The sequence below is a fragment of the Salinarimonas sp. NSM genome (assembly GCF_052380005.1).
Taxonomy (GTDB): Bacteria; Pseudomonadota; Alphaproteobacteria; order Rhizobiales; family Beijerinckiaceae; genus Salinarimonas.
In genome coordinates this window covers 1-43767 of the sequence record NZ_JBQTCJ010000044.1, presented here as the reverse complement: position 1 = coordinate 43767, position 43767 = coordinate 1, and the positions used below count along the sequence as shown (strand labels likewise).

At 72.5% G+C, this 43767-nt stretch carries 44 protein-coding genes and 1 tRNA gene; 14 read left to right on the top strand and 31 right to left on the bottom strand.

Going from position 1 to position 43767, the window contains the following annotated elements; translation table 11 throughout:
* Positions 1 to 267 precede the first annotated feature (267 nt).
* From ACTZWW_RS15765 to ACTZWW_RS15745, 5 genes are all read right to left on the bottom strand, one after another.
* Positions 268 to 1290, bottom strand: a complete 1023-nt coding sequence (locus tag ACTZWW_RS15765) for a YcjF family protein (RefSeq protein ID WP_444781921.1) — start codon at positions 1288 to 1290, stop codon at positions 268 to 270.
* Between the two features lie 14 nt (positions 1291 to 1304).
* A complete protein-coding gene (locus tag ACTZWW_RS15760; RefSeq protein WP_444781920.1) occupies positions 1305 to 2753 on the bottom strand; it encodes a YcjX family protein in 1449 nt (482 codons plus the stop codon).
* Between the two features lie 170 nt (positions 2754 to 2923).
* The gene (locus tag ACTZWW_RS15755; RefSeq protein WP_444781919.1) at positions 2924 to 3445 is read right to left on the bottom strand and encodes a SixA phosphatase family protein; all 522 of its coding nucleotides are present in this window, start codon (positions 3443 to 3445) and stop codon (positions 2924 to 2926) included.
* Positions 3446 to 3511: 66 nt separating this feature from the next.
* Positions 3512 to 3901, bottom strand: coding sequence for a YraN family protein (locus tag ACTZWW_RS15750; RefSeq protein ID WP_444781918.1), 390 nt, complete (start codon positions 3899 to 3901; stop codon positions 3512 to 3514).
* A gap of 2 nt (positions 3902 to 3903) precedes the next feature.
* Complete coding sequence (locus ACTZWW_RS15745; RefSeq protein ID WP_444781917.1) at positions 3904 to 4170, bottom strand: hypothetical protein; 267 nt, start codon at positions 4168 to 4170, stop codon at positions 3904 to 3906.
* 173 nt (positions 4171 to 4343) lie between these two features.
* Here ACTZWW_RS15745 and ACTZWW_RS15740 point away from each other — a divergent pair, with 173 nt between their 5' ends.
* The gene (locus ACTZWW_RS15740; protein WP_444781916.1) at positions 4344 to 4799 is read left to right on the top strand and encodes a (2Fe-2S)-binding protein; all 456 of its coding nucleotides are present in this window, start codon (positions 4344 to 4346) and stop codon (positions 4797 to 4799) included.
* Between the two features lie 18 nt (positions 4800 to 4817).
* Here ACTZWW_RS15740 and ACTZWW_RS15735 read toward each other — a convergent pair whose 3' ends face one another.
* Both ACTZWW_RS15735 and ACTZWW_RS15730 read right to left on the bottom strand, forming a co-directional pair.
* A complete protein-coding gene (locus ACTZWW_RS15735) occupies positions 4818 to 5861 on the bottom strand; it encodes a glycosyltransferase family 4 protein (RefSeq protein WP_444781915.1) in 1044 nt (347 codons plus the stop codon).
* Positions 5861 to 6823, bottom strand: coding sequence for a UDP-2,3-diacylglucosamine diphosphatase (locus ACTZWW_RS15730; RefSeq protein ID WP_444781914.1), 963 nt, complete (start codon positions 6821 to 6823; stop codon positions 5861 to 5863). Before ACTZWW_RS15730 ends, ACTZWW_RS15735 begins: the two co-directional genes overlap by 1 nt.
* A gap of 208 nt (positions 6824 to 7031) precedes the next feature.
* Here ACTZWW_RS15730 and ACTZWW_RS15725 point away from each other — a divergent pair, with 208 nt between their 5' ends.
* Together ACTZWW_RS15725 and ACTZWW_RS15720 are read left to right on the top strand one after the other, a co-directional pair.
* On the top strand, positions 7032 to 7949 hold the full coding sequence (locus ACTZWW_RS15725) for a DMT family transporter (RefSeq protein ID WP_444781913.1): 918 nt from the start codon (positions 7032 to 7034) through the stop codon (positions 7947 to 7949).
* A gap of 96 nt (positions 7950 to 8045) precedes the next feature.
* Positions 8046 to 8957: an HAD-IIA family hydrolase gene (locus tag ACTZWW_RS15720; protein ID WP_444781912.1), complete on the top strand. Its 912-nt coding sequence runs from the start codon at positions 8046 to 8048 to the stop codon at positions 8955 to 8957.
* 7 nt (positions 8958 to 8964) lie between these two features.
* Here the strand turns inward: ACTZWW_RS15720 and ACTZWW_RS15715 are convergent, their stop codons facing one another.
* The 6 genes from ACTZWW_RS15715 to ACTZWW_RS15690 all read right to left on the bottom strand — a co-directional run bounded on the left by ACTZWW_RS15715 (position 8965) and on the right by ACTZWW_RS15690 (position 15818).
* Complete coding sequence (locus ACTZWW_RS15715; protein WP_444781911.1) at positions 8965 to 9468, bottom strand: GNAT family N-acetyltransferase; 504 nt, start codon at positions 9466 to 9468, stop codon at positions 8965 to 8967.
* Positions 9469 to 9707: 239 nt separating this feature from the next.
* Positions 9708 to 10190, bottom strand: a complete 483-nt coding sequence (locus ACTZWW_RS15710) for an NUDIX domain-containing protein (protein WP_444781910.1) — start codon at positions 10188 to 10190, stop codon at positions 9708 to 9710.
* A gap of 109 nt (positions 10191 to 10299) precedes the next feature.
* Positions 10300 to 11313 carry a sensor histidine kinase gene (locus ACTZWW_RS15705; RefSeq protein ID WP_444781909.1) on the bottom strand — a complete coding sequence of 338 codons (1014 nt, stop codon included), beginning with the start codon at positions 11311 to 11313 and terminating at the stop codon, positions 10300 to 10302.
* 97 nt (positions 11314 to 11410) lie between these two features.
* The gene (locus ACTZWW_RS15700) at positions 11411 to 14086 is read right to left on the bottom strand and encodes a glycogen/starch/alpha-glucan phosphorylase (protein ID WP_444781908.1); all 2676 of its coding nucleotides are present in this window, start codon (positions 14084 to 14086) and stop codon (positions 11411 to 11413) included.
* Between the two features lie 306 nt (positions 14087 to 14392).
* On the bottom strand, positions 14393 to 15103 hold the full coding sequence (locus ACTZWW_RS15695; RefSeq protein ID WP_444781907.1) for a glutathione S-transferase N-terminal domain-containing protein: 711 nt from the start codon (positions 15101 to 15103) through the stop codon (positions 14393 to 14395).
* A 10-nt stretch (positions 15104 to 15113) separates the two neighbouring features.
* Entirely contained in the window at positions 15114 to 15818 is a 705-nt protein-coding gene (locus ACTZWW_RS15690) for a glutathione binding-like protein (protein ID WP_444781906.1), read from the bottom strand.
* A 169-nt stretch (positions 15819 to 15987) separates the two neighbouring features.
* Here ACTZWW_RS15690 and ACTZWW_RS15685 point away from each other — a divergent pair, with 169 nt between their 5' ends.
* The gene (locus ACTZWW_RS15685; protein ID WP_444781905.1) at positions 15988 to 16266 is read left to right on the top strand and encodes an XRE family transcriptional regulator; all 279 of its coding nucleotides are present in this window, start codon (positions 15988 to 15990) and stop codon (positions 16264 to 16266) included.
* 7 nt (positions 16267 to 16273) lie between these two features.
* Here the strand turns inward: ACTZWW_RS15685 and glgA are convergent, their stop codons facing one another.
* Complete coding sequence (glgA, locus tag ACTZWW_RS15680; protein ID WP_444781904.1) at positions 16274 to 17788, bottom strand: glycogen synthase GlgA; 1515 nt, start codon at positions 17786 to 17788, stop codon at positions 16274 to 16276.
* A 481-nt stretch (positions 17789 to 18269) separates the two neighbouring features.
* On the opposite strand from glgA, the gene ACTZWW_RS15675 reads away from it, so the two are divergent.
* On the top strand, positions 18270 to 18485 hold the full coding sequence (locus ACTZWW_RS15675; protein WP_444781903.1) for a hypothetical protein: 216 nt from the start codon (positions 18270 to 18272) through the stop codon (positions 18483 to 18485).
* On the opposite strand, the gene ACTZWW_RS15670 is transcribed toward ACTZWW_RS15675, so the two are convergent.
* From ACTZWW_RS15670 to ACTZWW_RS15630, 9 genes are all read right to left on the bottom strand, one after another.
* Positions 18448 to 19536 carry a phosphotransferase family protein gene (locus ACTZWW_RS15670; protein ID WP_444781902.1) on the bottom strand — a complete coding sequence of 363 codons (1089 nt, stop codon included), beginning with the start codon at positions 19534 to 19536 and terminating at the stop codon, positions 18448 to 18450. The genes ACTZWW_RS15675 and ACTZWW_RS15670 overlap by 38 nt on opposite strands.
* Before the next feature lie 15 nt (positions 19537 to 19551).
* Entirely contained in the window at positions 19552 to 21522 is a 1971-nt protein-coding gene (locus ACTZWW_RS15665) for a heavy metal translocating P-type ATPase (protein WP_444781901.1), read from the bottom strand.
* A gap of 126 nt (positions 21523 to 21648) precedes the next feature.
* The gene (locus ACTZWW_RS15660; protein ID WP_444781900.1) at positions 21649 to 23229 is read right to left on the bottom strand and encodes a DegQ family serine endoprotease; all 1581 of its coding nucleotides are present in this window, start codon (positions 23227 to 23229) and stop codon (positions 21649 to 21651) included.
* Positions 23230 to 23400: 171 nt separating this feature from the next.
* A complete protein-coding gene (locus tag ACTZWW_RS15655) occupies positions 23401 to 23586 on the bottom strand; it encodes a DUF2065 domain-containing protein (protein WP_029029209.1) in 186 nt (61 codons plus the stop codon).
* Positions 23587 to 23648: 62 nt separating this feature from the next.
* Positions 23649 to 24740, bottom strand: coding sequence for a protease modulator HflC (gene hflC / locus ACTZWW_RS15650; RefSeq protein ID WP_444781899.1), 1092 nt, complete (start codon positions 24738 to 24740; stop codon positions 23649 to 23651).
* The gene (gene hflK, locus ACTZWW_RS15645) at positions 24737 to 25879 is read right to left on the bottom strand and encodes an FtsH protease activity modulator HflK (RefSeq protein WP_444781898.1); all 1143 of its coding nucleotides are present in this window, start codon (positions 25877 to 25879) and stop codon (positions 24737 to 24739) included. Before hflK ends, hflC begins: the two co-directional genes overlap by 4 nt.
* Before the next feature lie 145 nt (positions 25880 to 26024).
* The gene (locus tag ACTZWW_RS15640) at positions 26025 to 26549 is read right to left on the bottom strand and encodes a dihydrofolate reductase (protein WP_444781897.1); all 525 of its coding nucleotides are present in this window, start codon (positions 26547 to 26549) and stop codon (positions 26025 to 26027) included.
* Positions 26546 to 27046 carry a GNAT family N-acetyltransferase gene (locus ACTZWW_RS15635; protein ID WP_444781896.1) on the bottom strand — a complete coding sequence of 167 codons (501 nt, stop codon included), beginning with the start codon at positions 27044 to 27046 and terminating at the stop codon, positions 26546 to 26548. The genes ACTZWW_RS15640 and ACTZWW_RS15635 overlap by 4 nt, the downstream gene beginning before the upstream one ends.
* Complete coding sequence (locus ACTZWW_RS15630) at positions 27043 to 27690, bottom strand: NAD(P)-dependent oxidoreductase (protein ID WP_444781895.1); 648 nt, start codon at positions 27688 to 27690, stop codon at positions 27043 to 27045. The genes ACTZWW_RS15635 and ACTZWW_RS15630 overlap by 4 nt, the downstream gene beginning before the upstream one ends.
* Positions 27691 to 27948: 258 nt before the next feature.
* Between ACTZWW_RS15630 and ACTZWW_RS15625 the strand changes: the two genes are divergently transcribed.
* The gene (locus tag ACTZWW_RS15625; RefSeq protein ID WP_444781894.1) at positions 27949 to 29496 is read left to right on the top strand and encodes an FAD-dependent oxidoreductase; all 1548 of its coding nucleotides are present in this window, start codon (positions 27949 to 27951) and stop codon (positions 29494 to 29496) included.
* Between the two features lie 14 nt (positions 29497 to 29510).
* On the opposite strand, the gene ACTZWW_RS15620 is transcribed toward ACTZWW_RS15625, so the two are convergent.
* The 3 genes from ACTZWW_RS15620 to ACTZWW_RS15610 all read right to left on the bottom strand — a co-directional run bounded on the left by ACTZWW_RS15620 (position 29511) and on the right by ACTZWW_RS15610 (position 32660).
* On the bottom strand, positions 29511 to 30314 hold the full coding sequence (locus ACTZWW_RS15620; protein WP_444781893.1) for a DUF6456 domain-containing protein: 804 nt from the start codon (positions 30312 to 30314) through the stop codon (positions 29511 to 29513).
* Between the two features lie 405 nt (positions 30315 to 30719).
* Positions 30720 to 31148, bottom strand: a complete 429-nt coding sequence (locus ACTZWW_RS15615) for a MucR family transcriptional regulator (RefSeq protein ID WP_444781892.1) — start codon at positions 31146 to 31148, stop codon at positions 30720 to 30722.
* Between the two features lie 258 nt (positions 31149 to 31406).
* On the bottom strand, positions 31407 to 32660 hold the full coding sequence (locus tag ACTZWW_RS15610) for a Coenzyme F420 hydrogenase/dehydrogenase, beta subunit C-terminal domain (protein WP_444781922.1): 1254 nt from the start codon (positions 32658 to 32660) through the stop codon (positions 31407 to 31409).
* A gap of 447 nt (positions 32661 to 33107) precedes the next feature.
* On the opposite strand from ACTZWW_RS15610, the gene ACTZWW_RS15605 reads away from it, so the two are divergent.
* From ACTZWW_RS15605 to ACTZWW_RS15595, 3 genes are all read left to right on the top strand, one after another.
* A complete protein-coding gene (locus ACTZWW_RS15605; RefSeq protein ID WP_444781891.1) occupies positions 33108 to 33812 on the top strand; it encodes a Crp/Fnr family transcriptional regulator in 705 nt (234 codons plus the stop codon).
* 268 nt (positions 33813 to 34080) lie between these two features.
* Positions 34081 to 34515, top strand: coding sequence for a BLUF domain-containing protein (locus tag ACTZWW_RS15600; RefSeq protein ID WP_444781890.1), 435 nt, complete (start codon positions 34081 to 34083; stop codon positions 34513 to 34515).
* A gap of 258 nt (positions 34516 to 34773) precedes the next feature.
* A complete protein-coding gene (locus ACTZWW_RS15595; RefSeq protein ID WP_444781889.1) occupies positions 34774 to 34974 on the top strand; it encodes a YgaP family membrane protein in 201 nt (66 codons plus the stop codon).
* Positions 34975 to 35005: 31 nt separating this feature from the next.
* Here the strand turns inward: ACTZWW_RS15595 and ACTZWW_RS15590 are convergent, their stop codons facing one another.
* The 4 genes from ACTZWW_RS15590 to ACTZWW_RS15575 form a co-directional block, all read right to left on the bottom strand.
* Positions 35006 to 35851, bottom strand: a complete 846-nt coding sequence (locus tag ACTZWW_RS15590; protein WP_444781888.1) for a nucleotidyltransferase domain-containing protein — start codon at positions 35849 to 35851, stop codon at positions 35006 to 35008.
* 344 nt (positions 35852 to 36195) lie between these two features.
* Positions 36196 to 36272, bottom strand: a tRNA-Arg gene (locus ACTZWW_RS15585).
* Between the two features lie 146 nt (positions 36273 to 36418).
* Complete coding sequence (locus tag ACTZWW_RS15580) at positions 36419 to 37966, bottom strand: sensor histidine kinase (RefSeq protein ID WP_444781887.1); 1548 nt, start codon at positions 37964 to 37966, stop codon at positions 36419 to 36421.
* A 19-nt stretch (positions 37967 to 37985) separates the two neighbouring features.
* Positions 37986 to 39455: a dihydrolipoyl dehydrogenase family protein gene (locus ACTZWW_RS15575; protein ID WP_444781886.1), complete on the bottom strand. Its 1470-nt coding sequence runs from the start codon at positions 39453 to 39455 to the stop codon at positions 37986 to 37988.
* Positions 39456 to 40247: 792 nt separating this feature from the next.
* On the opposite strand from ACTZWW_RS15575, the gene ACTZWW_RS15570 reads away from it, so the two are divergent.
* Complete coding sequence (locus ACTZWW_RS15570) at positions 40248 to 40643, top strand: helix-turn-helix domain-containing protein (RefSeq protein WP_444781885.1); 396 nt, start codon at positions 40248 to 40250, stop codon at positions 40641 to 40643.
* Positions 40644 to 40745: 102 nt separating this feature from the next.
* Positions 40746 to 41768: a histone deacetylase family protein gene (locus ACTZWW_RS15565; protein ID WP_444781884.1), complete on the top strand. Its 1023-nt coding sequence runs from the start codon at positions 40746 to 40748 to the stop codon at positions 41766 to 41768.
* A gap of 6 nt (positions 41769 to 41774) precedes the next feature.
* Here ACTZWW_RS15565 and cutA read toward each other — a convergent pair whose 3' ends face one another.
* The gene (cutA, locus tag ACTZWW_RS15560; RefSeq protein WP_444781883.1) at positions 41775 to 42092 is read right to left on the bottom strand and encodes a divalent-cation tolerance protein CutA; all 318 of its coding nucleotides are present in this window, start codon (positions 42090 to 42092) and stop codon (positions 41775 to 41777) included.
* Between the two features lie 56 nt (positions 42093 to 42148).
* Here cutA and ACTZWW_RS15555 point away from each other — a divergent pair, with 56 nt between their 5' ends.
* The 3 genes from ACTZWW_RS15555 to ACTZWW_RS15545 all read left to right on the top strand — a co-directional run.
* Positions 42149 to 42919: an NAD kinase gene (locus ACTZWW_RS15555; protein WP_444781882.1), complete on the top strand. Its 771-nt coding sequence runs from the start codon at positions 42149 to 42151 to the stop codon at positions 42917 to 42919.
* Between the two features lie 37 nt (positions 42920 to 42956).
* Positions 42957 to 43430 (top strand): response regulator, encoded by a 474-nt coding sequence (locus tag ACTZWW_RS15550; protein WP_444781881.1) that lies wholly within the window; start codon positions 42957 to 42959, stop codon positions 43428 to 43430.
* A 111-nt stretch (positions 43431 to 43541) separates the two neighbouring features.
* On the top strand, positions 43542 to 43767 hold a 226-nt coding region (locus ACTZWW_RS15545), incomplete at its 3' end, for a hypothetical protein (protein ID WP_444781880.1).

The following is a 43767-nucleotide window of genomic DNA, read 5'->3' as shown; positions in this document are numbered from 1 at the left end:
AACTGTCAACCACTCAACCGGTCCATTCCGTCAGGGATATATCCGGTCCGAACATGCGCACGGACTCCTCCCCTCCGGGGAGGATCGGGGTCGCGGCCGTCACGACCGGTTGATGAAGGCCGCAGACCGCCACCTCCCCGCAGGGGAGGACGGAGGCCGAAGGCCGGAGGGTGGGGAGGGCGGCGGGCCGGCTCGCCGGGACGAGCGAACGGCCCCACCGCCCGCGCTGCGCGCGGACTCCTCCCCTCCGGGGAGGAAGCGAAGCCGCTACGCCTTCGCCTCGTCCACCACGCGCTTGGGGATCAGTTCGCCCGCCACGTCGCCGATCTTCGGGCGCTCCAGCGCGACGAAGGGCAGCGGTCGGCAGACGGCGATGGCGGCCAGCCCGAAACGGGCCGTCATGATGCCGTTGAGCACGCCCTCCCCCAGCCGCGCCGAGATCCGCGCGGCGATGCCGAGCCCCAGCGCCTGCTGCATCAGTCCGTCGCCGACCGCGACGCCGCCGGTCACCGTGAGATGCGTGAGTGCCGCGCGCAACAGGCGCAGGAAGCCGAGCATGCCCGGCCGCGCGCCGTAGATCGCCGAGACCCGCCGCAGCACGCGCGCGGCGTTGAAGATCACGAAGCCGACATCGATCGCCGCACGCGGCGAGAGCGCCGTGACGAGGGAGACCTGCTTGGCGGCGTCCGCCACCGCGCGGGCGGCGCGGTCGTCGAGGTCGGCGAGCAGCTCGCGCTCGGCGATGGCGAGGCGATCCTCCGCGTCGAGGATCTCGTCGGCGACCTCGTGTATGCGCCCGCGGGCGCGCGCCGTCTCCGGCCGGGCGGCGTAGAGCGCGACGACCTCGGCCACGACCCGCTTCGCCGCCTCCCCGTCGCGGGCCTCGCGCGCGGCGAGCGCGCGCTCGCGCAACGCCTCGATCTTCTTCTCCCGCCACAGGCCGACGAGCTCGCGCCCGACGAGCACGGCCAGCGCCACGATCGCGAGCGCCAGCGCGGCGAGCCCCACCCAGCCGAGCCACGGCGCGGCCTCGAACAGGCCGCGCACGAGGCTCTCGGCCGCGAGGCCGAGCGCGAGCGCAACGAGCGCGGAGAGCGCCGAGAGCAGGATGCCGCCCCAGGGCAGCCCCTTCCTGCGGCCCATCGGCACCGGCGTACCGTCGGCGGCGTCGAGGATCTCCTCGGGCTGGACCTCGATGCGCACGCGGGCGGGGCGATCCGCCTCCTCGCCGAGGCGGGTCTCGGCGACGTCGGGGTCGTCCAGACGGAAGGCGCGGGGCTTGCGGGACATCGGGTGCGGTCTCCTCACGCCAGCCGATCGCCGATCAGGAACTCGATCGCCCGGTCGAGCCGGATGTGCGGCAGGCGCGGCGCCCGCCCGCCGGGGTCCGGCTTCGGCTCGGGCGGGCGAAAGCGCGGGAAGCGCAAGCTTCCGGGCGGCACGGCGCCCTCCAGCACCGCCGCCGCGCGCTCGGGCAGCTCGCCGGGGAAGACGGCGGCACGCGTCGCGCCGTCGAAGACCGCGCCGTCGATCGTCTCGCCGGCTTCCGGAACGCCCGCGACCGCCTCGAGCCGCGTGCCGTGCTCGTGGACGAGCGTCTCCTGGGTGGCGCGCACGGAGGCGAGCGCCACGGTGCCGACCTTCGCGCCGGCCGCCTCACCGCGCTTCACCGCACGCTCGACGAGCAGGCGCAGCACCGCCTCGAGCCGCGCATGGCTCGTCTGGTGGACGTGATCGGCCTTCGTCGCCGCGAACAGCACGCGCTCGGCGCGCGGCGCGAACAGGCGCGAGACGAGCGTGTTGCGCCCGGACCGGAAGGCGAGCAGCACGCGGTCGAGCGCGCGCTCGAGCTCCGCCAGCGCGCCGGGGCCGCCGTCGATGGCCGCGAGCACGTCGACCAGCACGATCTGCCGGTCGATTCGCTGGAAATGCTCGCGGAAGAAGGGGCGCACGACGTGGTGGCGATAGGAGTCGAAGCGCCGCTCCATCAGCGCGCCGAGACTCCCGGGCTTCGCGCGCGCGCCGGGGGCGAGGCGCAGGGGGGCGAAGGTGAGCGCCGGCGAGCCCTCCAGGTCGCCGGGCATCAGGAAGCGCCCCGGCGGCGTCGTCGCCACCGCCTCCGGCCCCGCGCGCAGGGCGACGAGATAGTCCTTGAAGGCGCCGGAGAGCCCGGCGATCGCCGGCTCGTCGGGATCGGCGCCGGGGTCGATCGCCGCGAGCGCCGCGAGGAAGGGCGCGGCGAGCGGGGCCCGGTCGGGCCGCGCGGCGCCGTCGAGCACCTCGCGCGACCACTCGCCGAAATCCTGGTCGAGCAGCGCGAGGTCGAGCAGCCATTCGCCGGGATAGTCGACGATGTCGAGGTGCAGCCGCGCCGGCCCCGAGCGCCAGGCGCCGCGTCCGCGCTCGTAGTCGATGTCGACGCGCAGCTCGCTCACCCGCGACGTCGAGGCCGGCCAGCGGCGCTCCTCCGCGAGCATGCGCAGGTTGTCCTCGTAGGCGAAGCGCGGCACCGCGTCGTCCGGCTGCGCCGCGAGCCGCGCGCGGCGGATGCGGCCCTCGTGCGAGGCACGGAAGGCCGGCAGCGGGACGTTCTGGACGAGGTTGTGCACGAGCGCCGTCGTGAACACCGTCTTGCCCGAGCGCGCGAGCCCGGTCACCCCGATGCGCACGCCCGGGTCGACCGTGCGCGACGCGTAGTCCCCGAGGCTCGCGAGGACGTCGAAGGCGCTGGAGGCGAAGGAGGGTACGGGCACGCGCGTGGGACCGGAAAGACGAGAGGACGCTCGCCCTCACTTAGGGACGAAAGGGCGATTTCCCAAGCGCAGCGTCGCAGCCGCCGCAGACCGCCTCCTCCCCCGACCGGCCCCACCGCCCGCGCCGAGGCGCGGACTCCTCCCCGTCGGGGAGGAAGCAGGGCCGCGGATTACGCCCCCGCGTCGGCGAGCCCCTTGGGCGTGACGAACCGGTCGAGTCGGCCCTCACGCGGCACGACGTCGGCCCACCGCTCTGCGTCGAGATCGATCACCGCGATCGCGGCGGTGGGGAACTTCTGCTGCAGGCGCGCGAAGGCGTAGCGGTCGCCGTACCCGACGAGCGTGGACGCGAGGTCCTCCATGCCGGGATTGTGGCCCACCAGCATGAGCGTGCGCACGGCGTCGGGCGTCTCGCGCACGACGCCGAGCAGGCGCTCGGCCGGCGCCTCGTAGATACGGGGCTCCTCGCGCGTCTCGACCGGGCCGATGGCGGCGCCGGCGAGGCCGAAGGTCTCCTGCGTGCGCCTCGCGGACGAGACGAGCACGAGATCCGGCAGCAGCGCCTCCGCGGCGAGGTAGGCGCCCATGCGCGGGGCGTCGGCGCGTCCGCGCGCATCGAGCGGGCGGTCGTGATCGTCGACGCCGTCGGGATAGGCGGACTTGGCGTGGCGGAAGAGGATCAGGCGTCTCATCGCACCGGTGTAGCATGCACGTCGGCGTGCGAGGAGATCCTCGTCGCGCTCGGGCGGCGCGGGGCGTCAGATCTCCATGACGTCCGTCACGTGAACCGGCCACCTCCCCCGCCCCAGGAATACCGCGTCGACCCGGAACGACCAGCCCGTATCCGCCCAGCGATTGCGGCTGCGCCAGGCGCGGATCGCCTTGGCGAGGCGGCGGCGCTTCTGCGGGGTGACCGCCACGCGGGCGTCGTCGAGGGCGGCGCGGGCCTTCACCTCGACGAAGAGGACGACGCGCCCGCGGCGCATCACGAGGTCGATCTCACCGCCGGGCACCCGCCAGCGCCGGGCGAGCGGGCGCCAGCCCTTCAGCATCAGCGCCGCGAGCGCCCGCCATTCGGCGAAGGCGCCGTGCGCGAGCGCGCGGCGGCGGCGCGCGCGACCGACGTCGGCCGGAACCACGGGCGCCATCGTCAATCGCGCCAACGGGGGCGGTGGCCGCCCGCCTGGGCCGACGTGCCGCCGGGCTCGACGGAGATCTTCACCCTGTCGGAGGCCGGCTCCACGGCGATCTCGGTGCCCGCCCCCATGCCGAGGAGCGCGAAGGAGACCCCCATCAGCTCCTCGATCTGCGCGATCATCGCCGTCTCCATCATCGAGCCGAAGGCGAGCGCCTCCGTCTGCAGGCCGGTCTGGACCGGCCGCGGATCGGAGACCATGGTGACGACGGAGAGCGGCATCCTCGAAGCCCCGGCCCTGCGGCGCCGCTATCGAGCGGTACCGGCCCCGCATTGTCAAGCCGGCCGCGGTGCACGTCGCGCGCCCGGCGCCGGCACGCGCCCCTGGCCAAGGGCGACGGCACGCCATACCTATGACGAGGGCTCTCCACGCGGCGAGGCCCCACGGAGGCTCCATGATCCGGCTGATCCTCAACGGGCGCGAGACCACGCTCGACGTCGACCCCGAGATGCCCCTGCTCTGGGCGCTGCGCGACCATGCCGGGCTCACCGGCACGAAGTACGGCTGCGGCATCGCGCAGTGTGGCGCCTGCACGGTCCATCTCGACGGCGCGCCGATCCGCGCCTGCGTGACGCCGGTGTCCGCCGTCGAGGGCGCGGCGATCACCACGATCGAGGGACTCGACGGACCGGTCGCCGAGGCGGTGCGGGCGGCCTGGCGCGATCTCGACGTCGTGCAGTGCGGCTACTGCCAGTCCGGCCAGATCATGGCCGCGGTCGGCCTCCTCGCGCGCACCCCGTCCCCCACCGAGGACGACGTCGCCGCCGCGATGGACGGGAACCTCTGCCGCTGCGGCACGTACCAGCGCATCCGCGCCGCGATCGGCGACGCCGCGACCCGGCTCGGCTGAGGGCGGCCGACTCCGGCGTCAGCGCGCGCCGGCGAGGCGCGCCAGGTCCACCACCGGCTCGTCCCCCGCCGCGGCGCGGATGTTGCCGAAGAACTGCCGGGCGCTCTCGTGCCACGTGAAGGTCTCGCCGTAGGCGCGGCACCGGTCGCGGGGGATCTCGAGGGCGGCGAGGGCCGCCTTGCGCAGGTCGTGATCGAGGACGCCGCAGCCGCTCGTGCCGACGACGTCGAGGGGGCCGGTCACCGGGTATGCGGCGATCGGCAGGCCGGAGGCGAGCGCCTCGAGCAGCACGATGCCGAACGTGTCGGTGAGGCTCGGGAAGACGAAGACGTCGGCGCTGGCATAGACCTCGGCCAGCGCCTCGCCGGTGTGCGCGCCGATGAAGCGTGCGTCGCGATAGCGCCGCTCCAGATCGGGCCGGGCCGGGCCGTCGCCGACGATCACCTTCGTGCCGGGCAGGTCGAGCTTCAGGAAAGCCTCGAGGTTCTTCTCCACGGCGACACGGCCGACGTAGAGGAAGATCGGCCCCGGTGCATCGACCACGCGGCTCGCGCGCGGACGAAACAGCGTCGTGTCGACGCCGCGGCCCCAGCGCAGCACGTTCCTGAAGCCACGCTTGACCAGCTCCGCCTCGAGCGAATCCGTCGCCACCATGATGCCGCGGCCCGCGTTGTGGAACCGGCGGATGGCGCGGTAGACCCAGCGCTCCGGCACCGGCGCGCGGGCGGACACGTATTCGGGAAACCGCGTGTGGTAGCTCGTCGTGTAGGCGAAGTCGTGGGCGAGGCAGATGCGGCGCGTGGCGATGCCGATCGGGCCCTCGGTGGCGATGTGGATGTGCGTCGGCGCGAGCTCGGCGATCTTGCGCGCCACCGCGCGCGGGCGCGCCAGAGCGAGACGGATCTCCGGATAGGTCGGCATCGGCAGGGAGCGGAAGTCGAGCGGCGTCAGCAGCACGATCTCGGCGTCGAAATCCGCGGCGTGCGCGATCATCTGCTCGATCGAGCGCACGACACCGTTGATCTGCGGACGCCAGGCGTCCGTCGCGACGAGGAGACGCATCAGGCGACGGCTCGCGAGCCCGATGCGGACACCGACGCCGGCCCCCTCGCGGCTGCGGCGGCGACAGCGGCGCCGCCGTCCGTGCGCCGCGTGAGACGGGCGGGGCGCACGGGCTCGGGCAGCGGCTGCGGGGGCGCGCCGTCCGCGGCGGCGAGGGCCGCCGCCGTCTCGGCCCAGCGGACGAGCTCCAGCCGGCCGTCGTAGTGCTCGACGATCGCCGTGCAGCTCTCGACCCAGTCGCCGCAATTGAGGTAGCGCACGCCGTCGATCTCGCGCTGGGCCGCGTGGTGGATGTGGCCGCAAACGACGCCGGTGGCGCCGGAGCTGCGGGCCTCCTCCACAAGGAACTCCTCGAACTTGGAGATGAAGTTCACCGCGTTCTTCACCTTGAGCTTGGCCCAGGCCGAGAGCGACCAGTAGGTCAGGCCCAGCCGCCGGCGGATCACGTTGACGTAGGTGTTCGACAGAAGCGCCAGAGAGTAGGCCCAATCGCCGCGATGCGCCAGCCACTTGGCATGCTTGACCACGACGTCGAACTGGTCGCCGTGGATGACGAGCAGCCGCTCGCCCGCGGCGGTCTCGTGCAGGGCGCGCTCGCAGACCTCGATGCCGCCGAAATGGGCGCCGATATAGTCCCGCAGGAACTCGTCGTGGTTGCCCGGCACGTAGATCAGCCGGGTCCCCTTGCGCACCTTGCGGAGCAGCTTCTGCACCACGTCATTGTGGGACTGCGGCCAGAACCAGCCGCCCCGCAGCTTCCAGCCGTCGATGATGTCGCCCACGAGATAGATCACGTCGGCATCGTAGCGCCGCAGGAAGCCGAGCAGCAGGTCGGCCTGGCAGTCCCGCGTCCCCAGATGAAAATCCGAGAGGAACAACGTCCGAACGCGGATCGCTTGATCGTCGTCAGTCACTCTTCGGCTCCGCTCCGGCTGTTTGGGCGACAAGAACCGATTCTCCATTGCACTTTGATGACGCCGGCGGGCTCCGTCGTCCGGCAGCGATGATCCGACGCGGCCGCTGCTGGATCGACACCAGCAGGAGTTGACGGAGTGGGAGGCCTCGGAGGGTTCCATGCGCGGAGCGCGCAGCGGCGGCGTCGTCGACGACGCTTCCCGCCGGCGCTGCGTGCGTGCATAGATGCGGGCTCTTCCCCCGGAGCGGAATGCCGTGAAGCCCGCCCTCGGCGTCAGCCTCAAGATCCTCTCGGCCCTCGCCTTCACCTTGATGGCGGCGACGATCAAGCTCGCCTCCGAGCACTTCCCCACCGGCCAGCTGATCTTCTTCCGCTCCGCCTTCGCGCTGGTGCCGCTCGTCGTCTGGCTCGCGCTGACCGACACCGTGGTCAACGCCGTACGCACGCACAATCTCAAGGGACATCTCCTGCGCAGCATCATCGGCTCGACCGGGATGGTGCTCGGCTTCTCGGCGCTTGCCAACCTGCCGCTCACGGAGGCGGTGGCGATCGGCTACGCCGCGCCGCTCCTCGTCGTCGTGCTCGCCGCGCTCCTCCTGCGCGAGACCGTGCGCGCCTACCGCTGGAGCGCGGTCGCGGTGGGGCTCGTGGGCGTCCTGATCATGCTCTCGCCGCGCCTGGGAAGCGAGGCGTTGACGGAAGGCGCGTCGCTCGGCGCGCTCTTCGGCATCGGCGCCGCCTTCTGCACCGCGGGCGCGACGATCCAGGTCCGCCGCCTCACGGCGACGGAGCGTACCGGTGCGATCGTGTTCTACTTCAGCGCGGTGACGACGCTGATCGGCCTGTCGACGGTGTTCTTCGGCTGGGTGACGCCCACCCTCCCCCAGCTCGCCGTGCTGGTGGCGATCGGCATCCTCGGCGGCATCGGCCAGATCCTGCTCACCGAGAGCTACCGCTGGGCGGACGCGTCCCTCGTCGCGCCCTTCGAGTACACGACGATGATCTGGGCGACGCTGCTCGGCTGGTTCGTGTTCGGGCAGTGGCCGGAGCAGGCCGTGATCGCCGGGGCGGTGCTGGTGACGGCGTCGGGGATCTTCGTCATCTACCGCGAGCGCAAGCTCGGGCTCGAGCGCCGCAAGGAAGTGGAGATGTCCTCGCAGCGGCCCGGCTGAGGTCCGCCTGCGACGCCGCGGCACACGGCCTGGACTCCGCTGCCGCGAGGTGGTGGAAGAGGCGCGCCGCCCCCTCCGCCGAGACGCTCCCCTCGCATGACCGCCCTCCCCTCCACCGACGTCGACACCGCGTTCGCGCGCTACGAGGCCGTCCGCGCGCGCCTGCCGCGGGCGCGGTTCCCCACGGCGAGCCGCGAGGCCGCGACGCTGAGCGACGTCGCCGACGCCTACGACGTCTTCGTCCTCGACGCCTTCGGTGTCCTGAACGTCGGCGAGCGGCCGATCGCCGGCGCGGTGGGACGGGTGGCCGAGCTGCGCGCCCGCGGCAAGCGGCTCGTCGTCCTCACCAACGGCGCCACGCACCGGCGCATCGACGCGCTCGGCAAGTACGGCGCGCTCGGCTTCGATTTCGCCTCCGACGAGGTCGTGTCGAGCCGCGACGTCGCAGCCGCCGCCCTCGCGGCGAGGCCGGCCGGCATGCTCTGGGCCGCCGCAGCGGGTCCCGGCGCGCGCTTCGACGATCTCGGCGCGAGGGTCGCGGATCTCGCGGAGGACCCTGCGCTGCTCGATCGCGCCGACGGCTTCCTGCTGCTCTCCAGCGCCCGCTGGGACGCCGCCGCGCAGGAGCGCCTCGTCGCGGCGCTCGCCGCGCGCCCGCGGCCGGTCGTGGTCGCGAACCCGGACCTCGTCGCGCCGCGGGAGCACGGGCTGAGCCTCGAGCCCGGCTGGTGGGCGCACGACCTCGCCGATCGCACGGGCCTCGCGCCCGCCTTCTACGGCAAGCCCTACCCGGACGCCTTCCGCGCCGTGCGCGCTCTGCATCCCGACGTGCCGCCGGAGCGCGTCGCCATGATCGGCGACACCCTGCACACGGACGTCCTGGGCGGGCGCGCGGCGGGATTCGGTACGGTTCTGATCACTGCCCACGGCCTCTTCGCGGGGCACGACGCGCGCGGCTTCGTGGCCCGCTGCGGCATCGTGCCGGACGTGATCTGCGAGACGACCTGAAGGCGCGTCAGGTCCGCCGGGCTGTGACCGGCCCGCGCGCCTGCGCGAGCGCACCCTCGGAGAGCTCGAGGGCGAGGAAGCGCGCCGGATCGACGGGCCCGGGCATCGCCAGCCGTCCGCGCGGCACGGCGGCGAAGCCGAAGCGGCGGTAGTAGGGCTCGTCGCCGACCAGCAGCACGAGCCCGTGCCCGACGGTGCGCGCGGCGGCGAGCGCGCGGGTCATCAGCGCCGCGCCGATGCCGCGGCTCTCGAAGGCGGGCTCGACGGTGAGCGGCCCGAGGATCAGCGCCGGCACACGCCCCGCCCAGATCGGCGAGAGGCGCACCGAGCCGACGAGCAGCGTCCCCACGTTCGCGGTGAAGGAGAGCGCCGGATCGTGCGCCGCGCCTTCTCGCAGGCGATAGGCCGAGCGGGCGAAGCGTCCGGGCCCGAACGCGCGTTCGTGCAGCCGCTCGATGGCGTCGGTGTCGCCGGGGACTTCCGGCCGGATGGTGAGGGAGAGCTCGGTCATGGGCAAGGATCGCGGATCGGATCGCGGGAAGGGCGCGCGGTCGGGCGGCCAGGAGCGGGACGGATGGCGCAAACGCAAGCGGGGCGCGGCCGCCGCCGCGCGGTCAACGCGCTCGTCGTCGCTCGGCTCCCGCTCTCATCAGAACCTCCCCCACGCGCGGATCGACGCCACGCGCGATCGCTCTACCAGCCTCCCGGACGCGCGTCTACGTCGGCGCGTCTCGGGCGCCGCCCCCCCGCTCACCAGCGCGCGCCGATCTCGGCGCCGTCGGCGAGCTCGGCCAGCCGCCGCTTGGTGCCGGGCGTGACGTCGTCGGGCAGCGCGCGCAGGGCGAAGAAGCGCGCCTCGGCGATCTCGCGGGCACGGCGTTTCGAATCGTCGCGGGTGAAGTCCTCGACGACGTACACGAGCACGTGGTCGCGGTTCGAGACCGCGCTGTTGAAGAAGGCACCGTGCAGCCGCGCGGGGCCGGCGAGCGTGACGCCGGCTTCCTCCTCGAGCTCACGGGCGAGCGACTCGACCGCCGTCTCGCCGGGCTCGATGCCGCCGCCGGGCAGGTGCCAGCCGGGGGTATATGTGTGGCGCACGAGGAGGACCCGCTCGTCGGCGTCGAGCACGATCGCCCGCACGCCCATCGTCATGCCGCGGGTGATGCGCCACAAGACATGGAGCAGCATGCGCGGGACGCGCGGGAGCATGCGGTCGGTGTCGCGCTCGGGCATCATCCCCTCCAGGCCGCCCGTGCGCCCCCAGAACGTCGCCGTACCCGGCATAGCGCGCCGCGGGCTCGCGGGGAACGCCGTCTTCGCACGGTGCAGGGCGCCGCCGCGATCACGGCGTGGGCTCGGCCGCGGGGACCGGCGCCTCGACACGGCAGGCGAACCCCTCCGGCGCGAAGTCGAAGCGCACCGTGGCCTTCAGCTCGTTGCGCAGCACGCCCTCGATCATCCGGAGCCCGAAGCCCTGCCGCTCCGGCGGCGCGACCGCCGGTCCGCCGGTCTCCAGCCAGTCGAGGACGAGGCGCGGCTGCACTCCGTCCTCGATTCGCCAGACGAGGGCGATGCACCCCTCATCCGAGGACAGCGCCCCGTGCTTGCGGGCATTCGTGCACAGCTCATGGAGCGCCATCGTGACGTTGACCGCCTGCTTCGGCTCCAGCCGCAGGTACGGCCCGTCGAGCCGCAGGCGCTCCGGCTCCACCGCGCAGCCGGCCAAGGCCTCCCGCGCGAGCACCGCGAGCGGCGCACCGTCCCAGTTGCGCCGGGTGAGGACGTCGTGCGACGCCGCGAGCGCCCGCAGCCGACCCTCGAACGCGACGAGCCCGGCCCGCGGGTCTCCACCGTAGGCGAAGCTCTGGCGCGCGAGGCTCTGGACGAGGGCGAGCGTGTTCTTGACCCGGTGGTTGAGCTCGTCGACGAGCAGGACACGATGACGCTCGGCGCGTTTGCGCTCGGTGATGTCGGTCGAGATGCTGCCGACGCCGATCAAGGTGCCCTCGTCATCGCGCAAGGGGAACTTGGTGGAGATCGCATGGCGCACCTCCCCGCCCGCCGTGACCGCCTCCTCCTCGAAGGTCATCGGGCGGTTCTCCTGCAGGATACGCAGGTCGTTGGCGCTGTAGGGCTCGCCGCCGCCGAAGCGGTCGCGGTCCGTGAGCCCTATGAGGTCGGCCGGGCGAGCGATGCCGAAGGCGTCGAGGTAATGGCGGTTGGCCAGGATGTAGCGGCCTTCGAGATCCTTTGCGAAGGCGTAGCTGGTCGAGTTGTCGAAGAAGGCGCGCAGCAGCGCCTCCTCCGTCATCCGGCCCAGGACTGCCGCTCCCGCTCGTTCCTCTTCGTCGTCCAAGCGAATCGCCCCCAAGCGGCACATCGCCGCCCGTCCAGACTAGCGCCTCGCGCTCCGGGCCTGAAGCCGCGGCGCGGTCGCGGCACCGCGCAGCCGCTCAGAGCGGCTGCGCGCGCCAGATCTCGGCGGCGTATTCCGAGATCGTCCGGTCCGAGGAGAACCAGCCGATCCGCGCCGTGTTCAGGATCGCCATGCGCCACCAGGTCGGCTGGTCGGCCCAGAGGGCGTCGACCTCGCGCTGGGCCTCGTAGTAGGCGTCGAAGTCCGGCGCGACGAGGAAGTGGTCGTTGCGGTTGAGCGCCTCGATGATGGGGTCGAACCGCGTCGGGTCCTCGGGCGAGAACACGCCGGTCTCGATCTCGTAGAGCACGCGGGTGAGCCGGGTCGAGCGCTCGTCGGGCGAGAAGCCCGCCTTGCGCTTGGCCGTGACCTCGTCGGCCGTGAGGCCGAAGATCACGATGTTCTCCTCGCCCACGTGCTCGCGGATCTCGACGTTCGCCCCGTCGAGCGTGCCGATGGTGAGCGCGCCGTTGAGCGCGAGCTTCATGTTGCCGGTGCCCGAGGCCTCCATGCCCGCCGTCGAGATCTGCTCGGAGAGGTCGGCGGCGGGGATGATCGCCTCGGCGAGCGAGACGTTGTAGTTGGGCAGGAACACGAGCTTGAGCCGGTCGCCGACCACCGGATCGGTGTTGATCACGCGGGCGACGTCGTGGGCGAGCTTGATGATGAGCTTGGCCTGCGTGTAGCTCGCCGCCGCCTTGCCGGCGAAGATCTTCACGCGCTTGGGCCAGGACCGCTCGGGATTGGCCTTGATCGCGTGGTAGAGCGCCACGGTCTCGAGCACGTTGAGCAGCTGGCGCTTGTACTCGTGGATGCGCTTGATCTGCACGTCGAACATCGCGGTCGGATCGACCCGCCAGCCGGTGCGCTGCGCGATGATCTCGGCGAGCGCCTCCTTGTTGGCGTGCTTCACGGCGGCGTAGCGGGCCTGGAAGCCCGGATCGTCGGCATGCGCCTCGAGCCCGCGCAGCGCGCCGGGATCGTCGAGCACGCGCTCGCCCAGCGTCTCGACGAGGAGCGACGTCAGCGCCGGGTTGCACTGCTGCAGCCAGCGCCGGAATGTGACGCCGTTGGTCTTGGAGACGATGCGGTCCGGGAAGAGCGCGTGCAGGTCGGCGAACACCGTCTCGCGCATCAGCTCGGTATGCAGCGCCGAGACACCGTTGACCTTGTTCGAGCCGAGGAAGGCGAGGTGGCCCATGCGCACGCGCCGGCCGTGGGATTCGTCGATCAGCGAGACCGAGCGAATCAGGTCCTGATCCTGCGTCGCGCCACGCGAGACCGCCTCGAGATGGTGCCAGTTGATGCGGTAGATGATCTCCATGTGGCGCGGCAGCAGGCGCTCCATGAGCTGCACCGACCAGGTCTCGAGCGCTTCCGGGAGGAGCGTGTGGTTGGTGTAGTTCAGCGTCTGCCGGGTCAGCCGCCAGGCGTCGTCGTAGGCGAAGCCGTGGACGTCGATGAGCAGCCGCATCAGCTCCGCCACCGCGATCGCCGGGTGGGTGTCGTTGAGCTGGATCGCGGCCTTCTCGCCCAGGTTCTCGAGCGTGCCGAAGGCCTGGACGTGGCGGCGCACGAGGTCCTGCAGCGACGCGGCGGTGAAGAAGTACTCCTGGCGCAGGCGCAGCTCGTACCCGGCCGGCGTCGCGTCCGACGGGTAGAGCACCCGCGAGATCGCCTCGATGCGCGCCCGCTGCGCCATCGCGCCGACATAGTCGCCGTGATTGAAGGCCTCGAGCGCGATCGGGTGCGGCGCCTTGGCCGCCCACAGGCGCAGCGTGTTCACGTGTGCGCCGCGCCAGCCGACGACGGGCGTGTCGTAGGCGGCGGCGAGCACCTTCTCGCCCGGATGCCAGACGCGGCGCACCGAGCCGTCGTCGCGCGGCTCGTCGACGACGTGGCCGCCGAAGCCGATCTCGTAGGCGACCTCGGGCCGCTCGAACTCCCACGGATTGCCGAAGGACAGCCAATCCTCGGGGATCTCGCGCTGCCAGCCGTCCGAGACCGCCTGCTTGAACAGCCCGTAATCGTAGCGGATGCCGTAGCCGTAGGCCGGGAGCTTGAGGCTCGAGAGGCTCTCGATGAAGCAGGCGGCGAGGCGCCCGAGGCCGCCGTTGCCGAGCGCCGCGTCGGGCTCGGCCTGGCGCAGGCGATCGAGATCGACCCCGAGCGGGGCCAGCGCCTCGCGGGCGGTCTCGATGAGCCCGAGATTGCCGAGCGCGTCGAACAGCATGCGCCCGATCAGGAACTCGAGCGAGAGGTAGTAGACCCGCTTCTTGCCGCTGGCGTAGGTCCGTCGCGTCGAATCGATCCAGCGATCGACGATGCCGTCGCGCAGGGCGAGGATCGTCGCCACGAGCCAGTCGTGCTCGCTCGCGCGGCTCGAGTCCTTGCCGACGGCGTAGAGCAGCTTCCGGAGGATGGCCTCCCGAAACACGGCGGGGTCGACGATCGCGTCGATCGCGGGCGCGCCGGCGGGCAGCGGGCCGTGGCCCACGGTGGCGGGCGCGGGAGCGGCGCCGGCTGCGGACGCCGCCGCAGCGGCCGCGCTCGCCGAGGCCGAACCGGACGTCGCCTTCCGCGGCTTGCGGGCGGGTTTCGCGTCGGCACGGGAGGCGGTCGCCACCTCGACCGTCGCCTCGGCTTCGACGCTGGTCACGCCGTCGTGCTTGCGCGTGGGGGAGCGCTTCAGGTTCTGATCGACCACAGACATCGTCCTCTTGCAGGCTCGTGCCGCGCGCCTGCGGGCGCGGATCCGGCTACGGATGCCGCCCTCGAACGCCGCCGCGATGGCGGAATCGGGGCGCGGGGGCGACGCACGTCGTCGCACCGGGCCGGCATGCGCACCGGCCCCTCCCCGTCGGCGCGGAGTGGAACAGCGGCGCGCGCGGATGTCAAACCCGCTCGAGCCGCCGACGCGGCCTTTTGCGCCACGGTGTTGCGGGAATGTCGAACGCGGCCTTGAATCGTTTCGCAAAAATCTCGGCACCAATGCCGAGCATCCGCAATCGCCCTGACGTCAACCGGCGTCCGCGGCGGACCCGACCGCGCGCGGCGCCGTCGCCATCAGACCGTCGTAGAGCCCGCGCATGCGCTCGCGCCAGGCGGGGACCGGGTCGTCGTCGGCGAGCGGGTCGAAGGCGCTGATCGCGTGCGCCCACTGGAAGCTCCCCGCGATCGCGTAGTCGGCGTAGGCGGGACGCTCGCCGGCGAGGAAGGGCGCCTCGCCCAGCGCGGTGCGCAGTGGCGCGAGGCTCGCGCGGAACGCGCCGAGCCGCTCCTCGCGGCCGGCCTGGACGTCCTCGAGCCGCGCGCCGAAGCGCGCCTCGCGGCTCTCGCGGAAGTAGGCGGCGTCCTCCCCGTCGAGCGCGGCCCAGATGTCGGCGACGACCATGCGCGCGAGCCCGGCGTTGAGCACCCCGTCCGCCCAGGCCGCCACGAACCGCGCAGCCGCGACGCCGCCGGGAAACAGCGTCGGCGCGTCCCGGTAGGTCTCGTCCAGGTAGCGGGCGATGGCGAAGCTGTCCGTCACCACCCGCTCGCCGTCGACGAGGACCGGCACCCTGCCCTGCCCGGAAAAGCCCAGCGCCTCGCGCTCGGTGAAGCGCCAGGGCCGCGCCTCGCAGGCGACGCCCTTGTGGGCGAGCGCTAGCTTCACCCGCCAGCAATAGGGGCTGAGCCGCACGGCGGGGTCCGCCGCGCACAGGTCGTAGAGGACGCGTGCCGCCATGCCCGCCGCCTCAGCGCTTGAGGGAAGCGGCCGTCTGCCCGAAGAGGATCTTCTTGTCCTCCTCCGACATCGGCTGGCCGGAGGGGCGGACCTCCTCGCCCTTGGCGTAGGCGCGGATCGTCGCCGGCCGCTCCTTGATGGCGTGGAACCAGCGCTTCAGGTTCGGGAAGTCGTCGAGGTCCTGTCCCTGGCGCTCGTAGGGAACGATCCACGGGTAGGACGCCATGTCGGCGATCGTGTAGGCGTCGCCCGCCATGAACTCACGGTCCGCCAGGCGCCCGTCGAGCACGCCGTAGAGCCGGTTCGTCTCCTTGACGTAGCGATCGATGGCGTAGGGAATCTTCTCGGGCGCGTACTGCTTGAAATGGTGGTTCTGCCCGAGCATCGGCCCGAGCCCGCCCATCTGCCAGAACAGCCATTGCAGCGTCTCGGCCCGCCCGCGGACGTCGGTGGGCAGGAACTTGCCCTCCTTCTCCGCGAGATAGACCAGGATCGCCCCCGATTCGAACACCGACACCGGCGCCCCGCCGCCGGCAGGCGCGTGATCGACGATCGCAGGCATGCGGTTGTTGGGGGCGATCTTCAGGAAGTCCGGGGCGAACTGCGCGCCCTTGCCGATGTCGATCGGCTTGATCGCGTAGGCGAGGCCGGTCTCCTCGAGAAACATCGTGATCTTGTGGCCGTTGGGGGTCGGCCAATAGTACAGGTCGATCATGGGGGATCCTCGGGCGTGGGGAGCGCCGGCGGGGATGACCGCGCGGCGGATTCGTGGGCGGGAGATTAGGGGAGGATGCGGGGCGGGGCAAGGGTCGAGGGGCGCACGATCGGGTGAGGGTCGACGCCTGTACCGTGTGTGGTACACTCCGACCGAGGAGATCCCACCCATGCATCAGCCCATCGGCTCGACCTTCGACTCCTTCCTCGAGGAGGAGGACATCGCCCCGGAGGCGCGGGCGCATGCGATCAAGCGCGTGCTCGCCTGGCAGATCGAGGAGGCGATGCGGGCCGAGGGACTGTCGAAGAGCGCCATGGCGCGGCGGATGAAGACGAGCCGCGCCCAGCTCGACCGGCTGCTCGACCCGGGCAACGACAAGGTCCAGCTCGACACGCTCCAGCGCGCCGCGGCGGCGGTGGGCCGGCGGCTGACGATCGAGCTGTCGTAAGCCCCCCTCACCCAACCCCCACCCGCCGATAAACCCCCTCGTACCCCCGCACCGAACCGTCCCACCCCATCGGGCGGGTCATCGCCGCGCGGCGCATCGACATCAGGCGGGAGCGGGCGCGGAAGGCGTCGAGCGCGCGGCGGATGGCGTCGAGGAAGGCCGGCAGGCTCGGGCGGTCGAAGAGGAAGCCGGTGACGCCGTCGTCGATCGTGTCGGCGAGGCCGCCGGTGCGGGTCGCGATCGGCAGCGAGGCGAAGGCCTGGGCGTACATCTGCGAGAGACCGCAGGGCTCGAAGCGCGAGGGCATCAGCAGGAAGTCCGAGCCCGCGTACATGCGCCGCGCGCGGACCTCCTCGTAGCCGATGTCGACGCCGACCATGCCCGGGTGGCGGCGCGCCAGCGCCCGCAGCTCGCTCTCGAAGCGGCCCTCCCCGCGGCCCGTCACCACGATCTGCCCGCCGTCGGCGACGATCGCCTCCGCCGCGTCGATGGAGAGGTCGACGCCCTTCTGGTGGACGAGCCGCGAGATCACCGCGAAGAGCGGCCCGCCGGTCTCGGAGAGGCCGAAGGCGCGGCGCACGGCGGCGGCGTTCGCCGCCTTGCCGTCCCAGGCGTTGAGCGCGAACGGGCTCTCGAGGTGCGGGTCGGTCGCCGGGTCCCAGCTCGCGTCGATGCCGTTGACGATGCCGGTGAGCCGGCCCTGCTCGGCGCGGAGGCGAAGCAACCCGTCGAGCCCGCAGCCGAGCTCCGGCGTCGTGATCTCATGGGCGTAGGTCGCAGACACGGTGGTGACGTGGTCGGCGTAGGAGAGGCCCGCCTTGAGGAAGGAGAGCTTGCCGTGGAACTCGACGCCGTCGAGCCCGAAGGCGTCCTTGGGCACGCCGAGCCGCTCCATGCGGGCGGGCGAGAACAGGCCCTGGTAGGCGAGGTTGTGGATCGTGATCACCGAGGGCACCCGCACGCCCTCCCAGTGCGCGTAGGCCGCGGCGAAGCCGGTCGGCCAGTCGTTGAGGTGCATCAGGTCGGGTCGCCAGCCCGGCGCGCCGGCGCCGCGTGCGATCTCCACCGCGGCGAGGCCGAGCCGGGCGAAGCGGATGTCGTTGTCGCGCCAGTCCACCCCGTCCGCGTCGCCGTAGGGCGTGCCCTCGCGGTCGAACAGCTCGGGGGCGAGCACCACGTAGATCACGAGCCCGTCGGGCGTGACGAGCTCGCCCAGCGCGCAGGCCGGCACCCCGCGATGGGCCGGCAGCCGCGCGACCACGCGGATCTCGGGATGCGCCGCGACGATCTCGCGATAGCCGGGGATGAGGACGCGCGCGTCGATGACACCGCGCATCGCCCGCGGCAGGGCGGCGGAGACCTCGCCGAGACCGCCGGCCTTGACGAAGCCCGTCATCTCCGGCGTGACGAACAGGACGCGCGTCTGACGGCGGGCACGCGCCTCGGCGCGCGAACGCTTCGCCGCGGCACCCTGCGGCTCGCCCGACCTGTCGGCCGCCATCCGCGCGGGTGCGGTGCTCATCGGTTCACCCCTCGATTTCCGGACGTCACATGAGACGTTAGTGCAACGCGCGAAGCGGCGCCATGGCTTTGGTGCCGCATCGCGCAAACCGCGTGCACGAATGCGAGGCTCGCATCGGTATCTCTCCCGAGTGTGGATAACGAGCATAACCGGGAGAGCCGATCGTATCCGCCCGTGGCGGCGCGCGCCCGCGCTATGGTCCGCACGAGCTCGGCGTTCCAGGAGGTGCGTTTTCCCCCCGGTGGCGTATTCGCCAGTGGCGTATCACCCAGTGTCGTATCACCCAGTGTCGTATCCCCCAATGGCCTTTTCCCAAGTGGCCTTTTGCCAAGTGGCCTTTTGCCCAGTGGCGTTCGTCCCATCAGCGTTCCCCCGCTGGCATGTCGCCAGTGGCGTTCCCCAAGTGGCGTTCCCCCAGTGGCGTTCCCCCAAAGACGTGAGGCCGACGTCCCGGACGTGCGGCCGACGGAGGATGACGGTCGTGCTCGACAGGGAGATGACGAATCGCGCGCCACCCGCGCGGCGCGGCGCGCGTGGCGCGACCGCTCGCGGCGCGCACGCGCCACGTCCGGTGCATGCGACCGACGGCGCCGACGCCGCCCCGCGCCGGCACGAGGTGGTCGTGCAGGGCATGCGCATCTCGCTGCCGGCGCTGCGCTTCATGGAGATCCCGCCGCCGGGACCGCTGCGCCGCTAGCGGCGATCTCATCGGCCGCGAGCCGCTCGAGGACAGGGATGCTCTCCCCCATCGCGAGCCCGCGCGCGCGGTTGGGCGCGTTGCCGTCCCGCGCGCGCCGGTAGACGCCCTGGAGAATCGCCGCGAGGCGAAACAGCGAGAACACGACCGCGTAGCGCCAGTGCGGCAGCGCGGAGAGGCCGCGCCGGCGCATGTAGGCCTCGAGATAGGCCGCGTCCTCCGGCAGGCCGAGGTCGGCGCGGTCGACTCCGCCGAGCCCGGCGAAGGCCGCCCCCTCCGCCGGCAGCCGCCATTGCACGACCTGATAGGCGAGATCCGCCAGCGGATGGCCGAGCGTCGACAGCTCCCAGTCGATCAGCGCGACGACGCGCGGCGCGTCCGGAGCGAGGATCATGTTGTCGAGCCGGAAGTCGCCGTGCACCAGCGCGGCCGGCGCGTCGTCGGGAGCGGGCTCGGCCTCGAGCCAGGCGATGGTCTCGTCGAGGAGCGGGCGCGGCGCGGTCTCGCTCGCGCGGTAGTTCTCGATCCAGCGCCGGGTCTGGCGGGCGAAGTAGCCGCTCGGCCGGCCGAAATCCGCGAGCCCCAGCGCCTGCGGATCGAGCCCGTGCAAGGCGGCGAGGGTGGCGTTCATGGCGTCGTAGACGCGCCCGCGCGCGTCCGGCGCGAAGCCCGGCAGGCGCGGATCGTGCACGACCCGCCCCTCGACGTGATTCATGACGTAGAACATCGTGCCGGCGACGTCCGGGTCGGTACACAGGCAGCGCACGCGCGGCACCGGGACGGAGCTCCCGGCCAGGGCGGCCATGACGCGGTGCTCCCGGTCGACCGCGTGCGCGCCCTTCAGGAGCACGCCCGGCGGCTGGCGGCGCAGCACGAAACGGCCGCCGTCGGCCTCGATCAGGAAGGTCGGGTTCGACTGCCCGCCCGCGAGCGGCGCCATCGCGCGCAGGCGCCCGAAGCCGGGGATGGCCTGCGCGAGAAAGGCCTCGATCCGCGCGGCGTCGCGCGCGAGCGGCGCGCCGGCGCCCTCCCCGTCCCGAAGATCGTCCACGCGCGCGCCTCGCTCCTATCGGGCCCCGCCGGCCTCACGCGCGGGAGAGGATAGAGCGCCTTTCGCGCCCGCGCCAACCGGCGCGCCAACCAGCGCGCCGGCCCGCGTGCCGGGTGCGAGCGCGCGCAGTGCGTTGAGGATCGCCGCGACGTCGATCGCCTCCTGCAGGAGCGCGCCCTCGACGGGCGTCAGCCAGCCGAGTGCGGCGGCGATCATCCCGGCGACCGACAGGCCGATCCCGAGCGCGACGCTCTGGAGAGCGATGGCCCGTGTGCGCCGGGCGATGGCGCGCGCCTCGGCGACGGGCTCGAGCCGGTCGACCAGAACCACGGCATCCGCCGCCTGCGCGGAGGCGGCTGCGCCGCGGGCACCCATCGAGATTCCGACGTCGGCCGCCGCGAGGGCGGGCGCGTCGTTGACGCCGTCGCCGAGCATGACGACGGGGCCGTGGGCGCGCTCGCGGATCACGACCGCGACCTTGCCGGCGGGCGTGCACTCGGCGTCGATCGCGTCGATCGGCAGGCCGGCGAGGAGCGCGCGGGCGACGGCCTCGCGGTCGCCGGTGGCCAGCACGAGCCGCGCGAACCCGCCCTCCCCGCGCAGGGCGGCCAGCAGGTCCTCTACGCCCGGCCGCAGCCGATCGGCGAGGACGAGCTCGGCGGCGTCCGCGCCGTCGAGGGCGACGCTCGCCCGCACGGCGCCGGGCGGATCGCCGGCCCGCGCGGGGGCACCCGCGACGCCGACGAGCCGACCCTCGACGCGCCCGGCGAGCCCGTCTCCCGCCGCCTCGACGACATCCGTCGGCGTGGCCAGCGCCAGGCCGCGCGCGCGGGCGGCGGAAACGAGGGCGCGCGCCGCAACATGGCTCGAGGCCTGCTCCAGCGAGGCGGCGAGCCGCAGGATCTCGGCCTCGTCGGCACCGTGGCGCGCGCCGTCGGCAACGAGGATTCGCTGCAGCTCGGGCGTCCCGGCGGTGAGCGTGCCGGTCTTGTCGAGCACGAGCACCCGCGCCGCGGCGAGCCGCTCGAGCGCGCCGCCGCCCTTGACGAGCACGCCCGCCTCCGCCGCGCGCGAGAGCCCCGACACGATCGCGACGGGCACGGCGAGGATCAGCGGGCACGGCGTCGCCACGACGAGCACGGCGAGCGCGCGGATCGGGTCGCCGCTCGCGAGCCAGGCGGTGCCGGCGATCGCCAGCGTGAGGCCGAGGAAGAGAATCGCCCAGCGGTCGGCGAGGCGCGCCATGGGTGCCTTCTCGGCCCGCGCCGCCTCGACGAGCCGCACGATGCCGGCGTAGGTGCTCTCGCTCGCCTCGCGCTCGGCGACCAGATCGAAGGCCTCGCCGAGGTTGCCCGCGCCGCTCAGCGCGCTCGCGCCGGCCTCGAGGCGGATCGGGAGCGGCTCGCCGGTGAGCGCCGATACGTCGAGGAGCGCGGTGGCTCCGGGCGCGACACGCCCGTCGACGGGCAGCGTGTCGCCCTTGCGTACGAGGAGCCTGTCACCGATGCGGACCGCGTCGAGCGTGATCTCGGCGAGCCCGTCGGGTTCGTGGCGCAGGGCGGAGCGCGGCGCGCGCGCGAGGAGCGCCGTCATGCGGCGCCCCGCCCGGCCCTCCGCATAGGCCTCGAGGAACTGCCCGCCGGCGTACATCACCGCGACGACGGCGCCCGCCAGGGGCTCGCCGAGCAGGAGCGCGCCGCCCATCGCCAGAGCGGCGACGATGTCGAGGCCGACGTCTCCCCGGCGCAGGCTGGTGACGATCTCGAGGAGCAGCGCGGCGAGGACGGGCGCCGTCGCGGCGTAGAGCGCCGCGGCCCCCAGCCACGGCGACGTGCCGAACGCCGGCGCGATCAGCCCCGCCGCGAGCCCGCCCGCGGCGATCGCGAGGAGCGCGAAGCGCACGCGCCCGCGCCGCCCCGCGAGGATGTCGCGGAGCGGCGAGAGCCCGCCCTCGGCGGGGAGGGTGGTGGAAACGGGGGAAGGCATCGGGCCACGACCGTTCGGAGGATATCCAGCTCGGAACGGTTCTAGCCTACATCCGTGCCGACGCCTTGCGAAACCTCGAACCGGCACGGACGCGTTCACACGGTGCGCCGGCTCAGCTGGTCCGGCTCAGTTGGCGTCGTCGCCATCCTCGTTCATGGTGAGTGCGACGAAGCGCACCTCGCCGGCGGCGTCGGAGACGAGGAGCAGCGCCGAGCGGCGGCCCTCCGCGCGCAGGGCCTCGATGCGATCCGCCACTTCCCGCGGCGTCGCCACCGGCTCCTGGCCGACCTCCAGGATGACGTCGCCCGCGCGGATCTGCCGCTCGGAGGCGGCCGAGAGCGGCTCGACCTCGGTCACGACCACGCCGTCGACGTCGTCGGCGATCGAGTAGCGCGCGCGCAGCTCGTCGGTGATCTCGGAGAGCTCCATGCCGAGCGCCTGGCGCACCGCGGCGGGCGCGTCCTCGGTCGTCGGCGAGTCCGGCGCGCTCGCCTCCGCGACGCCCTCCTCCTGGAGGCGGGCGATCGTCACGTCGAGCGTCAGGGGGCCGCCGTCGCGGATCACCTCGACGGCGACCTCCTTGCCCACGGGCGTGTTCGCGACGATGCGGGGCAGGTCGCGCGAACTCTCGACGGCGACGCCGTCGAAGCGCACGATCACGTCGCCCATCTCGATGCCGGCCTCCTGGGCCGGCCCGGCCGGATCGACGCCGGCGACCAGCGCGCCGCGCGCCTCGTCGAGGCCGAGCGCGTCCGCCGTCGTCTCGTCGATCGACTGGATGCGCACGCCGAGCCAGCCGCGGCGGGTCTCGCCGAACTCCTGGAGCTGCTCGATGACCGGCAGCGCGGTGGCGGTCGGGATCGAGAAGCCGATGCCGACCGATCCGCCCGTCGGCGACAGGATCGCCGTGTTGATGCCGACGACCTCGCCACGCATGTTGAACAGCGGCCCGCCGGAATTGCCGCGGTTGATGGCCGCGTCCGTCTGGATGTAGTTGTCGTAGGGGCCGCTCGCGATGTCGCGGGCGCGCGCCGAGACGATGCCGGCGGACACCGAGCCGCCGAGCCCGAACGGGTTGCCGATCGCCACGACCCAGTCGCCGATACGCATCTCTTCCGAATCGCCGAAGGGCACGAAGGGCAGCTCGACGTCCGCCTCGATCTTCAGCACGGCGAGGTCGATCGCCGAATCGGTGCCGACGACCTCGGCCTCGTAGGTCGTGCCGTCCGGGAAGACGACCTCGATCTCGTCGGCGTCGCCGATGACGTGGTTGTTCGTGACGATGACGCCCGAAGCGTCGATGACGAAGCCGGAGCCGAGCGAGTTCGAGCGCCGCGGCATGCGTGGGGCGCTCTCGCCGCGGCGGTTGAAGAATTCCTCGAACAGGTCCTCGAAGGGCGTGCCGGGGGGGAGCTGCGGCATGAAGCGCTCCTCCACCTCGGCCGTGGTCGCCGCCTGGATGTTGACGACGGCGGGCATGACGCGGTCGACGAGGTCGGCGAAGCTCTCCGGCGCGTCCGGGAACGGCCGCGGGGCGATCTGCTGGGCGGGCGCGACCTGCGCCGTCTGCGCGAGCGGCGCCGAGAGCGGCGTCGCCGCGAGCGCCGTGGCCGTCGCCGCGAGGACGAGCGTGCGTGCGAGCCCCCGCTCGCCGGATCCGAACGTCCTGCCCGCGCGGGCGGCGAGCCGAGAGACGGCCTCGTACATGAGAAGAACCTCACTTGATGACGGCGACGATCGGCGACCGTGGGCGCCGATCCCGGCGGGAACGTGACGCGAGCCCGCTCGCGCGAAGCTTTCGGAAGGATCGGCCGCGAGCCGGCGCCGGTCAAGTCGGCGCGGGGCCGCGCCCGGCGCCGCCTCGCCCGCCCGCCCGCATCACCCCCGGATCAGCCAGACGATCGCCACGCCGACGATCGCCGAAGCGATGCCGACGAGGCGCATGCGGTCGGCCGGGGTCTCGGCCGCTGCGATCATCGCGCGCTTCACGCCTTCGGGAAAGGCCGCGAACAGGAGGCCCTCGACCGCGAGGACGAGGCCGAGGGCGACGACGAGATCCGTCATGAGGCAGCGATCATGGGAGCGATCATGGACGGCCGATCAGGTTCCGGTGCGAGACGGGTCCCTCACTGCGCCAGCGCCGGGGCGGGCGCCACCGCCGTCGCCGGAACGACGTCCGTGGCGTCCTCGTCCGCCGCCTCCGCGGGGAGCTCGATCGGTGCGGGCACCGAGCCCGTGCCGTCCGCCGGAGCGGCGGGGGCGGCCGGAGCCGCGCTCACCGGGCCGGGAGCGGCGCCGGCGCCGGCGGGCGGCGGCAGCGCGCCCTCTTCGCCCGCGCGCCGGCCCGACGGGTCGGCGAAGAAGCGGAAGAACTCCGAATCCGGCGAGAGCACGATGCGCGTCTCGGCATTCTCGTTACGCATCAGCGCCTGCTCGTAGGCCTGCATCGAGCGGTAGAAGGCGAAGAATTCCGGATCGACGCTGAAGGAGCCGGCGAGGATGCGGTTGCGTTCCGCATCGCCCGCGCCGCGCAGCTCCTCGGCCGTGCGGTTCGCCTCGGCGATGATGACGGTGACGTCGCGATCCGCGCGGGCGCGGATCGAGGCGGCGCGCTGGGCGCCCTGGGCGCGCAGGTCCGCGGCTTCGCGCTCGCGCTCCGTCTGCATGCGGCGGAAGACGGCCTCGGAGTTCGCCGGCGGCAGGTCCACGCGGGTGAGGCGCACGTCGATGATCTCGATGCCGAGCGAATCCGCCTGGCGGTCGACGATCTCCTGGATGCGCAGCATCAGCTCGACACGGTTCGTGCGGATGATCTCCGGGAACGACGCATTGGCGAGCACGTTACGCATCGCGGAGTTGATGAACGACTGGAGCCTGGCACGCGCGTTCTCGATGTTGTTCACCGACTGGTAGAACTGCAGCGGATCGACGATGCGGTAGCGCGAGAAGGCGTCGACCTCGAGGTTCTGCCGGTCGGCGGAGAGCACCGTCTGCGGCGGGATGTCGAGCGACAGCACGCGCTTCTCGACGGGGAGTACCACGTCGATGAAGGGCGCCTTCATGTAGAGGCCGGGCTCGGTGATGACGTTGCGCACCGCGCCGAAGCGCAGCACGACGGCCTGCTCGGTCTCGCGGACGGTGAACAAGGACGCCCAGGCGACGACGATCGCGACGACCAGGACGATGATCGCGCCGAGACGGACGATCGGGTTTCTCATCGCGTGGCTCCCTGGGTGTCGAGGCGGCGCTGGATCTCCGGCAGCGGCAGGTAGGGGACGACGCCGCTGCCGCCGGCGCCGTTCTGGTCGATGAGCACCTTGTCGGTCTGCCCGAAGACGCGCTCCATCGTCTCGAGGAAGAGGCGATCGCGGGTGATCTGCGGCGCGTTCGCGTACTCGGCGTAGATCTGGTTGAAGCGCGAGGCCTGGCCCTCGGCTGCGTTGACGACCTGCTCGCGGTAGGCTTCGGCCTGCTGGACGATCCGCGCGGCCTCGCCTCGCGCCTCCGGCACGACGCGGCTCGCGTAGGTCTCGGCCTCGTTCTGGAGGCGCACCAGGTCCTGCTGAGCGGCGTTGACGTCGAAGAACGCCTCGCGGACCTGCGCCGGCGGCACGGCCGCCTGCAGCTGCACGACGCGCACCAGCACGCCCGCGCCGTACTGCTCGAGCGACTGCTGCATGAGCTGCTCGACCTCGGCGGTGATCTCGCCCTGCTCGGTCGTGAGGATCGCCTGGATGTCGCGCCGGCCGATGACCTCGCGCATCGAGGACTGCGCGATCGAGTCGATCGTGCCCTCGGGATCGGCGATGTTGAAGACGAAGTTCGCCGCGTTGGCGGGATCGATCTGCCACTGCACGTCGAAGTCGATGTCGACGATGTTCTCGTCGCCGGTCAGCATCAGCGACTCGTCGAGGACGTCGCGCTGCTGGCCCTGAGCGACGGATCGGTAGCCCACCTCGGTGCGGTTCACCTGGGTGACGTTTGGCTTGAGCACTTCGCCGATCGGATAGGGAAAGTTGTAGTTCAGGCCCGGCGCCGTCTGGCCGACGAACCGGCCGAAGACGAGGTTGAGGCCGACCTCGTTGGGGCGCACCGTGTAGAAGCCGGTGAGCAGCCACACCGCGAGGACCGCGACGAGAATGAGGGCGATCCCCTTGCCGCCGAGCCCGCTGCCGCCGCCCGGAACGATGTTGCGCAGCCGATCCTGGCTGCGGCGCAGGATCTCCTCGAGGTCCGGCTGGTTGCCGCCGCCGGCAGGGCCGCCGCCTCCGCCGCCGCCCCAGGGGCCTCCCGACCCGCCGCCGCGCTGGCCCCAAGGTCCTCCCGACCCGCCGCCGCTCTGGTTGCTCCAAGGCATGATGCGCCTTTCCCTCTCGTCAGCAACGATGAATAACAGGTTCGACGTGTATTTCCGATCCCGCGGGCGGAGCATCGAATCCTGCCCCGACCCACGACCGCCAAGCCTCACGCCCCGCTTCAGGTGGGTTCTGGCGCGCGCGAAGTCAACCGGAAACGAGCGCCGCGCGGCGCTCTAAATCAATGAAAGCGAAGGCATGTTCGTCGTCCGGGCCCGCGGGGTGGGCCTGGTGTCGCACCTCCCGGAAGGCTCCCGCGTCGTAGCCGGGGAAGACGGCGTCGCCCTCGGGCTCCGCCTCGACCCGCGTCAGATACAATTTCGTCGCGTAGGGCAGCGCCAGCGCATAGACCTCCGCGCCGCCTGCGACCACGATCTCGCTCGAGCCCATGCGCGAGGCGATCGTGTCGGCCATGGCCATCGCCGTGTCGAAGCTCTGCGCGGTGTGCACGCCGGGATGAGCGAAGCCGCGGTCGCGGGTGAGCACGACCGTCTCGCGGCCCGGCAGCGGCTTGCCGATGGACTCGAAGGTCTTGCGGCCCATGATCAGCGGCTTGCCCATCGTGAGCGCCCGAAAGCGCCGCAGGTCGCTGCGCAGGCGCCAGACGAGCTGGTTGTCGCGGCCGATCACGCCGTTGCGCGCGACGGCGGCGACGAGCACGATCGGCCTCACGACGTCGCCTCCGGGACCGGCGCGCCGGAAAGCGCCGCGAGCGGCGCACCCGTCACGCGCATCGTCGTCCACCCGTCGAGCGGGACGGCGCCGATCGTGCGATAGAACGCGATCGACGGCGCGTTCCAGTCGAGCACGCGCCACTCGAGGCGCGCGAGGCCCTCGGCCCCGCAGCGCGCGGCCAGACGGGCGAGCAGCGCCTCGCCGATGCCCCGCCGCCGCGCGCGCTCGCGCACGAAGAGGTCCTCGACGAAGATCCCGTGGCGGCCGCGGAAGGTGGAGAAGGTGTAGAACCACAGCGTGAAGCCGACGGGCTCGCCGTCCCACTCCGCGAAGTCGCAGGACACGCGCGGGCGCTCGCCGAAGAGGGCCTCGTCGAGCATCGCCTCGGTGGCGTCCAGCTCGTGCTCGAGCCGCTCGTAGCGGGCGAGCTCGCGCACGAAGGCGTGGACGAGGGGCGCCTCTCCCGGGCGCGCGGGCCGGATGCGCAAGCTCATGCCGCATCGTCCCCGACGACGGCGACGGCGCGGCGCGACCAGCGATGCTCCGCGAGCGCCTTCAGCAGGCAGTCGGCGCAATCGGCGCGGCTCACCGTGCCGCCCCGGAACCCGGCGAGGTCCTCGACGACGCGGTAGGTGCCCGTGTAGGGCCCGTGCGTCAGCACGACGGGGCGGATGATCGTCCAGTCCCGGTCGCTCGCGCGCAGCATCTCCTCCTGGCGCGTCTTGTCGGCGTAGATGGCGCCCAGCGCGAGCGGCATCGCGAACCTGTCGTAGAGAAGCCCGCCGTGCCCGCGGCTCTCGCCCGAGCCGACGCCGGTGATCACGCCGATGCGCATCACGCCGGTGGCGCGCATCGCGTCGAGGAGCCGCTGCGTCGTCTCCGAGAAGATGGTGACGGGCTTTCCCACGTCGGGCCCGTAGCTGCCGGCGCCCAGGCAATAGGCGACGGCGTCCGCCCGCTCGAGCGCCTCCTCGGCCACGCCCTCGTCGAGGATCGAGCCGGTCACGCGGGTCAGGTTCGCGCTCGCCGCGGGGCCGAGCGAGCGCCCGACCGCCACGACGTGATGTCCCGCGGCGCGGGCCTGCTCCGAGAGCGCCTTGCCGATCCCCCGCGTCGCACCGATGATCGCCAGTCGCATGATCCCCCTGCGGCGGCCGATGCCGCCGGTGTCCTGAGCGCCGCCGGCGCCCGTGCGTCGCGCGCGACGAGGCTCTTCGGCGCGAGATCGTCCGTCCTCTCGGACGTGCGCCCGAGTCGCCGCCGAGCCGCTACGGACGCTACGACGGTCGCACGTGCGTCGCAAGCCGGGCCGCCTTCGCGGCGCCTTTCGGCGTCTTGGTGCGTTGGGATCGGAACGCCACCCCACCACGATCCTCGACGCAGCAGGAGACGACCCATGACCGACCGCCACGGCGCCCATCCGCGGCGAGCCGACTCCCAGGCGGACCCAGCACTCGACCTCGGCGCCGGCGTGCCGCTCGCCGAGATCCCGGACGGCGCGACTCTCGTCGGCGAGGTCGGCGGCGAGCGGGTGCTGCTGGCACGACGCGGGTCCGAGTTCCTCGCCGTGGGAGCGCGCTGCACCCATCTCGGCGGGCCGCTCGGCGAGGGGCTCGTCGTCGAGGACACGGTCCGCTGCCCCTGGCACCACGCCTGCTTCTCGTTGCGCACGGGCCGCGCGCTCGAGGCGCCGGCCTTCGACGCGCTCCCCCGCTACGAGACGCGGACCGTCGACGGGCGCGTCTTCGTCGGCGATCGGCTCGCGCCGGACGCCGGCAAGGGGCTCGACACGAGCGCGGGCGACGGCGTCGAGCGGATCGTCATCGTCGGCGGCGGCGCGGCGGGGTTCGCCGCCGCGGACCTGCTGCGCCGCGAGGGCTTCGCCGGACGCGTGACGATGCTCTCCGAGGACGCCGATCCTCCCTACGATCGCACCATGCTCTCCAAAGGGTTCCTCCAGGGTGCGAAGACGGAGGACGAGCTCGGGATCGCCGGCCCGGAAGGGCTCGACGGCGTCACCGTGCGCCTCTCGACCCGGGTCGCGGCGATCGACCGCGCGGCACGGGAGGTGCGCCTCGCCGACGGCGGCAGCGTCGCCTACGACAAGCTCCTCCTCGCCACCGGTGGCGCACCGAAGCTGCCCGACATGCCCGGCGCGGACCACGATGCGGTGCGGCTCCTGCGCTCGCTTGACGACGCCCGCGCCATCGTCGCCCGGCTGCGCGAGGGCGCGCGGGTCGTCGTGATGGGCGCGAGCTTCATCGGCATGGAGACGGCGGCGGCGCTGGCCCAGCGCGGCTGCGCCGTGACGATCGTGGCGCCGCGGGAGAAGCCGATGGCCGGGGTGTTCGGCGAGGCCTTCTCCGACATGCTCCGCGCGCTCCACGAGGAGAACGGCGTCGACTTCCGGCTCGGGCGCGAGGTCGCCGCCTTCTCCGAGGGCGAGGCGGTCCTCGACGACGGGACGCGGCTGCCGGCCGATCTGGTCCTCGTCGGCATCGGCGTCTCCCCGCGCACCGGCCTCGCCGAGGACGCGGGCCTCGAGGTCGAGGACGGGGTCCGGGTCGACGCGACCATGCGCACGAGCGACCCCGTGATCTGGGCCGCGGGCGACATCGCCCGCTTTCCCGATCCGCAGGGCGCGGCGCCGATCCGCGTCGAGCACTGGGTCGTCGCGCAGCGCCAGGGGCAGACGGCCGCGCTCGCCATGATGGGACGCGTCGCCGCCTACGACGACCCGCCCTTCTTCTGGACGAAGCAGTACGACCTCTCGGTGCGCTACGTCGGGCACGCGGACGCGCCCGCGGAGATCCGCGTCGAAGGCGATCCCGCGGCGCGCGACGCCACCGCGCGCCTCCTCCAGGAGGGCGAGGTGCGCGCGGTCGCCACCGCCGGGCGGAACGCCGATGCGCTCGAGGCGAACGAGGCCTTCCGCCGCTGTTGAGCCGGGGCGCGCCCTCACGCACGCCACACGCCGATACCGGGCGCGCGCGCCGGCCCGCGCGCCTCCGCCGAGAGCCCGTAATGGCGCGCGAGGCGGTCGAGCGCGCGGGCGACGAGCATCTTCGCCGAGCGCGCCGGCCAGCCGCGCTCGCGCTCTATCGTCGCGAGCCCCTTCAGGAAGCCGCAGACGTCGACCAGCAGGTCGAGGTCCTCGCCCCCGAGCGCATCCCCGGCGCGGGCGAGGCGCTGGCGGGCGGCGACGAGCGCCTCGGTCATCGTCTGGCGCTCGCCGGGCGCGCCCCCCGAGCTCGATCCGCCGCCGCCGAAGCGCGACCAGTCGACCGTCACGCCGGGCATGATCCCGGCGATGGTGATGTCGCGCCGCAGCCGCTCCCCCGCCGCCACGGCCGCGGGCGAGAGGAAGGGCGTGCCGTCGCGGCTGCGACGGCTCGCGAGCCAGGCGAGCGGGCTCTCGGCCTGGTTGACCGAGACGCGCCGGGGCGTGCCGTCCACGGGGTCGGGACGCGCTGCGGCGGCGCCGACGCGATGCTGCGCGGCGAAGGGCTCCGTGGGGTCAGCCCCGCGCCGCAGCCAGGCGCGCCCGGCATCGGTCGCCTCGAGGCGGCGCGCGCGGCCGGTGCGCGACCAGCTCGCGAGGTCCGCGGCGACGAGGCGATCCGCGTCGGTGCGCGGGAAGGCACCGGCGCTCAGCGAGACGCCGCGCCGGTCCGCGGAGCCACGCACGACGACGCGCGCCGCGTCGATCGGATCGGTGAATCCGCTCGCGTCGGGTGCGGCGAGCGCCTCCAGCAGGCGCATCGCCGCACGTGCCAGCCGGGTCGATCCCGTGCCCGCCGCACGATGCGCGGCGGACGCGCGCGAGCGGCGTTCCGCGCGAGATCCGGCTGCTTTCCGGGCTCGTTCGTTCGCTTTTTGTTCCATCATCATTTGCCCAACCATCGGTTACCAATCCTCGCTCTCGCAGCGAGCCTAGGGTGCATCTTTCGGCGGAAATGTCAATGAGGTTGCCAGAACGAAAAAAGAACGTTCTACGGGGCGACCCGACTTGAAGTCGCGCGTTCGGATACGATCCCGGATGGTCGACCGTGCGGCGACGGGCGGATGCGCGCGGCCGTCCGTCATCGCCCGCCCGCCTTCGCGGGCGCGCCTCGCGGAGGCGCGAGCGTCGCGGCACGCACCAGCCGTCACCCCGACCTCGGCGACTCACCGTTGCGAGGGGCGGCGTCGGCGGCGCTGCTGGCCGAGGCCCATTTCCTTGGCGAGGTCGGAGCGGGCGCGGGCGTAGTTCGGTGCGACCATGGGATAGTCGTTCGGCAGGCCCCACTTCTCCCGGTACTGCTCGGGCGTGAGACCGTAGCGCGTGCGCAGGTGGCGCTTGAGCGACTTGAACTTCTTGCCGTCCTCCAGGCAGACGATGAAGTCGGGCATGACGGACCGGCGGACCGGGACGGCCGGCTGGAGCGGCTCGGCGCGCGCGACCTCCTTGGGCCGGCCGAGCCCGGCCACCGCGGAGTGCACCTGCGCGATGAGGCCCGGCAGATCCTGCGCCGGCAGGGAATTGTTGGCCACGTAGGACGCCACCACCGCTGCCGTCACCGCCACATGGTCCACGGTCGTCGTGTCTTCGCTCATGTCGGCACCGCTCCTGAACCCCGACGCCCCGCGACCGCCGCGCGGCCCCCGGGGCCGTCGATGCGCACGCGTAACCCCCCGAGCTGCGCGCGCGCATCGACACCCATTCTCGTGTCAACCGATATTGCATCGGTTTCGATTGAGCAACCGAGCGTCCACGCTTTCTCTCGGGACGCTACACATGGGAAAGTCACGGCCGGTCCGGCGGCCGTCGCCGACGACGCGGGAGGCGGCACGGAGCGTCGCCGACCGTGCGTCTCACCGCGGCGCGTCGTCGCCGGTCCCGTCCACGGCGTGCTCGCCGGGTTTCGGCACGAGGCCGTAGGGTGCGACGAGGCGCCAGACGTGCGCGGGGATCATCGCGCGCATGCGCCGCGGCCGGGCGCGGCGCAGGTGGAGGACGGTCTCCGCCGCCTTCATCTCGACCCGGGCGCGGGCGAACTCGAGCCCGCGCGGCCCGACGCGCGGCTGCAGCCAGGCGACGATCGGGCGCGCCCAATCGGGCATGGCGCGCAGCGGCAGGCCTCCGGCGGCCCGCGCGACGTTGGCGATGAATCCCTTCACCGCGCTCACGCGCGCGCCTTTCGCGCCGCAGGCCTCGAGCACGATCTCGTCGCCCAGGAGGGAGACCAGCTCCTCGCCCCGTTCGTTGCGCACGATCAGCCATTGCCGCCCCTCGCCGCCCATGTAGCCGACGGTCACGTCCGCGAGCACGTTGGTGTAGTCGACGCAGGTGCGGCAGGTGAGCGGGAAGAAGTCCGACGGCAGCTTCGAGATCGGGAGCTTCAGGAACGGCACGGTGCGCACGCGCCCGTCATCGTGACGGATCTCGACGCGGTAGTCCGCCCGGAACTCGAGGTAGGAGATCGTCTGCGGCGCCTCGTCGAGGAGCGCGAGGAACGCGTGGAAGCGCTCGGTCGTGGTGTTGTCCGAGCACGGCGTGCCGATGACCCAGATCCGCTCGAACCCGAGCTCGGCCTCGAGCGCGCGCAGAGCGTAGACCTGGCAGGGGATGCCGATCACCGCGAGGCGCGAGATCCCCCGCGCCCGCGCCGGCTCGAGCAGGGAGAGGAGCGGCGCGAAGCCCATGCGCATGCCGCGGCAGCCCGCGAGGTCGGCGGGGTCGGTGACCAGCACCGGCACGGGCCGCCAGCGGTCCCGAGGGTCCGGCGCCATGGTGAGGACGGCCTCGACCGCTCCCGTCTCGAGCAGGCGCTCGGCGATGCGGGTCGTGATCCCCGTCCACTGCGCGCCGTCGCGGGGCTCGCGCAGCGCCGCCCGCGCCATGCGGCGGAACGGGCCGAAATGCAGCTCGTCCGGACGCGCCGGGTCGCGGGCGCGGCCGTGGACGCGCGCCTCGAGACGCTCGTAGTCCGGGGCGATGAACTGGCAGGCGCGCCCGCACCGCTTCGGGTCCGAGCTGCGCGAGATCCCGCAATCCGTGCACAGGTCGCGGCGCGGCGGCGCGCCCTCGGCGCCGTGCGGCGGTTGCGTCGCCAGGCGTCCCGCCACGCCGATGCCGCCGTCGTCCAATTCCGCTTCCTCCCTCGACACCTGCGGCGGCCGCCTGCGTGAGGCGCCGCACACCGAATTGTGAGGTTAGCGGCGCCGCGAGAGGTCGTCCGCTTCGCAGGATTGCGGATGAGCGCATTCCATTAGCCGGCTATGCACGTGACTTGACGTTTAAATCTGCGATTGGTTGCAGTGTTCCGATCCGCGCTCTACCGTGTCGAGGATTCGACGGTCCTTCGCGCCCACCGCCGAGCGTGCCCCTATGTCTCGAACCCGACGCGAGAGCGCGCGTTTTTGCGCACCCAAACTTACGTTGAGTAAGTCGCGTAGAACGCCGAACCGATTTGCGTCGCGCCCAGCTAAGGTCTATCACGGCACGGCACAACGGCTCGAAAACGAGTGAAGGCGGGAGCGGACATGGCGCGGAGAACTTACAAGAATCGTTGCTTGGCTTTCCTTCCAGAAGCCGACCTCGAGCGCCTTGAACGTCGCCTCACGCCCATGTCGTTCGAGATCGGGGACGTCCTGATGGAGGCCGATGCGCCGATCCATCGGATTATTTTCCTAGAATCCGGATTGGTATCCTACGTCACCGTCATGGAGGACGGCGCCTCCATCGAGAGCCTCACCATCGGCCCCGACAGCGCCGTCGGGCTCATGGGCGGTGTCGGCGCCCCCCGGTCGCTGCGCCAGGCGATCATGCACGTCGAAGGCGAAGGCTTCGCCATCCCGACGGCGGATCTGCTCGCCGCCTGCGAGGAGAGCCCGGCGATCCGCGACATGGCGGTGAGGGCCAACATGGTCACCACGGGAAAGCTGCTGCAGAGCGTCGCCTGCAACGCCAAGCACGGTCTGGAGCAGCGCTTCGCCCGCCGTCTTCTCGCCTGCTCGGACGCGAGCAGCGCGAAGCGCTTCGCGCTGACCCAGGAGCAGATCGCCGACACGCTCGGCGTGCGCCGCACGAGCGTGACCGCGGCCGCGCGCACGCTCAAGAACGAGGGCCTCATCGCCTATCGCCACGGGCGCATCTGGGTGGAGGACGCCGCCGGCCTGGACGCGCGCGCCTGCGAGTGCCGCGCCGCGATCCGCACCGAGCTGGAGGCGCTCCTTCCCCGGCGCGAGCTGCCCGAGCCGCGCGCCAAGGCGGGATGACGGGGGCGTTAAGGAGCGCTTAGGGAGAGGCCGGTACAAGGACCCGGAATTACGCAAGGTAAGTCTAGTAGATGGGTTACGAGTGCGGCATTCCGCAGGCCCACCCCGCGCATTCCGCGCGTGTTCGGGCGAGAGCTCGCGCGTGCCGGCGGCCGGTCGATACGCAATGTCGAAAAACCACCATTATGCTCCCCGGTTGCGGGGCGACGCCGCCGCGAGCCCGACGATCCCCGAGCCCGACGATCCCCGAACCCGTGTCGGTCCGTTCATGAGCGAGCCGGGCCTCACGCGCCTTCTCTACCACAGCCGCATGGCGGCCGGCCTCGATGCGGCCGCGCGCGCCCGCCTCGTCTCGACGAGCCGGCGACACAACGAGGCGCTGGGCCTGCGGGGCGGGCTCGTGCTCTATCGCGGCGTCTTCATACAGGCGCTCGAAGGCGAATCCGAGGCGGTCGGCGAGCTCTTCCGGCGCCTGCTCGTCGATCCGCGCCACCATGCGGTGACGCTCGTCGCGATCGGCCCGGTCGAGACGCATGCGCTGCCGCCGGTGAGCCTCGCCATGCTGGAGGACGAGGACACCATCGAGGACCTGCTCGCCCGCCGCGCGGCCCGCCCGCCCTTCGACCCCGGCACGCTCGACGCGGTCGCCATGACGGCGCTCGTGCACGACGCCTCCCTCGCCAAGACGTTCTTCCTGGACTGACGTTCTTCCTGGACTGACGTTCTTCCTGGACTGGCGTTCTGCCACGACGGAGCCGGGCGACGGCCGCACCGTGCGACGCGGGGCGCACGCCCCAACCGCCAGGGAGCGGGCGGCGATCGGCCCCCGCTTGCGCACTGTCGCCCGAACGCTGCCCGACGCGGGTCCGCCCCGCATCGGGATTCGCACGGAGCCGAACGGGCCTTGCCCATCGTGTAAATTAGTCTATTCTAATGTTCTCATCCTAACGGAGTTTCCGCCATGACCCTCGACCGCGCCGTTCTCGCCTTCGCCGGCTTCATGATCCTCGTCTCGCTCGCCCTGACGGCGACGGTCTCGCCGCACTTCGTCTGGCTCACCGCCTTCGTGGGCGCGAACCTGATCCAGTCGGCCTTCACCGGCTTCTGCCCCGCCGCGATGATCCTGCGCCGCCTCGGGCTGCGCCCCGGGCCGGCGTTCTGAGCCCCCGTCGGCGATCACGCGCCGGAGCCCGTCACGGGCGCCGTGGTGGAAGCGTTCCCGGCAGGCGGGCCTCGACGAGCGCCTCGATGCCGTCCGCGAGGCCGTGGGCGAGCCCGGGTCGCTGCGCGGGCGAGGCCGCCAGGAACCCGTCGAGCGCCGCCTCCCACCCGTAGGGCGCCTCGAGGCCCATCACGCGCACGTGCGCCGCGAGCCGCTTCTCGCCGGGGTGGAGCGCGCGGTTCGCGGCGAAGAGCATGTCGAACCACGAGGCCAGGAACGCGGCGGCGCGGTGGTTGCTCGCCACCGCGTCCTCCCGCGCGCCGGCGAGCGTCAGCTGCTCCAGGAACGAGCAGCGCGCGCCGCGCAGCATCGGCGCATTGTGCGCGCAGATCGCCCGCGCCAGCGCCTCCGGATAGGGCGCGCGCGCCCGTGCCCGCAGCGTCGCGAACCAGCCGTCGGGGTCCGCGAGCGGGCGCGCGTGCGCGACATTGTAGACGAGGCAGGTCGACCAACCGAGGCTCGGCTCGGCCCGCTCCATGGCGGCGGCGATGCGGTCCGCGATCCAGGCGGGATCGCGGTACATGACGTCGAGCCCGATCCCCGCCCGATCGAGCCACTCGTCGCCGGTCTCGAAATAGCGGTTGTCGACCTCCTCCGTGCCCGGCACCGCGCGATCCGCGACGAGGGCGCGGCGCGCGTCGACGGCCGGGTGCGGGTCCGCGTAGACGTAGAGATCGAGATCCGAGAGCGCGTCCGCGACGGCCTCCCCGCCCCCGGACGCCCGCGAGCCGCCCAGCGCCACGGCGCGAACGCCGGGCTCCAGGGCGAGGCGATCCGCGACGGCGCGGGCGACGGCCTCGGCCTCGTCGGCGGTCATGGGGCGGGTTCGTGTGCCGGGCTCGGGCGCAGTGGGTCGGGGCATGCCGGGCTCCAATTCCATGCGGCGGCAGGGAGGGTTGCCGTGGTCGCCGGAGGCAACGCCCGGGCGCTCGCACCGATCCGCGCGATCAGGCGCGCGCTTTCACCCCGAGTCGCGAAGCGGGCCCGGGGTCCGGATCCACAGGGGCGTGGTCAGCGTGCGCGCAAGCGCGCGTCCACGCAACGCCGATGGACGCGTCGTCCGCCGCGGCGTGTGCACGGCGCTCTTCGAAGCGCTGTGGTTCTGGGTCCCGGAGTGCCTTCGGCATCCGGGATGACGACGTGTACTTCGGAGAAGAAGAGTGGCGCGCCCGAAAGGATTCGAACCTCTGACCCCCAGATTCGTAGTCTGGTGCTCTATCCAGCTGAGCTACGGGCGCCTGCCGTCGCGGCGATCGCTGTGCGTCGTCGCGAGGCCGGTGGAATAGGAAATCCCAGCGGGCTTGGCAAGCGGGTTTTCGCTTCCGGACGCACTTTTTTCGGGTCGACGGCGCCTCCCCTCACCGATCTCGTGCTTCGGCACGGGTCAGGCGCCGTCGCGGGGACGATCGGGGATCTCGATGCGGAAGGCGGCGCCCGTCAGCGTCCCGGCGGGGTCGCTCCCGTGGACGATGCGGCCCCCGTGCAGACGCACGATCTCGGCGCAGATGGCGAGGCCGAGCCCGGTGCCGGAGGCGCGGGCGGCGCCCTTGAACGGCTCGTACAGGTGCTCGCGCGCCTTCGCCGGCAGTCCGGGTCCCGAATCGCAGACGTCGACGACGCATCCGCCGTCCCCCCGGCGCGCCGTGATGCGCAGGACGCGCGACCGCGCGGGCATGCGCGCCATCGCCTGGACGGCGTTGCGGGCGAGGTTGACGAGGACGCGGGCGAGCTGCTCGCGGTCGGCGTCGATCGTCACGTCGGGCGCGACGTCGAGCTCGAGCCGCGCGAGGTCCTCCGCGGGGGCGGCGCCGTCCGGAGGGGCGAGCCCGGGGACGGCGTAGAGATCGGAGAGAATCTCGACGAGCGGCAGCACGCGCCGGCGCGGCGCCGGCTCCACCGCGCGGCCGTAGGCGAGGGTCGCCTCCGAGAAATCGACGGCGCGCTGGAGCGTGCCGATCAGACGCGGCGCGATGCGCTGGACGGTGGGGTCCTCCACGTCGGCGAGGCGATCGGAAATCAGCTGCGCCGAGGCGAGCATGTTGCGCAGGTCGTGGTTGATCTTGGCGACGCCGAGCCCGAGCTCGGCGAGCCGGCGCTTGGCGCGCAGCTCCTGCGCGAGCGCGCGCTCGGTGCGCTCCAGCGCCCGCTCCGCGGTGCCGATCTCGTCCGTGCGCCGGCTCGGCGCGATGATGCGCGAGGCGTCCTCCGGCTCCTCCGAGAACCGCTCGAGATTGGCCGAGAGCCGACGCACGGGGCGCACGATCACCGCCTGGAGCGAGAGGTAGACGAGCCCCGCCGTGATGCCGGAGATGATCAGCGAGAGGATCAGGATGTTGCGCGAGAAGGCGAAGAGCGCCTCGCGCAGCGGCGCGGGGTCGATGACGATCTCGACGAAATCGATCTCCGCGGCGTTCGGCCCGGTTCCGTCACCGACGACGCGCATCATCCCGGGATCGCGGCCGACCAGGGTGGCGAAGGCCGCGGGGATGGCCTCGAGCGGCGATTGCGTGCGCAGGTCCACCGTGCGGGCGATCTCGGGCGGCATGCCGACGTCGACGGCGAGCAGCCGGCGCGTGCCCCCGCCGCGCACGGCGACGAGCTCGGCCCCGACGCCCGCCAGCAGCTTCTCCTGGAGGCCGGGCATGTCGGCGTCGCCGGCATCGAGGACGAGCGCCGCGATCTGCGCCGCCGCGAGCCGATCCGAAAGCCAGCTGCGCTGGAAGTTGGCGACCGAGGGCACGTAGATGAGCACCTCGGCCAGCATAACGAAGGCGATGGTGAGGACGAGGAGGCGGCCGGAGAGGCCCACGACCGGCCGCCGTGGGCGCACCGCCGCGGCCGCGGACACGGCCGCCTCGGGCAGGATCGCGTCCTGCACGATACCCTCCTTCACCAGCCCGCGGGTCGGTTCGGCGATGGTCGCGTCGTCCATCGGGCCTCCAGTCCCGCCCCTAGCCCAGCCGTCGCATCAGCCGCCGCCAGCGCTGGACCCACGGGTTCGTCGCGAGCGGCCGCAGGTCCTCGACGGCGGCGCGCTTCGTCAGCTCCGAGTAGGTCGGGTACGGCATCACGATCCCCGCGAGGTCCCGCGCCTTCAGGCCCTTGGCGAGGGCGAGCGTCCAGGGCGCGATCAGCTCGCCCGCGTGCGGGGCCGCGATGGCGCAGCCGAGCACGCGCCCGTCGCGCGCGACGAAGGCCTTGATCAGGCCGTGCGGGCGACGCTCGGCCTTGGCCCGGTCCAGCTCGCCGACCGGCCAGCGCAGGATACGAGCCTTCGCGTCCCGGCGAAAGGCCTCCTCCTCGGAAAGCCCGACGCTCGCGATCTCGGGGTCGGTGTAGGTCACGCGCGGGATCGCCGCCGGATCGAGCCTGGCCGGGATGCGGAAGAGCGCGTCGCGCACGACGAGCGAGGCGTGCTGGCTCGCCGCGTGGGTGAAGCGCAGATCGCCCGTCCCGCCGCGCGCGCAGTCGCCGATGGCGTAGATTCGGCGGTTCGAGGTGCGCAGCCGCGTATCCACCCGGATGCCGGCGGCGTCGTGGACGACCCCCGCCGCCTCGAGCCCGAGATCGTCTACCGTGGGGCGGCGCCCCGTGGCGACGAGCAGGTGCGAGCCCTCGACCACCGTCTCCGGGGCCCCCTCCCCCGCCCGCACGCGCAGGCGCACGCCGCCTTCGACCGCCTCGGCGGCGAGAATTGCGATTCCCTCGCGAACATCGACCCCCTCGGCGCGCAGGGCGCCCACCGCGACCGCCGCGACCTCGCGGTCCTGCCCCGCCAGCGCCGGGCCGCTCGAGAGGACGACGACCTCGGCCCCGAGCCGGCGATGGGCCTGGGCGAGCTCCATGCCGACCGGGCCGGCCCCGATCACCAGCAGGCGCCGCGGGCGCTCGGTGAGGTCGAAGACCGTCTCGTTGGTGAGATGCGGCGTCTGCGCGAGGCCGGGTATGTCGGGCACGAGGGGGCGCGACCCGGTGGCGAGGACGAAGCGCCCGGCGCGCACCCGCGTGCCGCCGGCCTCGAGCGTCGTGCGATCGACGAAGCGGGCGTGCTCCGCGAGCACAGTGACGCCCATGGCGCGATAGCGCTCGACCGAGTCGTTGGGCGCAATTTCGGCGATCACCGCGCGGACATGAGCACGCAGCCGTTCGTAGTCCACCTCCGGCACCTGCGCGACGACGCCGAAGGGCGCGCCGGCGCGAACCGCGTGGGCATGGGCTGCTGCGGCGATGACGGATTTCGAGGGAACGCAGCCGGTGTGGAGGCACTCGCCGCCCATCCCGCCGATCGCCGTGCCGCCGCTCTGAGCGGCCTTCTCCACCAGGACGACGGACGCGTCCAGGGACGCGGCGACGGCGGCGACGGACAAACCCGCGGCCCCCGCGCCGACGACGCACAGATCGGGCTCGAGCATGTCGGTCATGGCGGTCCTCGCTCCCGCTGTCGCACGCGTCCGGGTCCCTGGCAAGGGCGGTGCGCGGACGAATCATCTGTCGGCCACCCCGGGACGCACGCGTCCGAAATGCAAATTAGCGAACATGGTACAATAAAGGTGGTCACCTGCACGTCGATCGAGAAGAAGACGCGTGGTCTCCGCTCGTGGTAATCACGTAACGCGCTCCAGCGGCGGCGCGGATGGGAACACAATTTCTGACGAATATTTCAGGGCGCCGACGTTTCAATAAACCTATGTTAGGCACGCGGTAATTGTGCTCACGACCGATTGGGCGAAGGTGCGCGCAGACGCTGTGGTTCCCATTCGACATGGCGGCGGGGATGGGGCGATTGCATGACCATTCGGCGACACAGGGCGGCATCCCTCGGCATGCGGACGCAAGCCGTTCACCTGCAATGATTTCGCGCGCTGTTCATGCTCGCGCGCGCTGCACGCCGGCTGTCGCGCGAGCGTAGCGGTCCCGACCGAAGCGGTGCAAATATTCCATTCACCGGATTGGCCTTAACGCACGATATGCCCGCGAAACCCTGCATTCTCCCAAGGCGCCAAACCGCCGTCGGCGCCCTTATGCATCTGCATTTGTAGGACTTTCGGCATCTCTCGTGGATTTTTGCGCAACTCCGTAGACGTCGCGTTCTTCTATCCACGACCCCGCCCGGCGCCGCACCCGACGCAGGATTTCTCACGCACTTCCATTTACAGGCACGGAAAAAACGCATATCTCGTTAGACACACTCAACCCGAGATCACTGGAAGACCATGTCAACTCGTTGCCCCACCGATATCGACCGCTTCGTCGGTCAGCGCATCCGCCTGGCGCGCCGCATCGCCAAGATGAGCCAGCAGAAGCTTGGCGAGCAGATCGGCGTGACCTATCAGCAGATCCAGAAGTACGAGAACGGGACCGACCGCATCGGGGCCGGGCGCCTGCACCAGGTGTCCCTCTCCACCGAGCAGCCGATCGAGTTCTTCTTCTCGTTCGGCGAGGAGGTCGAGGCCAAGCAGAGCGACCGGCAGGACATCCTGGCCGACGACGGCGTGCAGCGCCTGATCGTCTCCGCCTCGAAGATCCGGTCGCGCAAGCTCCTCGACAATCTCGCCCAGATCGCCGAGACCTTCGCCACCGCCGAGGTCGCCGAGGCGCCGAAGGCCTGATCCCGCGTCCTGCGCGGCTCCACGACGCGCGGGGGGCACGGCCCTCCGCGCGCCGCGACGCACCTCTCCGGTCTTCTCGCGCGAGAACGGAGACGCACAGCAATGATCGCCTTCCACGACGCCCGCTCGGCAGCCCACGATCCGGACACCTACTTCCGGCGCGGCGCGATGGTGGCGCATCCCGAGCAGGCCTCCCGCTACGAGATCCTGCGCGACGCGATCGCCGGGCGCCACAGCCTCGCGGCTCCCGCCGAGCACGGCGAGGCGCCGATCCTCGCGGTCCACGACGAGGGCTACGTCCGCTTTCTCGCGGACGCCTGGAGCCGGCGCGCCGAGCTCCCCGGCACCGTCGACGAGGTGCTCTCCGGCCATTTCGCCCGCCCCCAAATGAGCCGCCGCCCCGAGGGAATGCTCGGGCTGATCGGCTACTACACCGCCGACACCTCGACACCGATTCGCGCCGGCACGTGGGATGCGGTGCGGGCGGGCGCCCAGCTCGCGACGAGCGCCGCGGACGCCGCGCTCGCTCACGGGCGCGCCTACGCGCTCTGCCGCCCGCCGGGCCACCACGCCTATGCCGACTCCGCCGGCGGCTTCTGCTTCATCAACAACACGGCCGTGGCCGCACAGCGCCTGCGCGAGACGCACGGCCGTGTCGCCATCCTGGATATCGACGTCCACCACGGCAACGGGACCCAGGGGATTTTTTACACACGTGGTGATATCCTCACCGTATCGATCCACGCCGACCCCGCCGACTACTTCCCCTATTTCGCGGGCTACGCGGGCGAGACGGGCGCGGGCGACGGAACGGGCTTCAACCGAAACCTGCCCCTCGCCCACGGCTCGGGAGACGCCCCCTGGCTCGCGACGCTCGGCGAGGCGCTCGACGGCATCGCGCGCTTCTCACCCGGCGCGCTCGTCGTCGCGCTCGGCCTGGACGCCGCCGAGGACGACCCGATCGGCGCGCTCCGCGTCACCACCGACGGCTTCGCCCGCGCCGCCGAGACGATCGCCGCGGCACGCCTGCCCACCGCGATCGTCCAGGAGGGCGGGTATCTCTGCGAGGCGCTGCCGCGCAACCTCTCCGCCTTCCTCGACGCCTTCGACGCGGCCGCGGCCTGAGCCCGCTCAGAGCCCGGTCGCCCCCATCAGCCAGGCCGTGGTCTGCCGATCGGCGCCGACCGGGATCGAGAACACGACGGGCGTCTCGTAGGGGTGGACCTCGCGGATCGTCGCGCCGACCGCCTCCTCGAGGCCGCGGCGCGTCTTCACCAGCCCGATGATCTCGGTCGCCTCCTCGACCGCGCCCTGCCAGGCGTAGACGCTGCGCATGCCGGGGATCAGGTTGACGCAGGCAGCGAGACCGCCCTCGACGAGGGCGCGCGCGACGGCGGCCGCCGCCGCCTCGTCGGGAAAGGTCGTGTAGACGAACAGCGGCTCATCCATGCTATGGCTCCTGTCGAACGCGTGTGTGCCACGAGGGCGATAGGTGCCGCATCCCGATGACCCGTGACAAGACGATCGCCTTCGTCGCGAGCGAGCATCCCGAGGCGCAGGCCGCCGCCGAGCGGCTGCGCGCGCGCTATCGCAACGTGCCGGCCCGGGAGGCGGACGTCGTCGTCGCGCTCGGCGGCGACGGGCTGATGCTGCAGACGCTGCACCTGTTCATGGGCGTCGAGAAGCCGATATACGGGATGAACCGCGGCTCGGTCGGCTTCCTGATGAACGACTATCGGGAGGACGCGCTGATGGAGCGCCTCGCCGCCGCCCAGCGCGCGGTGGTGCACCCGCTCCTGATGACGGCGCTCGACACGCAGGGACGCACCCACACCGCGCGGGCGATCAACGAGGTCTCGATGCTGCGCCAGACGCATCAGGCCGCGAAGCTGATCATCGCGGTCGACGGCAAGGTGCGCATGCCGGAGCTCATCGCCGACGGCCTGCTCGTGGCGACGCCGGCGGGCTCGACCGCCTACAACTTCTCAACCGGCGGGCCGATCCTGCCGCTGAACGCGCCGCTCCTCGCGCTCACCCCGATCTCCGCCTTCCGTCCCCGGCGCTGGCGCGGGGCGCTGCTGCCCGACCACGCGCGGGTGACGATCGAGGTGAAGGAGGCGGAGCTGCGCCCCGTCGCGGCGGTCGCCGACCACACCGAGTTCCGCCGCGTCGTGCGCGTGGAGGCCTCGCTCGACCGCACGGTCGACCTCGTCATGCTGCACGATCCCGGGCACGGCCTCGACGAGCGCATCCTGCGCGAGCAGTTCGGGCCGTGAGCGGAAAATCCGAGGCGTCGACGCGGAGAGAGCCGAGATGCGGATCGCCTTCGAGAACCTGAGCTTCATCGTCGCCGAGGACGACCCGTTCTGGCGCCGGCTCGTCCTCGCGTGGCTCGACGCGTTCGGCGCGCGCTCCGTGCGCGACACGGCCGACGGCGCGCGGGCGCTGGCGCTGATGCGCGAGGCGCCCGCGGACGTCGTCGTCACCGACTGGGAGATGCCCGGCCTCGACGGCCTCGCGCTGACACGGGCGCTGCGCGACCGAACGGCGAGCCCGAACGCCTTCGTTCCGATCCTGATGCTCACCGCCTACGGCGAGCGCGGGCGGGTGATGCGGGCCATGCGCGCGGGCGTGAGCGGCTACCTCGTCAAGCCGGTGACCCCGCGCGCCTTCTACGAGCGCCTGCTCGCCGTGCTCGCCGACACCCGCCCCTTCGTGGCGACGCCGCACTACTTCGGGCCGGACCGCAGCCGCCCGCAGGCGCTCGTCCTGCCGCAGGAAGGGTGAGCCATGCGGATCATTCCCGCCCCGCCGAAGGTCGGTACGTCGGCACGCGAGGCCTCCCGGGAGCCCGCGGACGACGCACGATCCGCGGCGCCACGCGCACGGCGGGAGACGGTGCCGGTCCCGACCGACCTGCGCGAGCGCGCGCTCGCCTTCGACGCGGGCTACGAGGACGCGCTCTCGGCCTGCGTCGCGCGGGCCGAGGCCGCCGAGGCGCGGGTGCGGGCCGAGGCCGGCGACGTGCTGGCGACGGAGGCCGCCCGCTGCGCCGGTGTCGCCGACGGCTTCGCACCGGGGGACGCTGCCTGCCGCGCCCGCTGCCTGCGCGCCGCCCACCGCC

Bases quoted from the DNA above. Each gene is read 5' to 3' on its own strand.
- ACTZWW_RS15550 (WP_444781881.1), top strand. From the start codon at position 42,957: ATGCGGATCGCCTTCGAGAACCTGAGCTTCATCGTCGCCGAGGACGAC.
- ACTZWW_RS15595 (WP_444781889.1), top strand. From the start codon at position 34,774: ATGACCCTCGACCGCGCCGTTCTCGCCTTCGCCGGCTTCATGATCCTC.
- ACTZWW_RS15580 (WP_444781887.1), bottom strand. From the start codon at position 37,966: ATGGACGACGCGACCATCGCCGAACCGACCCGCGGGCTGGTGAAGGAG.
- ACTZWW_RS15620 (WP_444781893.1), bottom strand. From the start codon at position 30,314: ATGCGCCTGCTGGAGGCGCTCGCCGCACCCGACGCGAGCGGATTCACC.
- ACTZWW_RS15625 (WP_444781894.1), top strand. From the start codon at position 27,949: ATGACCGACCGCCACGGCGCCCATCCGCGGCGAGCCGACTCCCAGGCG.
- ACTZWW_RS15690 (WP_444781906.1), bottom strand. From the start codon at position 15,818: ATGATCGACCTGTACTATTGGCCGACCCCCAACGGCCACAAGATCACG.
- ACTZWW_RS15575 (WP_444781886.1), bottom strand. From the start codon at position 39,455: ATGACCGACATGCTCGAGCCCGATCTGTGCGTCGTCGGCGCGGGGGCC.
- ACTZWW_RS15685 (WP_444781905.1), top strand. From the start codon at position 15,988: ATGCATCAGCCCATCGGCTCGACCTTCGACTCCTTCCTCGAGGAGGAG.
- ACTZWW_RS15630 (WP_444781895.1), bottom strand. From the start codon at position 27,690: ATGCGACTGGCGATCATCGGTGCGACGCGGGGGATCGGCAAGGCGCTC.
- ACTZWW_RS15615 (WP_444781892.1), bottom strand. From the start codon at position 31,148: ATGAGCGAAGACACGACGACCGTGGACCATGTGGCGGTGACGGCAGCG.
- ACTZWW_RS15755 (WP_444781919.1), bottom strand. From the start codon at position 3,445: ATGAGACGCCTGATCCTCTTCCGCCACGCCAAGTCCGCCTATCCCGAC.
- ACTZWW_RS15715 (WP_444781911.1), bottom strand. From the start codon at position 9,468: ATGACCGAGCTCTCCCTCACCATCCGGCCGGAAGTCCCCGGCGACACC.
- glgA (WP_444781904.1), bottom strand. From the start codon at position 17,788: ATGAGCACCGCACCCGCGCGGATGGCGGCCGACAGGTCGGGCGAGCCG.
- ACTZWW_RS15750 (WP_444781918.1), bottom strand. From the start codon at position 3,901: ATGGCGCCCGTGGTTCCGGCCGACGTCGGTCGCGCGCGCCGCCGCCGC.
- ACTZWW_RS15740 (WP_444781916.1), top strand. From the start codon at position 4,344: ATGATCCGGCTGATCCTCAACGGGCGCGAGACCACGCTCGACGTCGAC.
- ACTZWW_RS15720 (WP_444781912.1), top strand. From the start codon at position 8,046: ATGACCGCCCTCCCCTCCACCGACGTCGACACCGCGTTCGCGCGCTAC.
- ACTZWW_RS15730 (WP_444781914.1), bottom strand. From the start codon at position 6,823: ATGGAGAATCGGTTCTTGTCGCCCAAACAGCCGGAGCGGAGCCGAAGA.
- ACTZWW_RS15665 (WP_444781901.1), bottom strand. From the start codon at position 21,522: ATGCCTTCCCCCGTTTCCACCACCCTCCCCGCCGAGGGCGGGCTCTCG.
- ACTZWW_RS15660 (WP_444781900.1), bottom strand. From the start codon at position 23,229: ATGTACGAGGCCGTCTCTCGGCTCGCCGCCCGCGCGGGCAGGACGTTC.
- ACTZWW_RS15590 (WP_444781888.1), bottom strand. From the start codon at position 35,851: ATGACCGCCGACGAGGCCGAGGCCGTCGCCCGCGCCGTCGCGGATCGC.
- ACTZWW_RS15565 (WP_444781884.1), top strand. From the start codon at position 40,746: ATGATCGCCTTCCACGACGCCCGCTCGGCAGCCCACGATCCGGACACC.
- ACTZWW_RS15570 (WP_444781885.1), top strand. From the start codon at position 40,248: ATGTCAACTCGTTGCCCCACCGATATCGACCGCTTCGTCGGTCAGCGC.
- ACTZWW_RS15555 (WP_444781882.1), top strand. From the start codon at position 42,149: ATGACCCGTGACAAGACGATCGCCTTCGTCGCGAGCGAGCATCCCGAG.
- ACTZWW_RS15735 (WP_444781915.1), bottom strand. From the start codon at position 5,861: ATGCGTCTCCTCGTCGCGACGGACGCCTGGCGTCCGCAGATCAACGGT.
- ACTZWW_RS15635 (WP_444781896.1), bottom strand. From the start codon at position 27,046: ATGAGCTTGCGCATCCGGCCCGCGCGCCCGGGAGAGGCGCCCCTCGTC.
- ACTZWW_RS15700 (WP_444781908.1), bottom strand. From the start codon at position 14,086: ATGTCTGTGGTCGATCAGAACCTGAAGCGCTCCCCCACGCGCAAGCAC.
- hflC (WP_444781899.1), bottom strand. From the start codon at position 24,740: ATGAGAAACCCGATCGTCCGTCTCGGCGCGATCATCGTCCTGGTCGTC.
- hflK (WP_444781898.1), bottom strand. From the start codon at position 25,879: ATGCCTTGGAGCAACCAGAGCGGCGGCGGGTCGGGAGGACCTTGGGGC.
- ACTZWW_RS15745 (WP_444781917.1), bottom strand. From the start codon at position 4,170: ATGCCGCTCTCCGTCGTCACCATGGTCTCCGATCCGCGGCCGGTCCAG.
- cutA (WP_444781883.1), bottom strand. From the start codon at position 42,092: ATGGATGAGCCGCTGTTCGTCTACACGACCTTTCCCGACGAGGCGGCG.
- ACTZWW_RS15655 (WP_029029209.1), bottom strand. From the start codon at position 23,586: ATGACGGATCTCGTCGTCGCCCTCGGCCTCGTCCTCGCGGTCGAGGGC.
- ACTZWW_RS15765 (WP_444781921.1), bottom strand. From the start codon at position 1,290: ATGTCCCGCAAGCCCCGCGCCTTCCGTCTGGACGACCCCGACGTCGCC.
- ACTZWW_RS15600 (WP_444781890.1), top strand. From the start codon at position 34,081: ATGAGCGAGCCGGGCCTCACGCGCCTTCTCTACCACAGCCGCATGGCG.
- ACTZWW_RS15710 (WP_444781910.1), bottom strand. From the start codon at position 10,190: ATGCCCGAGCGCGACACCGACCGCATGCTCCCGCGCGTCCCGCGCATG.
- ACTZWW_RS15695 (WP_444781907.1), bottom strand. From the start codon at position 15,103: ATGGCGGCACGCGTCCTCTACGACCTGTGCGCGGCGGACCCCGCCGTG.